37 protein-coding genes and 4 pseudogenes (1 of these 41 only partly in view) are annotated in these 43881 nt (G+C 69.2%); 20 read left to right on the top strand and 21 right to left on the bottom strand.

Annotation, left to right across the window (positions count from 1 at the left end):
• From J8N05_RS47825 to J8N05_RS46285, 3 genes are all read right to left on the bottom strand, one after another.
• The coding region (locus J8N05_RS47825; RefSeq protein ID WP_407700021.1) for a response regulator transcription factor at window positions 1-153 on the bottom strand (153 nt) is incomplete at its 3' end.
• Between the two features lie 88 nt (window positions 154-241).
• The gene (locus J8N05_RS46290; RefSeq protein ID WP_210894029.1) at window positions 242-706 is read right to left on the bottom strand and encodes a cyclic nucleotide-binding domain-containing protein; all 465 of its coding nucleotides are present in this window, start codon (window positions 704-706) and stop codon (window positions 242-244) included.
• Between the two features lie 209 nt (window positions 707-915).
• Window positions 916-1530, bottom strand: a complete 615-nt coding sequence (locus tag J8N05_RS46285; protein ID WP_210894027.1) for an Rv1733c family protein — start codon at window positions 1528-1530, stop codon at window positions 916-918.
• A gap of 336 nt (window positions 1531-1866) precedes the next feature.
• Here J8N05_RS46285 and J8N05_RS46280 point away from each other — a divergent pair, with 336 nt between their 5' ends.
• Both J8N05_RS46280 and J8N05_RS46275 read left to right on the top strand, forming a co-directional pair.
• Window positions 1867-4293 (top strand): phosphoketolase family protein, encoded by a 2427-nt coding sequence (locus J8N05_RS46280; protein WP_210894025.1) that lies wholly within the window; start codon window positions 1867-1869, stop codon window positions 4291-4293.
• An 82-nt stretch (window positions 4294-4375) separates the two neighbouring features.
• Window positions 4376-5425, top strand: a complete 1050-nt coding sequence (locus J8N05_RS46275; protein WP_247706986.1) for a universal stress protein — start codon at window positions 4376-4378, stop codon at window positions 5423-5425.
• A 45-nt stretch (window positions 5426-5470) separates the two neighbouring features.
• Here J8N05_RS46275 and J8N05_RS46270 read toward each other — a convergent pair whose 3' ends face one another.
• Window positions 5471-6256 carry a ferredoxin reductase gene (locus tag J8N05_RS46270; protein ID WP_247706985.1) on the bottom strand — a complete coding sequence of 262 codons (786 nt, stop codon included), beginning with the start codon at window positions 6254-6256 and terminating at the stop codon, window positions 5471-5473.
• Between the two features lie 10 nt (window positions 6257-6266).
• On the bottom strand, window positions 6267-6872 hold the full coding sequence (locus J8N05_RS46265) for a sulfite oxidase-like oxidoreductase (protein WP_210894021.1): 606 nt from the start codon (window positions 6870-6872) through the stop codon (window positions 6267-6269).
• A gap of 254 nt (window positions 6873-7126) precedes the next feature.
• On the opposite strand from J8N05_RS46265, the gene J8N05_RS46260 reads away from it, so the two are divergent.
• Both J8N05_RS46260 and J8N05_RS46255 read left to right on the top strand, forming a co-directional pair.
• Window positions 7127-8047 (top strand): quinone oxidoreductase family protein, encoded by a 921-nt coding sequence (locus J8N05_RS46260; RefSeq protein WP_210894430.1) that lies wholly within the window; start codon window positions 7127-7129, stop codon window positions 8045-8047.
• Complete coding sequence (locus J8N05_RS46255; RefSeq protein WP_210894019.1) at window positions 8044-8772, top strand: GNAT family N-acetyltransferase; 729 nt, start codon at window positions 8044-8046, stop codon at window positions 8770-8772. The genes J8N05_RS46260 and J8N05_RS46255 overlap by 4 nt, the downstream gene beginning before the upstream one ends.
• 87 nt (window positions 8773-8859) lie before the next feature.
• Here the strand turns inward: J8N05_RS46255 and J8N05_RS46250 are convergent, their stop codons facing one another.
• Window positions 8860-9342, bottom strand: coding sequence for a MarR family winged helix-turn-helix transcriptional regulator (locus J8N05_RS46250; RefSeq protein WP_210894427.1), 483 nt, complete (start codon window positions 9340-9342; stop codon window positions 8860-8862).
• A gap of 261 nt (window positions 9343-9603) precedes the next feature.
• On the opposite strand from J8N05_RS46250, the gene J8N05_RS46245 reads away from it, so the two are divergent.
• From J8N05_RS46245 to J8N05_RS46235, 3 genes are all read left to right on the top strand, one after another.
• On the top strand, window positions 9604-10404 hold the full coding sequence (locus J8N05_RS46245) for a putative protein N(5)-glutamine methyltransferase (RefSeq protein ID WP_210894018.1): 801 nt from the start codon (window positions 9604-9606) through the stop codon (window positions 10402-10404).
• Between the two features lie 670 nt (window positions 10405-11074).
• Window positions 11075-13090, top strand: a complete 2016-nt coding sequence (locus tag J8N05_RS46240; protein ID WP_210894016.1) for an NADPH-dependent 2,4-dienoyl-CoA reductase — start codon at window positions 11075-11077, stop codon at window positions 13088-13090.
• A gap of 40 nt (window positions 13091-13130) precedes the next feature.
• A complete protein-coding gene (locus J8N05_RS46235; protein ID WP_210894015.1) occupies window positions 13131-13688 on the top strand; it encodes a PadR family transcriptional regulator in 558 nt (185 codons plus the stop codon).
• A 55-nt stretch (window positions 13689-13743) separates the two neighbouring features.
• Here the strand turns inward: J8N05_RS46235 and J8N05_RS46230 are convergent, their stop codons facing one another.
• Window positions 13744-14310 (bottom strand): hypothetical protein, encoded by a 567-nt coding sequence (locus J8N05_RS46230; protein ID WP_210894012.1) that lies wholly within the window; start codon window positions 14308-14310, stop codon window positions 13744-13746.
• A 162-nt stretch (window positions 14311-14472) separates the two neighbouring features.
• Window positions 14473-15471: a fibronectin type III domain-containing protein gene (locus tag J8N05_RS46225; protein WP_210894011.1), complete on the bottom strand. Its 999-nt coding sequence runs from the start codon at window positions 15469-15471 to the stop codon at window positions 14473-14475.
• A gap of 406 nt (window positions 15472-15877) precedes the next feature.
• On the opposite strand from J8N05_RS46225, the gene J8N05_RS46220 reads away from it, so the two are divergent.
• Window positions 15878-16627, top strand: coding sequence for a glycoside hydrolase family 75 protein (locus J8N05_RS46220; protein WP_210894009.1), 750 nt, complete (start codon window positions 15878-15880; stop codon window positions 16625-16627).
• A gap of 23 nt (window positions 16628-16650) precedes the next feature.
• Here the strand turns inward: J8N05_RS46220 and J8N05_RS46215 are convergent, their stop codons facing one another.
• From J8N05_RS46215 to J8N05_RS47820, 4 genes and pseudogenes are all read right to left on the bottom strand, one after another.
• On the bottom strand, window positions 16651-17097 hold the full coding sequence (locus tag J8N05_RS46215) for a PTS sugar transporter subunit IIA domain-containing protein (RefSeq protein WP_247706984.1): 447 nt from the start codon (window positions 17095-17097) through the stop codon (window positions 16651-16653).
• A complete protein-coding gene (dhaL, locus tag J8N05_RS46210; RefSeq protein WP_210894007.1) occupies window positions 17090-17689 on the bottom strand; it encodes a dihydroxyacetone kinase subunit DhaL in 600 nt (199 codons plus the stop codon). Before dhaL ends, J8N05_RS46215 begins: the two co-directional genes overlap by 8 nt.
• A 67-nt stretch (window positions 17690-17756) precedes the next feature.
• A complete protein-coding gene (gene dhaK / locus J8N05_RS46205; RefSeq protein WP_210894005.1) occupies window positions 17757-18749 on the bottom strand; it encodes a dihydroxyacetone kinase subunit DhaK in 993 nt (330 codons plus the stop codon).
• Window positions 18750-19096: 347 nt separating this feature from the next.
• A pseudogene (locus J8N05_RS47820) lies at window positions 19097-19267 on the bottom strand (transposase); the annotation flags it as partial.
• Window positions 19268-19568: 301 nt separating this feature from the next.
• Between J8N05_RS47820 and J8N05_RS46200 the strand changes: the two are divergent.
• A pseudogene (locus J8N05_RS46200) lies at window positions 19569-20371 on the top strand (IS5 family transposase); the annotation flags it as partial.
• Between the two features lie 542 nt (window positions 20372-20913).
• On the opposite strand, the gene J8N05_RS46195 reads toward J8N05_RS46200, so the two are convergent.
• From J8N05_RS46195 to J8N05_RS46180, 4 genes and pseudogenes are all read right to left on the bottom strand, one after another.
• Window positions 20914-21864 (bottom strand): AraC family transcriptional regulator, encoded by a 951-nt coding sequence (locus J8N05_RS46195; RefSeq protein WP_210894003.1) that lies wholly within the window; start codon window positions 21862-21864, stop codon window positions 20914-20916.
• A gap of 541 nt (window positions 21865-22405) precedes the next feature.
• Window positions 22406-22625, bottom strand: a pseudogene (locus J8N05_RS46190) (hypothetical protein); the annotation flags it as partial.
• A gap of 337 nt (window positions 22626-22962) precedes the next feature.
• Window positions 22963-25260 (bottom strand): tetratricopeptide repeat protein, encoded by a 2298-nt coding sequence (locus J8N05_RS46185; RefSeq protein WP_210894001.1) that lies wholly within the window; start codon window positions 25258-25260, stop codon window positions 22963-22965.
• A gap of 65 nt (window positions 25261-25325) precedes the next feature.
• Window positions 25326-25793, bottom strand: coding sequence for a hypothetical protein (locus J8N05_RS46180; RefSeq protein WP_210893999.1), 468 nt, complete (start codon window positions 25791-25793; stop codon window positions 25326-25328).
• A 780-nt stretch (window positions 25794-26573) separates the two neighbouring features.
• Here J8N05_RS46180 and J8N05_RS46175 point away from each other — a divergent pair.
• From J8N05_RS46175 to J8N05_RS48280, 3 genes and pseudogenes are all read left to right on the top strand, one after another.
• Window positions 26574-27650: a PASTA domain-containing protein gene (locus J8N05_RS46175; protein ID WP_210893997.1), complete on the top strand. Its 1077-nt coding sequence runs from the start codon at window positions 26574-26576 to the stop codon at window positions 27648-27650.
• Window positions 27651-28830: 1180 nt separating this feature from the next.
• Entirely contained in the window at window positions 28831-29811 is a 981-nt protein-coding gene (locus J8N05_RS46170) for a hypothetical protein (protein WP_210893995.1), read from the top strand.
• Window positions 29812-30085: 274 nt separating this feature from the next.
• A pseudogene (locus tag J8N05_RS48280) lies at window positions 30086-30472 on the top strand (winged helix-turn-helix domain-containing protein); the annotation flags it as partial.
• Window positions 30473-30581: 109 nt separating this feature from the next.
• Here J8N05_RS48280 and J8N05_RS47810 read toward each other — a convergent pair.
• Complete coding sequence (locus tag J8N05_RS47810) at window positions 30582-32018, bottom strand: hypothetical protein (RefSeq protein ID WP_247707035.1); 1437 nt, start codon at window positions 32016-32018, stop codon at window positions 30582-30584.
• Between J8N05_RS47810 and J8N05_RS46160 the strand changes: the two genes are divergently transcribed.
• The 4 genes from J8N05_RS46160 to J8N05_RS46145 all read left to right on the top strand — a co-directional run bounded on the left by J8N05_RS46160 (window position 32013) and on the right by J8N05_RS46145 (window position 37758).
• Window positions 32013-33041: a beta-ketoacyl-[acyl-carrier-protein] synthase family protein gene (locus J8N05_RS46160; RefSeq protein ID WP_247707033.1), complete on the top strand. Its 1029-nt coding sequence runs from the start codon at window positions 32013-32015 to the stop codon at window positions 33039-33041. The genes J8N05_RS47810 and J8N05_RS46160 overlap by 6 nt on opposite strands.
• Before the next feature lie 70 nt (window positions 33042-33111).
• Window positions 33112-34683 carry an acyl-CoA dehydrogenase family protein gene (locus tag J8N05_RS46155; RefSeq protein WP_210893993.1) on the top strand — a complete coding sequence of 524 codons (1572 nt, stop codon included), beginning with the start codon at window positions 33112-33114 and terminating at the stop codon, window positions 34681-34683.
• Window positions 34684-34900: 217 nt separating this feature from the next.
• On the top strand, window positions 34901-36061 hold the full coding sequence (locus J8N05_RS46150; protein WP_210893992.1) for an epoxide hydrolase family protein: 1161 nt from the start codon (window positions 34901-34903) through the stop codon (window positions 36059-36061).
• A 686-nt stretch (window positions 36062-36747) separates the two neighbouring features.
• Complete coding sequence (locus tag J8N05_RS46145; RefSeq protein ID WP_210893990.1) at window positions 36748-37758, top strand: hypothetical protein; 1011 nt, start codon at window positions 36748-36750, stop codon at window positions 37756-37758.
• A 344-nt stretch (window positions 37759-38102) separates the two neighbouring features.
• On the opposite strand, the gene J8N05_RS47805 is transcribed toward J8N05_RS46145, so the two are convergent.
• Window positions 38103-38249 carry a DUF6233 domain-containing protein gene (locus J8N05_RS47805; RefSeq protein ID WP_247707032.1) on the bottom strand — a complete coding sequence of 49 codons (147 nt, stop codon included), beginning with the start codon at window positions 38247-38249 and terminating at the stop codon, window positions 38103-38105.
• 718 nt (window positions 38250-38967) lie between these two features.
• On the opposite strand from J8N05_RS47805, the gene J8N05_RS46140 reads away from it, so the two are divergent.
• The gene (locus J8N05_RS46140) at window positions 38968-39264 is read left to right on the top strand and encodes a hypothetical protein (RefSeq protein WP_210893988.1); all 297 of its coding nucleotides are present in this window, start codon (window positions 38968-38970) and stop codon (window positions 39262-39264) included.
• A gap of 262 nt (window positions 39265-39526) precedes the next feature.
• Here J8N05_RS46140 and J8N05_RS46135 read toward each other — a convergent pair whose 3' ends face one another.
• Both J8N05_RS46135 and J8N05_RS46130 read right to left on the bottom strand, forming a co-directional pair.
• Window positions 39527-39787, bottom strand: a complete 261-nt coding sequence (locus tag J8N05_RS46135) for a DinB family protein (protein ID WP_210893986.1) — start codon at window positions 39785-39787, stop codon at window positions 39527-39529.
• 267 nt (window positions 39788-40054) lie between these two features.
• Window positions 40055-40246: a hypothetical protein gene (locus J8N05_RS46130; protein ID WP_210893983.1), complete on the bottom strand. Its 192-nt coding sequence runs from the start codon at window positions 40244-40246 to the stop codon at window positions 40055-40057.
• Window positions 40247-40685: 439 nt separating this feature from the next.
• Between J8N05_RS46130 and J8N05_RS46125 the strand changes: the two genes are divergently transcribed.
• The 3 genes from J8N05_RS46125 (at window position 40686) to J8N05_RS46115 (ending at window position 43463) form a co-directional block, all read left to right on the top strand.
• On the top strand, window positions 40686-41705 hold the full coding sequence (locus tag J8N05_RS46125) for a chorismate-binding protein (protein ID WP_247707031.1): 1020 nt from the start codon (window positions 40686-40688) through the stop codon (window positions 41703-41705).
• A 97-nt stretch (window positions 41706-41802) separates the two neighbouring features.
• Window positions 41803-42513 (top strand): GntR family transcriptional regulator, encoded by a 711-nt coding sequence (locus tag J8N05_RS46120; protein WP_210893981.1) that lies wholly within the window; start codon window positions 41803-41805, stop codon window positions 42511-42513.
• The gene (locus tag J8N05_RS46115) at window positions 42510-43463 is read left to right on the top strand and encodes a catechol 2,3-dioxygenase (protein WP_210893980.1); all 954 of its coding nucleotides are present in this window, start codon (window positions 42510-42512) and stop codon (window positions 43461-43463) included. Before J8N05_RS46120 ends, J8N05_RS46115 begins: the two co-directional genes overlap by 4 nt.
• Window positions 43464-43515: 52 nt before the next feature.
• Here the strand turns inward: J8N05_RS46115 and J8N05_RS46110 are convergent, their stop codons facing one another.
• Window positions 43516-43881 carry the end of an FUSC family protein gene (locus tag J8N05_RS46110; protein ID WP_247706982.1) on the bottom strand. The gene runs 1701 nt beyond the window's last position, so 366 of the gene's 2067 nt are visible here — the last part of the coding sequence; its start codon lies off the right edge, out of view; it ends in the stop codon at window positions 43516-43518.

Here is a 43881-nt window from a genome sequence, read left to right as displayed (position 1 = left end):
CAGCGCCTGGGCGCCGGTGGCGGCCTCCCCGACGACCTCCATGTCGGGCTCGGCGTCCAGCAGATCGTGCAGTCCCCGGCGCACGACCTCGTGGTCGTCGAGAAGGAAGATCCGGACCGGTGCCCTGCCGGGCACGTTCTGACGGTCGGCCATGACCACGACTCCCTGGGGGCTGGGCCGTCCCGGCCGAGCGCCGCGCACCGGGCGGGACGCCGGCAGGGCCGAACGGGCCTTCGGAGACTCAGCGGGAAGCACCGCTGCCGTCGGGGGCGTACAGGTCGAGCAGCCGGGTGCGGGCGGTGTGCAGGCGCCGGGAGAGCACCCGTCCGACCCACTGCCCGACCGCCGTGCCGAGGGCCGGGTCGGACTGGCACATCAGACGTACGGTCGACGCGTCCAGCTCGTACGCCTCGACCGCGGACACCGCCTCCGCGCCCAGCTGCCACACATAGGGCGGGAACAGCCAGGACCAGCCGACGAGTTCACCGTGGCCGAGGGTGTCGATGACGGGCGAGCCGCGGCCGGGAACGCGCAGGTCGAGGGCCACGGTTCCGGTGCGCACGATCCAGAAGTGGTCGGCCCGCCCTCCTTCCTCGAAGACGCGTGTGCCCGGTGCGAACGACACCTCCCGAGCGAGCCGCATCAGGCGATGTGTCTGCTCGGCGGGCAGGGCCTCGGACAGTCGGGGAGTGGAGGTTGCGAGCATGCGGGTCCCCTTTCTGGAGTGCCGCGAACATCGCGTCGGGACACCTCCAGGATCCTGGGCGCCGCTCTCCGGGGACAGGGACCAACCGGTCCCGACAGGGGCCAACAGGTCCCGTTCCAGGGCTGGTGGGCCCGGTCGTCATGGACGGCCGGACCGCTTTCGTCGCCGCCCGGCCGTCGCTCTCCGCGCCGTTCGGCCCGTCCCGCCCGTCAGGTCCGGTCCCGCGCCCATTCAGGCCCCGTAAGGGCCCACTCCCGTTCCCATTCGGCCAGCCGACGGCGTGCGGCGACCCGGCGTATCAGGGCGTGCAGGGCCAGTACGCCGCCCGCGGCCACCCCCGCGGCACAGGCGCCCACGGCCAGCCCGTGCTGCCAGACCACCGTGTCGCTCGTCGGAGCCGGGACGACCCGGTCCTGGCGGTCCAGCCAGATGTACGTGCGGTCGCCGGCCCCGGCCCCGGCGGGCACCCGGGTCTCACCCGTGCGCGCCCGCTCACCCGGCTCCGTCCAGCGGACGCTCACCCGCTTGACCGGCCGCCGGTCGCCCTCGCCGCCGGCCGCGGAGGTGTGCGCCCCCTCGACGATCGTCGCGAGCACCCGGTGGCGTTCGGCCCGCTGCTCCACCGCCGTGGACCGCGCCCCGTCGTACGCCCACCAGCCCGCCGCCAGCCCGGCGAGCGGCGTACCGGCCCACAGCACGACGGAGACGACCAGCGCGGTCCACGCCTCCACCACGTCCGTACGGCGGCACAGCGGACTGTGCCGCCAGCGCCGCCCGATCACCCGCGCCCGCTTCTCGCTCGCCCGTTGTTCCCGCGTCCGCATGTCCCGCCTCCTCAGCACCCGCGGCCGTGCCGCGCCGCCCGAGCCACCCCCGTACATCGTGCGTGTGCCCCGTGAAGGCCGAACGGATCCTCCCAGGGGCCGGTTTGGCCCTCCCGTCCGCCGGGCGGTCGGTGCGAACGTCACGAGGGCGGCCGGAGCAGGGCCCGGCACCGAGCACCACGGCCACCGCACGGAGCGCCGGCCACTGCCACGAACGGCCGAACAACCCGTCCTTCCACGACTGATCGGCGCCCCGTGTGGAACCCGCGTCCCACCCCCTCAAAACCGCCGCAACCCCGGGAACCCCCGCAACCCTCTGAACAGGAGTCCCTCACCATGGCCAAGGACCGCATGGCGGCGCTCGACGCGCACTGGCGTGCCGCGAACTACCTGGCCGTCGGTCAGATCTACCTCCTCGGCAACCCGCTGCTGACCGAGCCGCTCAAGCCCGAACACATCAAGCCGCGGCTGCTCGGACACTGGGGGACCTCGCCCGGCCTCAACCTGGTGCACACCCACCTCAACCGTGTCGTCGTCGAGCGCGATCTCGACGCGATCTGTGTGTGGGGCCCCGGCCACGGCGGCCCCGCGGTCCTCGCGAACTCCTGGCTCGAAGGCAGCTACACCCAGACGTACCCGGACGTCACCCGGGACGCCTCCGGCATGGAACGCCTCTTCCGGCAGTTCTCCTTTCCCGGCGGGGTCCCCAGCCATGTCGCCCCCGAGACCCCGGGCTCCCTCCACGAGGGCGGCGAGCTGGGCTACTCGCTCGCCCACGCCTACGGGGCCGCCTTCGACAACCCGGACCTCCTGGTCACCTGTGTGATCGGGGACGGTGAGGCCGAGACGGGACCCCTCGCCGGCTCCTGGCACTCCAACAAGTTCCTCGACCCGGTGCACGACGGCGCCGTCCTGCCGGTCCTGCACCTCAACGGCTACAAGATCGCCAACCCCACGGTGCTCGCCCGGCTGCCGCGCGCCGAACTCGACGAACTCCTGCGGGGCTACGGCCACGACCCCATCCATGTGTCGGGCGATGACCCCCGCCGCGTCCACCGGGAGCTCGCGAAGGCGATGGACCAGGCACTGGACCGCATCGCCGAGATCCAGCAGGAGGCCCGCGGCGGGAGCACCGGCGGGGGCGGCAGGGGGCAGAGCGGCAAGGCCCGGAGCGGCAGGGGCCGCGGCGGCACGGGCGGGGGCGCGGGGAGCGGGCGGGCCCGCTGGCCCATGATCGTCCTGCGGACCCCGAAGGGCTGGACCGGCCCGGCCGAGGTCGACGGGGAGCCGGTCGAGGGCACCTGGCGCTCCCACCAGGTCCCGCTCGCCGGGGTCCGCGAGAACCCCGAGCACCTGCGGCAACTGGAGGCCTGGCTGCGCTCGTACCGCCCCGAGGAGCTCTTCGACGCCGAGGGGCGTCCCACCTCCCTCGTCCTGGACTGCGTGCCCGAGGGCTCCCGCCGCCTCGGCGCCAACCCGCACACGAACGGCGGTCTGCTGCTGACCTCGCTGCCCCTGCCGGACCTGGACGACTTCGCCGTCCCCGTGGACAAGCCCGGCGCGAGCACCCACGAGCCCACCCGGGTCCTCGGCGGCATGCTCGCCCGCGTCATGGCCGACACGTCCGAGCGGCGCAACTTCCGGGTCGTGGGCCCCGACGAGACCGAGTCGAACCGCCTGGGCGCGCTGTACGAGGCGACCGGCAAGGCCTGGCAGGCGGAGACCCTCGACACCGACGAACATCTGGCACGCGACGGCCGCGTGATCGAGATCCTCTCCGAACACCTCTGCCAGGGCTGGCTGGAGGGCTATCTCCTCACCGGACGGCACGGTCTGTTCTCGTCGTACGAGGCGTTCGTGCACATCGTCGACTCCATGGTCAACCAGCACATCAAGTGGCTCAAGACCTCGCGGGAACTGCCGTGGCGGGCACCCCTCGCATCCCTCAATTACCTGCTGACCTCGCACGTCTGGCGCCAGGACCACAACGGCTTCTCCCACCAGGACCCGGGCTTCGTCGACCACGTCCTCAACAAGAGCCCGGAGGTCGTACGGGTCTATCTGCCGCCGGACGCCAACACCCTGCTGTCGGTGGCGGACCACGCCCTGCGCAGCCGCGACCACGTGAACGTGATCGTCGCCGGGAAGCAGCCCTGCTTCGACTGGCTGTCCATGGAGCAGGCCCGCGCCCACTGCGCCCGCGGCGCGGGCATCTGGGAGTGGGCCGGCACGGAGAACGGGAACCGCGAACCGGACGTGGTGCTGGCCTGCGCCGGAGACGTACCCACCCAGGAGGTCCTCGCCGCCGCCGCGCTGCTGCGCACCCATCTGCCCGACCTGGCGGTCCGGGTCGTCAACGTCGTCGACATCGCCCGGCTGATGCCGCAGGGCGAGCACCCGCACGGCATGGCCGACTCCGAGTACGACGCCCTCTTCACCGCGGACAAGCCGGTGATCTTCGCCTACCACGGCTATCCCTGGCTGATCCACCGGCTGGCCTACCGGCGCACCGGCCACGCCAACCTCCATGTACGCGGCTACAAGGAGTCGGGCACCACCACGACCCCCTTCGACATGGTCGTCCGCAACAGCCTCGACCGGTACCGCCTCGTCATGGACGTCATCGACCGTGTCCCGGGCCTCGCTGTCCGCGCAGCCGCCGTACGCCAGCGCATGACCGATGTGCACACCCGTCACGAGGCCTGGATCCGCGAGCACGGCACCGACCTGCCGGAGGTCGCCGAGTGGACCTGGTCCGGCTGACGAGGACGAGAGGACCGAAGGCCGGGGACCGAAGGCCGAACACCGGAAGAACATGCGTGATGAACAGGGAAGGGCCCGCACCATGAGAAGGGACATCCGAACCGTCACCGTGGGCGTCGACGGCTCCCGCGCCGGGCTCGACGCCGCCGACTGGGCGGCCCGCGAGGCCGAGCGCCGCCGTCTCACCCTGCGGCTGCTGCACGCGGGCGGCGAACCCACCGCCTCCGTGCCCGTCCCCGGGTCCGGCCTCGGACCCACTCCCGTCCCCGGGGCCGCGCCCGGATGCGTACCCCGCCCCCGGGCACGCGGGGCACGCACCCGTCCGGCCCTTGAGCAGCCGGCGGTCCCGGCCCGCGAGCTCCAGCGGGGCATCCTCGACCGGGCCGCCGTACGACTCTCCTACGCGCACCCGACGTTGCAGATCGCCGCCCGTCGTACCGACACCCCCGCACTTCCGGCGCTGCTCGAAGCCGCCACCGAGTCCGAGACGGTGGTTCTCGGCTCACGCGGCTTCAGCGGGTTCACCGGTTTCCTGGTCGGCTCGGTCGCGCTCGCCGTCGCCGCGGACGCCGCGTGTCCCGTGGTGCTCGTCCGCGCGGGCGAACTCCCCCCGGACGAGCGCGTACCGGAGGAGCGCGTACCGGAGGAGCGCGTACCGGACGAGCGCGTACCGGACGACGCGGGCGGCGACACCACCTCGCCCGCCCGGACCCCGTACCTGCCGGTGGTCCTCGGGCTCGACCTGGAGGAACCGGCCGACGAACTCATCGGTTACGCCTTCGACGCGGCCGGTGTCCGGGCCGCGCCCCTGCACGTCGTGCACGCCTGGACGCTGCCGCCCCTGCGCGAGGGTGCCGGCGGCGCGGGGGAGCCCGGCGACACGGCCGCGCAGCAGGACGCCAGGGAACGCTTCCTGGCGGCGGCCCTGGGACCCTGGCGCCACAAGTTCCCGCAGACCGAGGTCTCGGAGGAGGTCGTGTACGGGCACGCCGGCCACCATCTCCTGAAGGCGTCGACGCGAGCGGGGCTGCTCGTCGTCGGCCGCTCCGTGGCCGGCGCGGGACTGGGCCGGGCGGCGCACTCCCTGGTCCACCACTCCACGTGCCCGGTCGCCGTGGTCCCTCACGACTGACGGCCCCGGGGCCGGGCTCGCACGCGGGCCCGGGCTCCGGAGCGGTCAGCCGAAGCGTTCGATCCGGATACGGTCCACCGGCTGGCCCGCGTCCACCAGCAGCCGGGAGGCGTGCTCGGCGAACCCGTTCGAGCCGCACACATAGGCTTCCCACCCACTATCGGGCCCGTCGGCCAGGAGTCGCGCCACATGTGCGGCCGCCACACGGCCCACGGCCACACCCTCGGGGGCGCTGCGCGTGAACACCGGAGTGGTCTCGGCGCCGTACTCCGAGGCGTAGATCAGCTCCTCGGGAGCGCGGGCCGACACCAGCAGCCGCAGGGGCACCGTCAGGTTCCGCGCACGGTGGTGGCGGACCATCGACATCAGCGGTACGACACCGGAGCCCGCGCCGATCAGCAGGGCGGGCCGGTCGCCGGGCCAGGCGAAGAACCCGCTGAGCGGTCCGCGCAGCTCGACCTCGTCGCCGGGCTTGGCGACCGTGTGGAACCAGCCCGACACCTCACCGCCGTCGACGTGGTCGAGGGTGAGTTCGACGTGGCCGTCGTCGTCGGGGGGCGAGGCGATCGAGTAGTGCCGCTGGGCGACGTAACCGTCCTCGGCCCGCAGCCGGAGCATCAGATGCTGGCCGGGCAGATGCCCCGCCCACGCGGGAACGGCGAACCGGAAGGTCGACGCATGCGGTGTCTCCCGGCGGATCTCGGTGAGGGTGGCGCACTGCCAGGTGGCCGCGGCGCGGTTGCTCACGGCGATCCGGCCGGGCACCGCGAACCGGGTCGCGGGCGCGGAGGCCACCGAGGCCGCCGAAGACATGGAGGTCGTCGAAGACATGGAGGTCGTCTCAGTCACCGGAGTAGCGCTGCTCTTCCCAGGGGTTGCCGCGGTGGTGGTAGCCGTTCTGCTCCCAGAAACCCGGCTCGTCGTGGTCGAGGAGCCGGATGCCCGCGATCCACTTGGCGCTCTTCCAGAAGTACAGGTGCGGCACGATCAGCCGTGCGGGGCCACCGTGCTCGGCGGGCAGCGGCCGGTCCCCGTACTCCCAGACGATCCAGGCCCGTCCGCCGGTCAGATCGGCGAGCGGCAGGTTCGTGGTGTAGCCCGTGTGCGAGTAGGCGACCGCGTGGGTGGCCTCGGCGGTCGGGCGGGCGAGATCGAGGAACGTGTCGAGCGACACCCCCGCGAACCGCACCCCGAACTTCGACCAGCTCGTCACGCAGTGGATGTCGCCCTCGTAGGCGGACGGCGGCAGCGCGTGCGCCTCGTCCCAGTTCCAGGTGCGCTTCTCGGCGACCAGCCCGTCGACGGTGAACGTCCACTGCGAGGTCGCCAGCTCCGGCGTGACCTCCGCGGACAGGACGGGCCAGTCGTCGCGGGCGTCGTACTGGCCGGGCGGCAGTCCGTCGTTGCGGACGCGCGGGCGCCCGGCGAAGCCCCGGGTGACGTTCATCGGGTCACGTTCATGCGAGTGGTGCCTCCAGGCCGGCCGGACGGCGGCCCTTGATCGTTGCGTACGCCCTCCACGGTACCGGGACCGCCGGGGGCACCCCACCGGGGATCATTGCCGCCGTATGAACACTCGCGGGGTCCGGACGCTTCCGGGAATAGCCGCACCCGCGATCTCCCTTGCCGATAGTGGCCGGCCAGTCGCCACCCCATGGCCGGCCGGTGCCCTCATCGGTGTGAAGGAGAGTGACGGAGCAAATGCCCAAGGCGTACGTCTTCACCCAGTACGGCGGTCCGGAGACCGAGGCCCTCGTCGAACAGGACCGGCCGAGCCCCGGGCCCGGCCAGCTGCTGGTCGCCGTCCGGGCGGCGGGCGTCAACCCCGTCGACTGGAAGCAGCGCACCGGCTACCAGCGGCCAGGCCAGCAGCGGCGTGAGCTGCCCGCCGTCCTCGGCAACGAGGCCGCCGGTGTCGTCGAGGAGATCGGCGAGGGAGTCACGGGCTTCGCGGTCGGCGACGAGGTCTTCGGCAACCCCGTGGCCGGCGGCTACGCCCAGTACGCACTGTTCCCGGTGGCCGTGACCGCGCACAAGCCCGCCGCTGTCTCCTTCACCGACGCGGCCGCCCTGCCCGTCGCGGCGGCCACCGCCTACGACGGCGTACGCCAGCTGGCCCTGCCGACGGGCGCGACCCTGCTGGTCACGGGCGCGGGCGGCGGGGTGGGCGTCGCGGTCGCCCAGATCGCCCGCGCCGACGGACTGAACGTCATCGGTGTGGCGAGCGAGGGCAAGAAGGACCTGGTCGAGTCGCTCGGCGCCGCGCACGTGCCGTCCGGCCCCGACTTCGCCGACGGCGTCCGGGCCCTGGCCCCCGACGGCGTGGACGCGGTGTACGACCTGGTGGGCGGCGAGGTCCTGGAGGCCGCGGCCGAACTGGTGAAGGACCGCGCCAGGCTGATCACCGCGGGCGGCAAGGACATCGTGGAGGGCCTCGGCGGCTCGCCCGTCGTACGGGCCCGTACCGCCGCGGTCCTCGACGAGGTGGTCCGGCTCGTCGTCGACGGCAGGCTCGACCCGCTGGTCACGCGGACGTTCCCCCTCGAAGAGGCCGCCGAAGCGCTGCGTACCGTCGAAGAGGGCCACGCCCGCGGCAAGGTCGTGATCGAGGTCGCGGAATGAGCGTCACGCCCCACGTCCTGGACAACCCCGCACGGGCGTCGCTGACCGGCCCGCACGCCCACTTCGCCGAACGCCGCGGCCGGGTGCTGCGCTACCAGGCCGACGTGTCGCCCTGGCTGGCGCTGCCCGACGACCCCGGCGCCGACGACTGGGCCGATGTCGCGGCGCTCGCCGGGCCGGGCAAGGAGATCGCGCTGCCCGGCTTCCGCGGGGAGATCCCGCAGGGGTGGGAGATCACGTTCCGCGGGGAGGGCGTGCAGTTCGTCGACGACGGTCTGGCCGCCGCGCCGGACCCGGAGGCCGTACGGCTGGGCCCCGCCGACGTACCGGAGATGCTGGCCCTCGTGGAGCGGACCAGACCGGGCCCGTTCCTGCCGCGCACGGTCGAACTCGGCACCTACCTCGGCATACGCCGGGGCGGGGTCCTGGTCGCCATGGCGGGGGAGCGGCTGCATCCGCCCGGCTGGACGGAGATCAGCGCGGTCTGCACCGACGCCGCCGTCCGCGGTCAGGGCCTGGCGACCCGGCTGACGCTGGCGGTCGCGCACGGCATACGGGCCCGGGGCGAGACACCGTTCCTGCACGCGGCAGCGGACAACACCAATGCCCTGCGCCTCTACGAGTCGCTGGGCTTCCGGCTGCGGCGCAGGACGAGGTTCCTGGCGGCGCGGGTGCCGGAGCGGCCGGGCAGGGTGGAGGACGGGCGAGTGGTGGCGGTCGGCTGAGGGGCGGGAAGTGGGGGGCGGGGCCCGGGGTTGTGTGCCCGGGCGCCGCTGGTCAGCCGCTCGCGGGCAGGTGGCCCGGACGCGCGATCACGCCCGGCTCGGGGCCGGACGTGGCTCAGGGGCCGTGCCCGGGCCCGGCTCCGGGCCGCCTCCGGCCGCGTTGTACCGCTGCAGGTAGCCCGCGAACCGTCGCAGATCCTCCTCGGGCCAGCCCGACAGCCGCTCGCGGAAGGCCACCCGGCGGCTCGCGGTCACCTGGGCGAGGATCTCCGTCCCGGCCGCCGTGAGGTGCAGCACCTGGACGCGCTGGTCCTGCGGATCGGAGCGCCGCTCGATCAGCCCGGCGCCTTCGAGGGCCGACACCTGACGGCTGACCGTGGACTTGTCGAGCGCGTAGTGCGCGGCGAGATCGGTGGCACGGCAGCCGCCGCGCTCCTCCAGATGCCCGAGCAGCGTGTACGAGACCAGGGACAGCTCCGGGTGCAGACGGCCGGCCGAGGCCCGGGCGCGACGGGCGAAGGCCGTCATCTCGTGGTGGATGGTCTCGATGGCGATGTCGGCTGCGGTCACGTCGGCTGCGGTCACGGGTCTGCCCCTTCTCGGATGGTTGCACGCTACAACCATCAATTGCATGAGGCAATCAGAAGGCCTGCGTGTAATGTTGCCGTCCGGCTGAGAACTGCTCCAGCCGTCCGGACCAAGGAGGTGGGACCCATTACCGCTGTGTCAGTTCGGGTGCTCCCGCCTCGTGTCCTCCCCGGCATCAGGTGACCTAGGCCCTGCCGGCCTCGGAGAGCGCCCTTCGGTTTCCCGAAAGGCTCCTCGGCTTCCATGCCACCTTCTTACGCCCATGTCGTCACCGCGCTCCGCTCCGCGGGCTGTGTCTTCGCGGAGGACGAGGCACGACTCCTCCTCACCGCGGCCCGTACTCCGGCCGAACTCACCGCCTTGGTGGACGGTCGTGCGGCGGGCCGGCCGCTCGAACACGTCCTGGGCTGGGCCGAGTTCAGCGGTCTGCGGATCGCTGTGGAACCCGGCGTCTTCGTGCCGCGCCGCCGCACCGAGTTCCTGGTCGGGCAGGCCGTCGGGCTCGCCCTCGCCCTTGCCTCCGAGGCGCCGGTCGTCGTGGACCTGTGCTGCGGCTCGGGGGCGGTGGGCGCGGCGCTCGTGGCGTCGCTCCCCGCTGCCGAGCTGCATGCCGCCGACATCGACCCTGTGGCTGTGCGCTGCGCGCGCCGCAACGTCGGCGGACGCGGCCGGGTCTACGAGGGCGACCTCTTCGGACCCTTGCCACGCGGTCTGCGCGGGCGGATCGGGATCTTGGCCGCGAACGTGCCGTACGTGCCCAGCGGTGAGGTGGGGCTCCTGCCGCCGGAAGCCCGCGACCATGAACCGCTGGTCGCGCTCGACGGGGGAGGGGACGGGCTCGACGTCCTGCGCCGGGTGCTCGCGGAGGCGCCGGAGTGGCTGGCGCCCGGGGGAAGCCTGCTTGTCGAGACGAGCGAACGGCAGGCGGGCCCTGCTGTCGAGCTCTTCGCCGAGGCGGGCCTGATACCGCGGATCGAGACCTCGGAGGACCTGCCCGCCAACGTCATCATCGGCCGACGCGGGCTCGGAGGGGGCGGGGCTTGAGGCTTTGCGCGTGCGGGCCCGCTGTGGCCGACCGCGCAGTTCCCCGCGCCCCTGGAACCTGGGGGGTTGCCGAGGTTTGGTGTGTGCGGGTCCGTCGTGGCTGGTCGCGCAGTTCCCCGCGCCCCTGGAACCTGGGGGGTTGCCGCGGTTTTGTGTGTGCGGGTCCGTCGTGGTCGGCCGCGCAGTTCCCCGCGCCCCTAGAAGGCGCGACCCGCGCCACGAAGGGGCGCGAGGAACGGCGCGCCCAGCCAAGACGCTCCCGCAGACCGGATCGCTCCTGAGCCCCCCACCCCCTGCCTAACCACGACGTTCCCGCAGGTCGGATCGCTCCCGGACCCCCACCCCGTGAGGGGGCGCGGGGAACGGCGCGGCCAACCAAGACGCTCCCGCAGGCCGCATCGCTCCCGCGCCCCCCACCCCCTAAAGGGGCGCGGGGAACGGCGCGAGCAACCACAACGCTCCCGCACGTCGGATCATCCCCAGCCCCCACCCCCTAAACGGGCGCGGGGAACTGCGCTACCAGCCCCAGCGGACCCGCACCCACAAACGCCCCCCCAGCCCCCACGCGAGGTTCTCGTCACATTCAGGGCCCCACCCTTTTGCAACTAGTTGCATAAACCCCCGGGCGTCGTCTACAACCATGGAGACGACGCCGCGCACGGAGGGGCCAATGACCCACTACCCGCACCTGCTCAACCCGCTGAACCTCGGCTTCACCACCCTGCCGAACCGCGTACTCATGGGCTCCATGCACATAGGCCTGGAAGAGGCGGAACACGGCTTCACCCGCATGGCCGAGTTCTACGCGGCCAGAGCCCGCGGCGGCGTAGGCCTCATCGTCACCGGCGGCATCGCCCCCAACGAGGCGGGCCGCCCCTACGAGGGCGGCGCCAAACTCACCACCGAGGCGGAAGCGGAACAGCACGCCGAGATCACCGCCGCGGTACACCGCGAAGGCGGCAGGATCGCGATGCAGATCCTCCACTTCGGCCGCTACGCCTACCACCCCGACCTGGTCGCCCCCAGCGCACTCCAGGCCCCCATCAGCCCCTACACCCCCCGCGCCCTGACGGACGCCGAGGTCGAGCGGACCATCGACGACTACGCCCGCGCCGCCCGCCTCGCCAGGCGCGCCGGCTACGACGGCGTGGAGATCATGGGCTCCGAGGGCTACCTGATCAACGAGTTCATCGCCGCCGGGACCAACAAGCGCGACGACCGCTGGGGCGGCAGCTACGAGAACCGCACGCGCTTCCCCCTCGAAATCGTCCGCCGCGTACGCGAAGCCGTCGGCGACGACTTCATCGTCATCTACCGTCTGTCGATGCTGGACCTGGTCCCGGGCGGCTCCTCCCTCGACGAGGTGATCACCCTCGCCAAGGCCGTGGAGGCCGCCGGCGCGACCATCATCAACACCGGCATCGGCTGGCACGAGGCACGCATCCCCACCATCGCGACCTCGGTGCCGCGAGGCGCGTACACCTGGGTGACCAAGAAGGTCATGGGTGCCGTGTCGATCCCGCTCGTGACGACGAACCGCATCAACACCCCGGAACTGGCGGAGCAGTTGCTCGCGGACGGCCACGCGGACATGGTGTCGATGGCCCGCCCGATGCTCGCCGACCCCGACTTCGTCAGCAAGGCGAAGGCCGGCCGCCCCGAGGCCATCAACACCTGCATCGGCTGCAACCAGGCCTGCCTCGACCACACCTTCGGCGGAAAGATCACCTCCTGCCTGGTGAACCCGAGGGCCTGCCACGAGACGGAACTGGTCCTGGCCCCGACCCGTACCCGTAAGCGGATCGCCGTCGTGGGCGCGGGCCCGGCCGGACTCGCCTGCGCCGTCAGTGCCGCCGAACGCGGTCACGACGTCACCCTCTACGACGCCGCGGGCGAAATCGGCGGCCAGCTCAACGTGGCCCGCAAGGTCCCCGGCAAGCAGGAGTTCGACGAGACGATCCGCTACTTCCGCACCCAGCTCCAACTGCACGGCGTGGACGTCCGGTTGAACACCCCGGTGACCGCCGGCGACCTCGCCGCGTACGAGGAGGTCGTCGTCGCCACGGGCGTCGGCCCGCGTACCCCCGAGATCCCCGGCGTGGACCACCCCAGCGTCGTCGGATACCTCGACGTGCTGCGCGACGGCGCCCCCGTCGGCGACCGGGTCGCGATCCTCGGCGCGGGCGGCATCGGCTTCGACGTCGCCGAGTACCTGACCGACAGCGGCGACAAGGCGAGCGAGGACCCGGCGACGTACTTCCGGCACTGGGGTGTCGACATGGACTACCAGGCACCCGGAGGCCTCGCCGCCCCCGAGCGGCCGGCCCCGCCGCGCAGCGTCCACCTCCTGCAGCGCAAGGCGTCGAAGGTCGGCGCCGGGCTCGGTAAGACGACCGGCTGGATCCATCGCGCCGAGCTGAAGCACCGCGGAGTCACCATGGTCCCCGGTGTCCGGTACGACCGCATCGACGACGCCGGACTGCATGTCACCGTCGACGGCGAGAGCTCCGTCCTGCCGGTCGACACCATCGTGCTCTGCACGGGCCAGGAACCGCGCCGCGACCTGTACGAGGCACTGCGCGCCGCGGGCCGCAGCGTGCACCTCATCGGCGGCGCCGACGTGGCGGCCGAACTGGACGCCAAGCGGGCCATCAAGCAGGGCACTGAGCTGGCGGCGGCGCTGTAGGCCGCCGGATTCCGCGCGGACCCGTCCTTAGGATGACCCCATGTCACTCCCGCACGCGATCCTCACCGCCCTGCTTGAGAAGCCGTCGTCGGGGCTGGAGCTGACCCGCCGCTTCGACAAGTCGATCGGCTACTTCTGGTCGGCGACGCATCAGCAGATCTATCGCGAGCTGGGAAGACTGGAGGCCGAGGGCTCCATCAGGGCCCTCGCCTCCCAGCAGCCGGCCCGCGGCCAGAAGAAGCGGTACGAGGTCCTGCCGGCGGGCCGCGCCGAACTGGCCCGCTGGACCGCGGCCTCCCAGGACCCCAAGCCCCTGCGCGACACACTGCTGCTGCGGCTGCGCGCGGCGGCGGTGGTCGGCACCGCGGGCATCGGGGAGGATCTGCGCCGCCATCTCGACCTGCACCGGCGGCAGTTGGCGGAGTACGAGGAGATCCAGGAGCGCGACTTCCCACCCGGCAAGGACGCTCCCGCGGACCGGCTCCAGCATCTCGTCCTGCGTGCCGGGATCGACCTGGAGACCTTCTGGACGGGTTGGCTCACGCACGCGCTGGAGGAGTTCGAACGCATTCCGGCCGAGGGCTCCACGACACTCTGACCGGCGCTCGGTCACAGGTGGCGGGTCACAGCCGCCCCGGTCACAGGCGCCCCGGTCAGAGACGGTTCGGCTTGGAGCGCCGGCGCAGGACCCAGGCGGTGGCCCCGACCCCGGCGGCCACCAGGACCCCGCCGACCGCGTAGGTGACGGTGCCGTAGTCCTGACTGGTGCTGCCCATGCCGCCCATCACCCCGCGCGACGGTGACGCGGTGGCCGTCGGCGTCCTCGTCGCGGAGATCGTGGGTGTCGAGGCCGGCGACACGGTCACGGACTGCGTGCCCGCCGTCGACCCGTCGGCGCACACCACGACGACGGTGTACGTACCGGAGGTGACGCTCGACCAGGCCGCGGACTGACTGCCGCTGGTCCCGGACAGGGTCACCTGGCGTCCCTGCGCGAAGTTCGCCTGGCCGCTGGAGAGCAGCGAGGCGTTCCCCATCGATCCGTTGGACCTGGTGACGCACGCGGCGGTGGTCACCTGCACCGTCCCGCCACTGGTGGTCACATCGATCCCCGAGGCGGCCGCGGCGGCCACGCCGGGCACACCCGCGGTGAGGGCCAGCGGCAGCGCGGCGACCGCCACGGCCTGCCCGGAGCGGACGAGTGTCTGAGTGATACGCATAGGACTGCCCTCCGGCCAGCACGGTGGCGGTACATCCCATGAGCCGCCGAGGGTCGGGAACGCCCGTGCTGCCTTCGGACCGAGCCAATGCGACGGCCGCCGTTTCCGCATGCGGGCCAGGACCGTACAGGTGAACGGTTCCCCGGACGCAGGAATCCCGGCTCACGGCTGCCCGGTCGTCACCTTCCGCTCCGCCGAGAAGGCGCCCCACGTGCCGTCCGGCAGCTTCGCCCGGATCCGTACCCGCTGGGTGAGCCCGGCCTCCCGGCCCACGTAGAAGCTGTAGGTCGCCCGGCCGGGCGGAGGTGTCGCGCCCCAGACCAGCGAGGTGACCGGCTTCCGGTCGAGCTGGATCTGGTACTCCGTGATCACTCCGTCCACCTCCGGCTCGACCCAGGACAGGTCGAGGTAGTACGCCCCGTCCTTGCGGTGCGTGGTGGCACGGAACGCGGAGGGCGCCATGCCCGTCCCGGTGCCCGCGCCCTTCGCGCCGTCGGGGGCGGCCCCGGTGGTGATCCGGACGGCCTCGCTGGCGGGCGAGACGTTGTCCGCCGCGTCACGCGCCCGGACCGTGAAGGAGTAGCGCGTCCCCGGCCGCAGCCCGGTGACCACGGTCGCCGTCTGGGCACCGCCCACACTGTGGATCTTCGTGCCGCCCTGATAGACGTCGTACGAGGCCACGCCCAGGTCGTCCGTGGACCGGGTCCAGGACAGTTGCGCGGCCCGGCTCCCGACCGCCTTCCCGCCGGGCCGCTCCGGGCGGCTCGGGGCCCGCTCGTCGGCCGCGGTCGCGGCGGGCGTGGTGGCCCGGACCCGCTCGCTCGGCGGCCCCAGCCTGCCGTCGGCGTCCCGGGCCCGTACGGAGAAGGCGTACATGGTCGACGGCTTGAGCCTGGTGATGTCCACCATGTACTCGGAACCTGGCACTTCCTTCACCTTTGTGGTGCCGCGATACACCTCATAGCGGGTCACCGCCGGTTTTCCCGAGGCCCGGTTCCACATGACATGGACGCTGGTCGCGCTGCCCGCCGCCGCGGTGACCCCGGCAGGAGCGCCGGGAGGCCGGTCGTCCCCGCCCGGGTCCTCCCCGGTCAGACCGCAGGACACCGTCGTGAGCAGCGCGCCCCAGACCACGGCGGCTCGCAGGAGTACGCCTCGCACAGCCCTGCCCTCCCTCGACGTTTCCGCAACGAGATTGGTCCGGACCAATATGGCGTCCGATGCGGGGCCACAACAAGAGGGCCGCCGTTCGCGATTTCGGCCGTTCGTTACGTATGCTGATCCTCTGAACGGCTGAACTGACCCATGTCGCAGGGAAGTTCATGCCGACGGTGCGGAACGCTGTCGTCGCTGATCCCGCGCCGGCGAGGGCGGCCGGGTGGCCGGAGGCATCGACGAATCCGGCCACCCGGCCCCCGACGACACGTCACCCGACACATCCCCCTGTACGTTCCGGCGCGCCGCCGGACGTGCACCGTACGGCCCCCCAGCAGTGGCCGCACGGACGGACCCCCACCAGATTGGGCTGAGTGTTCGTCAGCGCCCGCTCAGGAGAGGGTCTCTTATCGTGCGTGTCCGGTCACTGATGCTGGCCGCGGCCGGTGCCGCCCTGATCGCCCCCACCGTGCTCCCCGGCGCCGCCCCACCGCCCGGGGCCGGGCACGGCGGCCCCGGCGCGGGGACCGTCCCGCGAGCGGGCGGCGCCGCGGACGCGCGGAAGGCACCGCGTCCGGGGAACGTCCGGGCCACGGAACTCCTGGCCGCCGTACGCGACTGCGCCCCCGTCTCGGACGACCGCTTCAGCAGCGACGACGGCGAGCCCGCGGACATCGAGGTCTGCGGCAGGAAGGAGGCCGTCTTCTGGAAGGCCGACCTGGACATCGACTGCGACGGCAGGCCGGGCCGGCACTGCAACGAACGCACCGACCCGCTCTTCTGCGACACCACCGCCTTCCAGCAGTCCGACGGACGCCAGCTGAGCGCCGAGCGACTGCCGTACGTGGTCGTGCCCGGACCGAGCCACCGCTGGAACCACCGGGAGCACGACGTCCGGCGCGGGACGGTCGCCGCGGTCATCCACGGCGACCGTGTCCGGTACGCGGTCGTCGGCGACATCGGCCCCGAGGACATCATCGGCGAGGCCTCGTACGCCCTGGCCCGAAACCTCGGGATCCGCCCCGACCCGAAGGGCGGCGGAGCGGCGTCCGGAGTCACCTACATCCTGTTCAAGGGCTCCGGCGCCTCTCCCATCGAGAGCCCCCGGGCGGCAGCGGCCCAGGGGGAGCGGCTGGCCCGCGAACTCGTCGGCCGCAGCTGAACCACCCCCTGTACGCGCCGGTGTCAGACCTTCCGGTACGTGTACGCCTCGGCCGCCGCGGCCTCCACCGCAGCCAGGTCCGCCCCGGCGGACGCCGTGACGACCGCCGCCACCGCGCCCTCGACGAACGGCGCGTCCACCAGCCGGGTGTCCGGCGGCAGTTCGTCGCCCTCGGCCAGCAGGGCCTTCACCGTGAGCACCGCACTGCCGAGATCGGTCAGTACGGCCACACCGGCACCGCGGTCCACGGCGGCCGCCGCGACGGAGATCAGCTCGGAACTGGTGCCCAGGCCGCCGTCCCCGTCACCGCCCGCCGCCGCGACCGGGGCGAGCGTGCCGCCGCCCGCGAGCCCCGTCGCCAGTTCGGCGACCGCGGAGGCCACCGCGGCACTGTGCGACACGAGCACGACGCCCACGAGCTTCGCGCCGCCCTCGTCTTCGACCGTCCCACCGTCCACGAGGTCACTCACCGGCCGTCTCCGCGAGCGCCGCGATCAGGATCGCCGAGGAGGTGGCACCCGGATCCTGGTGCCCGATGCTGCGTTCGCCCAGATAGCTCGCCCTGCCCTTGCGCGCCTGCAACGGCGTGGTCGCCAGGGCGCCCTCCTCGGCGGCGGAGCGGGCCGCGGCGAAGGACCGCCCCAGCGCGTCGACCGCGGGCAGGAGCGCGTCGATCATCGTCTTGTCGCCGGGCGCCGCGCCACCGAGCTGCACCACGGCGTCCACGCCGGTGCGCAGCGCCTGCGCGAACTCCGCCTCGTCGACCTCGGCGGCGTCACCGAGCGCCTTGCCGGTGCGCCGGAGCAGCGTCCCGTACAACGGGCCCGAGGCGCCGCCCACCGTCGAGATCAGCGTGCGTCCGGCGAGCATCAGGACAGCACCCGGGGTGCCGGGCTCCTCCTTCTCCAGCGCGGTCGCCACGGCGCGGAAGCCGCGCTGCAGATTGCTGCCGTGATCGGCGTCGCCGATCGGCGAGTCGAGGGCGGTGAGCCGTTCCGCCTCGTGTTCCACGGACGCGGCGGTCGCCGTCATCCAACGGCGGAAGAAGTCGGCGTCGAGCACTGGATCTCCTTGCGTGGTAAGGGTGTTGCGGGGTCACGCGGGGAAGGGCGTGGAGGGGAGCGGCCCCTCACATGCCCCAGCGCAGACCCGCGGTACGCACCGGCGCGTCCCACAGCCGCAGCAGGTCCTCGTCGACCTGGCACAGGGTCACCGAGGCGCCGGCCATGTCGAGCGAGGTGACGTAGTTCCCGACGAGGGTGCGGGCCACCGGGACACCGCGGTCGACCAGGATCCGCTGCACCTCCGCGTTGAAGCCGTACAGCTCCAGCAGGGGAGTGGCGCCCATGCCGTTCACCAGGACCAGGACGGGGTTGCGCGGGTTCATGTCCTCCAGGACGGCGTTCACCGAGAAGTCGGCGATCTCCCGCGAGGTCATCATCGCGCGCCGCTCCCGGCCGGGCTCGCCGTGGATCCCGACGCCCAGCTCCAGTTCCCCCGGAGGCAGGTCGAAGGTGGGGCTGCCCTTGGCGGGTGTGGAGCAGGCGCTGAGCGCGACACCGAAACTGCGCGAGTTCTCGTTGACCTGACGGGCCAGCGCCTCGACCCGCTCCAGCGGTCGGCCCTCCTCGGCGGCGGCGCCCGCGATCTTCTCCACGAACAGCGTCGCGCCGGTGCCGCGGCGGCCGGCCGTGTAGAGGCTGTCGGTGACCGCCACGTCGTCGTCGACGAGCACCTTGGCGATCTGGATGCCCTCGTCCTCGGCCAGCTCCGCGGCCATGTCGAAGTTGAGGACGTCACCGGTGTAGTTCTTCACGATGAACAGCACTCCGGCGCCGCTGTCCACGGCCGCGGCGGCCCGTACCATCTGGTCCGGAACCGGGCTGGTGAACACCTCGCCGGGACAGGCGGCGGACAGCATCCCGGGACCCACGAATCCGCCGTGCAGCGGCTCGTGCCCCGACCCGCCGCCCGAGACGAGCCCCACCTTCCCGGCCACCGGCGCGTCCCGCCGCACGATCACCCGGTTCTCGACGTCCACGGTCAGCTCGGGATGCGCGGCGGCCATACCCCGCAGCGCGTCCGCCACGACGGTCTCCGCGACGTTGATGAGCATTTTCATCTGTACCTCCTGGGGAGCTTAGCAGGCGGGCTTCCGGCCTGCGTTTTTGCTGGTCAAAGGGTGTGGCGAGGATTGTGGATCTTGGCGGTCCGTGGCGGCTGAAAGCGGGTTGTGGCGGTACTGATGCTGACCTAATGCTGACTTTACTGACGACCCGTCAGTACTTCTGTGTGGCCGGATGAGGATTGCTGGTAGTGCCGTCATCGGCAGTATCGACCTTGCGGTAGCGAAGGTCACGTGCGCGGACGTGCGGGGGTGCTCCTGCCGTCCGCGGACGCGCATGCCGAGTGGGACGGCAGTCGTGAGCGAGACGCGCGGGCGGGGACCGTCGACCTGTGCATCTGGCTGATGCCGGTGCGGTTGACATAAAGGATCGCGTTCACGATCTCTCGCAGATCGTGTACCCGGGCCGCCGTTCCCGGTCCGGTCCGTCTCGCCTGTCAGGCATTGAAGACCGGTTCGATCAAGGCCCAGCGGGCGTCGGACACGTCACTGCGGTACGGACGACGAGCACTCACGCCTCATCCAACGACCGCCACGAGCACCAGTCACAAAACCATCCCAGAACACCAACTACCCAGATCAGATGCCCTCTTAGTGGGTATTTATAGATGGTCTATGTAGGTAAGTAACTTTCATGGCCACCAGGCTTGAGGCGTTTTACCCCATATGTGCGCCCCCGCGTCCGCCGAGCTGCGAACGCGGCCGCCTGTTTGCTCCGGTTCTCGTGCACGAAGTCCGTCTGGTTTGAAGATCAGGCAGAAACGCTCAGCAGCAGCGGAACAGCGCCGTCCGCTGCATCCATGATCACGCTACGGCGTGAGCCAGCGGAAGCCTTACCCCAGCGACCTGTCCGACGCCCGGTGGGCCTTAATCGAGCCGACGTTGACGGCCTGGAGAAAGGCTCGGCTCGACCGCAGGCCCACCGGGCAGTCGGCCAAGGTCGACCTGCGCGACGTATTCAACGCACTCCTCTACATCAACAGCACCGGAATCCCCTGGAAATACCTCCCGCACGACTTCCCCAACCACGGCACCGTCTACGCCTACTACGCAGCCTGGCGCGACGAGGGAATCCTCGCTCAGCTCAACTACAACCTGACCGGCCTGGCCCGCGTGAAGGAAGGACGTAAGCCCGAACCGACCGCTTCCGTGATCGACACCCAGAGCGTGAAGACCTCCACCAACGTGCCGCTGGCCAGCCAGGGAGCCGATGCCGCGAAGAAGATCGTCGGCAGGAAACGGGGCATCCTCACCGACGCGATCGGATCATCCTCGCCGTGACTGTGAGCGCCGCGAGCCTGTCCGAGAACGCCGTCGGAATCCAACTCCTCGACCAAGCCAAGAAGACCTACCCGACCATATCCAATAGCTGGGTCGACACCGGCTTCAAGAACGCCGTCATCGAGCACGGCGCCCGCCTCGGAATCGACGCCGAAGTCGTCAACAGAAGTCCTGGAGTTCGCGGCTTCCGTGTTGTCAAAAGGCGCTGGGTTGTCGAGCGAAGTATTAGTTGGATCATGCTGCACCGGCGCCTCGCCCGAGACTACGAGACCCTGCCTGCCAGCTCCGAGGCCATGATCCACGTCGCCTCGATTGACAACCTCACCAAGCGCATAACGGTGATCCTCCCTGGCAAGCCGGCCGGTGTTTCGTCCACGGGGCATCGCCCGGCCGATGTTTCGCTTGTCGTGCAGCGCGACCGTCTGCTTCAGAGGAAGCATGGACCTCATGCCGACGGCATCCACGGCGATCCCTTGACTGGCGATGCAGATCCTGTTGCCAGTTGAGGGCGCCCGGCTCGGCTGGCAGCCTGGACCCCGCTGCCGGTCGAGTTCAGGTTTCTCCCCCGTCGACGGCATGAGGACGCGCCTCTGGATCCGTGTTGGCGTTGGCACAAGTTTTCTCGTTGAGGCGGTACGGAGCGCCGAGCCCGACTCTCAGCCACGGCCAGGAGTCTCGAACATGGGCCTACGGAGGCTCAGAGTCGAAAGCTGGACACACTGAGCGCGAGCAACTCCCGACCGGCACGGTCACCAGCTGCGCTCCTGTAGGCTATGTGAGCCCCGCCTGTCGTCGCGCTCCGCTCGCCGGACCAATGGGCGTCTCGGGGGACCGCGTGTCCGCTCAGTTCAGTTGATCTGCTGATTCAACCCCTCACCTGTCATGTGTGCAGGGAATGAGAGGGCAACACCCCGTACGCGGCACGGTAGGCGGCGGCGAAACGGCTGGGCTGGTGGAATCCCCACCGGGCCGCGATGCTGGTCACCGTGATGCCGGTGCCGGGGTCGGCCGCACGCAGGTCCCGGTGAGCGTGCGCCAGGCGAACCCAGCGCAGGTGGGCGGTGGGCGTGCTGTCGAGGTGGCGGCGGAAGGCGTACTGCAGAGCACGAACGGTCACATGGGCCGCGGCGGCGATATCGGCGATGGTGATGGGCTCTTGGGCGTGGTCGTCGATGTAGGCGAGGGCTCGGCGCAGGGTGAGGGTGTGTGCGTCGTTGCGGTCCTGCGCGTTCGCGTCGGTGCGGGCCGAGTGAGGGAAGGCCGCCAGGACACTCGCGGCCAGCATCTGCGCGCTGGCCGAGACGATCAGTGGCTCCTCGCGCAGGAGCGGGTCGCAGAGCACCTGGTCGCGCAGATGGGTGATGAGGCACTTCAACTGGCGTGCGGCAGCGGGAGAATGGGGCCGGTGGGCGGTCAGCCTGACCGGGGCGCCGGACGGTTCGGCGTCGGCTACCTGGTTCAGCAGGTAGGTGTCCATCATCATGGCGTTGTAGCGGGTGCTGCAGACGCGGCCCGAGTACGGCTGTTCCGGCGGCGCGAGCACCGCGATGTCACCGGGGCCGTAGGTATCCTTGACACCGTGGAAGGTGTTGTCCGCGATGGTGCCTTCGTGCACCGTGCATAAGGTGATTTTGCCGAGCGGCTCGACCTCGTAGCTCATCTCGTAGTTGAAGTCGAGTTCGTCCACGGTGACCGACGGCATGGCCTCGCGGCGTATACGGGTCCTGATGCCGCTGGTACCGCTGTGGCCTATGCGCAGGCGTGAGTAGGCCCGGCTGAGGAAGTCCTCCGTCAGGCTCAGGTCATTGCTGTCGAACACCAGTGAGTTCATCGCTCCCCCTTGCCAGCGGAAGGTCGCAGCCACAACAGGTCATCACCACACGGCAGATTGAGAATATTCGCCCTACGAACGCAGAACAATTGCCCCTAACGGGTGGTTGTGCGGAGCTGTGGTGGGGCAAGCCAGCGGACATGACTCGCCAGACCTACGTGTGACGCGCCGCTGGACGCAGGCCAGGAGGAAGAAGCCTGCGTTATCCGCCCGCACTGCACACCTGGGCCCGCCGGCCCCACCAGCCCTCTACGCCTGACCACGCGACGATCGCGGTGTGGCTGCACCTCTGGCAGACACGCGCGGGCCGATGTCTGTGCGCGTGAAGGTCGTTTCGGCAGGTCAGGGGAGGGGCCGTCACGACAGGCCGCTCTCTGTAGCCGGCTGTGGACGTGGCGCCTTTTTTGCTACTGGTCACTCCTGATGGGTGGGTGGTGTCTGAGCTGCGTGTTCGATCCGGTGCCGCGGTTCTGGCTGGAGGTGGGCGGGCAGTTCCTGGGGGCGGGCCCAGCGGACGATTTGCTCTGAGACGGTGCGGAGTTAAAGGAGCCTGGCCGGAGTCGAGTTCCCGTACGTCGACAGACGTAGTGGCCACGGACACCAGCGGGACGGGCGACGGCTCTGATCTCTCCGTGGCCGAGTGACTGAGCCTCCGCCCCTATCAACAAGCGACGCTGACGCTCGTCAAGGTGCGGCAGAATCGCCTCGAACTTGGATACCAGTGCGCCCGTTGCCCATACAACCTGCTCATGACAGACCAACGAACCCCCGAGCCAAAAGCTGCGAGTTAAAGATCCGCACGTTCTCAGGCCGTCGCCAGGGAAAGACCAGACATGAGCGCTATCCCTTTGGCTGTGGCGGTACGAGCTACTTCGCCTGAAGCGGCACGCTCAGTCCCTCGGCTCCTACCTCACAGCCCCCATGTTGGACTGCCGAGCTCAACGACCACCCGTAAGGAGGGGGACTCTGTCCCTTGCCCCGCACCGTGGATGGCTTTTCCGGGGAGCAGACACGATCCTGACGGCACCCCACCACTGGCCAGCGAAGAGCACCAGAACGCAGCGTGGTGTCAGCCGTCGGCAATGGCTGTGACACGAGTCAGTAGGGGATGGACGTTCCGTCGCCCTCCGGCTGTTCGCGCCACCGGGTCAGGTTGGCCTGGGCGATGCGTGTATAGGGATGATGGGGGCCCAGGATCCGTAGCATGTCGTGCAGGAGTTTCTCCGTGAGGGAGACCGCGCTCTCGCGATCTCCGGCTTCGCTGCGCCAGCAGGCGAGGTTGCTGCGGGTGGCGAGGGTTCGCGGGTGGTCGGGGCCCAGGACGCGGGAGCGGTCCTTCAGCAGTGTGGTCAGCAAGCTGGCCGCGCCTAGGGCGTCACCGGCTTCTCCGTGCCAACGAGCAAGTTCGTGGCGAGTGGTGAGGGTGTCCGGGTGGTCGGGGCCCAGGATGCGTTCTTGATCCTCAAGGAGTTCCGCAGTTGCCGCTGCAGCGGCCTTGGGCTCGCCCGCACGACCGCGTACGTGGGCGAGGTGACTGCGTGCTGTGAGCGTGTAAGGGTGGTCGGGGCCCAGTATGCGCAGCATGTCTTCCAGTAGCTCGCCGGTTGCTGCGGCAGCGTCCGCTGGGTTGCCTGTGCGGCCGCGCCAGTACTGGAGGTTGCTGCGGGTAGAGAGGGTGAGCTCGTGTTCGGTCCCTAAAATCCGCGTGCGGTCCCGGAGCAGCTCGGCCGTCGCCGTGGCGGCTCCTTCGGGATCGCCTGCCTCGCCTCGCCACCGGGCGAGGTTGCTGAGTGTGGTGAGGGTGTAGGAGTGGTCCTGGCCGAGGACTCGCAGGGTGTCCCGGAGCAGGTCGGCCGTTTCGTCTGCGGCACCGCTGGCATCCCCTGCTTCACCTCGCCAGCGGGCATGCCTGCCCCGTGCGAGCAGCGTATCGAGATGGTCTGGGCCGCAATGCTGTTGCAGTGTGTGAGTCAGTTCCTCGAAGTAGTCCCGGGCGGCGCTGACTTGGCCTGTCTTGCCGAGGCTTCGCCCGATGCAGTGCAGGACGGGGTGAACGTGTGGCCGGTACAGGGTTTCTTGCCCGTGCAGCATCAGCGCGGCGGTGTTGGCCCGCAGGGTCTGGGCGAAGCCGGTGTCGCGTTCGATGTCAGGCCATACGGCTGTCAGTGCGTCAGCGGCCCTCCATACCAGTCGCTCATAGTCGGCCCCGGCCAGCGCATCACGGACCGTGCGCTGGATGAGCTGGTGGACACGCACTCCTTGAGGGATGCCGCCTGGCGTGTGGTCGATCAGGTTGAGACGGTGGAGCGCTCGCAGGGCTCCGAGAGCCTGTTCGCCGGTGCACTCTCCCTGCTGCTGTCCCCGCCGATGCCGGCCTCGTGCCGAAGCTGACAGGTGATCGAGGGCTGGGCCGCTGGTCAGAACCTCGGTGGGGATGCCGTTCGCGTCGAGCATGGCGGCCAGTTGGAGTATGGGACGGGCCAGGCCTTCAGGGCGGAGACCGTTGGCGTGGTCGATCGACAAGGCCCAGGCGGCAGCCATGGGGGCCTCCTGGTCGTCGGGCAGCGTCCGCTGTTCGGGCAGAAGTTCAGCAAGGTTGCGGGCCCCGTCAGCGAGGAGTTTGCGATAGGCAGCCGCCTCCAGGCCGGCATCCAGCATGAAGGCCACACCCTGGGAGAGCGCCAGGGGAAGATATCCGAGATCCCTCGCGAGGCCCGCGAGAGTGTCCTTGGACTCGTTGCTGCCATGACCGGACAGACTGCTGGACAGATAAGCGACGGCCTCTTCCGGTTCGAACAGACCGACAGGCACCATGCGCCGGCCGCCGCTGCCCAGTGCCGCGTCGCGGCGTCGAGTGGTGATGACCGTGCGACCGTAGGGACTGTCCGGGGGCCATAGATGCCGCAAGTCGCCCGGGTCGCAGACATCGTCCAGCACGATGAGCCAACGGCAGGGCTGTGCTTGTGCCTTGTGCTCAAGCCAGGCCAGGAAGGTGACGGCGGCCTGTTCCGGGCTGCCGGAATCCGCGCCGAGCAGCTCCGAGGCGGCCTGGGCGTACACGGTGACGACGCCGGCCCGGGTATTTGCGTTGATCCACAGCAGCAGGTCCAGTTGGCCGGACCGCCACGCATCGCGCACGTACAGAGCAGCCAGCTGGGTTTTGCCGACCCCGGCCGTTCCGGTCAGCACGTGAGTACCGGTGGGCTGACCGGTGGTCGATGCTTGGTTCAACGCCGCGGCGGCGGTGCGGTGTTGATAGCAGTCCGCCTCCCGGGGAATGGCCCCGATCTGGTGCGGACGCTCTGTCCACTGCTGGGGAAAGGCCGGCACGCCGCCGTAAGGCACAGCGTGATACGCGCCGATCGCGATACCCCCGGCACCAGCCTGCGCGCTCACGCTCAAAGGCTGTTCTCCGACGATCTCAGCATGCGCGGAGGCGGGGCTAGTGGGTGCCGGTCCCGTCAACCATGGGAGGGGTCCGGCCTCGTAGGGAGGCCGATGTGCGCACCTCCGGACAGGTTGTACGCTGCGATGGATTGGTTGTCGGCCCGTACGGTGATGTCCCCTTGTGCGACAACCCCCGCACCGTGCGGTCGGGCGTGAGGGATCGTGTAGGGGGCGAGGAGACGCTGCAACTCCGCTGCCGCCCGCTGCTGTTCGTCACTTTCCAGACCTTCGAGCACGTTGGCGATACGATCCCGCCACAAGGACTCCTGGTCGGCTCTCATCTGCGCCGATCCGTTCGCTGAACGCAGTTCCCCTGCAGTGCCGTTCAGCCGCTCCAGCTCAGCGTTCTCCGCCACGGTGTGTCCCCGACCGAGCCACTGAGCCACCCGTGCACTCAACTGGTCCCACGCTTCGGTCCCTGCGGCCTGCACCACCGCGGTACCTCCGGATGCGGCTAAAGCCACAAAAACCTCGGGAAGCATGTACCTGTCCTTCCTTGCTCATTCCGTACCAACGACAGGATGGAGACCGTACCGGCCCAAGCGGACTGGAATCGGGGGTTTCGGAGAAGAAGCTGTCGTTCGCCGATGAGGGGCCAGGACGGCCTGCGCTTCAACATCGGAGCTTAAAGATCGCTCAATGCGTGTGTGGCTTGTTTTCAAAGGGCGTCATCTTCCACACGGACAGGTGTGTCCAACAGATGAGCCGGACCTTCGCCTTCACCTGTCGCCGTCACGGCATGGGACGCGGTGGATCGCTACACCGGGGCCCTGGCTGAGTTCTTTCTTCCCGAGACTCAAGCGAGAGTTGTTCCACGGAGGACGCTGGACTTCGAAGGCGCAGACTGGGCTCGGGCTACTCTGCTGGCCTGCCTGCTACTGTCGGCGTCGACGCCACTTCGTCTTCGGCTATCTCACGCCGACCGAGTTCGATCTGAGGCTGATCGCGCCCCTCACGCTGTCGCTCGCCGTATGTAAACCGGTGTCCACCTCTGAGGATCAATCTCACCAAGCCTGTCCTCCTGATACGACCAAGTCCGAAGCGATCACCGGGTCTGTAGGGACAAGACGGACTCGCACACTTTTTCTTCACGGATCCATGCAACCTTTTCCACATCAAGGTGGTCACTGTCTGCATGCGCCGCATCACTGCGGCCTGGCAAGTGGGATCTCGCTGACAGCAAGGTGCACCGGTCCATCCCGCACCGTCCTTGGACCCGTTTCAGTAGTTCCGGCCCGTGCCGGAGGAAGCAAGAGCGCCACATGAACCCGTACAACACTCCGACTGTGCTTCAGCCCTGGTGGAGGAGCATCCCGGCCGTACTCGCCCTCCTTGCCCTAGTTGCGCTGATCGGCGCTTTGAGCTTCGGTTTCGGCTTTCTCGTGATGATCGCTGCCGTAGTGGCGGTGTGGGTGCTGCCACGATGGCGTTGGTTCGCAAAGGCCGGTGCGACGTTCGGAGCCCTCGTGCTGCTCACGGTCGGCGCAGGTCTGGGCGGGCAGCTCGACGACGGCGGGATCGTCTCGGAGGCCGGCACGCAGGACAAGGGAAGCGAGGGCGTCAAGACCGCTTCGCCCGCCCCGAAAGTCCTCAAAGCTGCCGACTACACCAAAAAGCCACTCAACGAAGCGGTGGAGTTGGTAGATTCCGCCGGATTCACCACCACCCACCATGATGCCGCCGGAGAGGGGCGCACGGTCATGGTGCGCTCTCTGTGGACCGTGTGTTTCCAGGAAGTCGACACGACCACGAAGAGCATCAATTTTGCAGCCGTCAAGAGCGATGAACCGTGCCCAGAGAAGGACGGCGGTCCACTCGCATGGCCCGTGATGCCGGATGTGGTCGGCGCAACATACGACACGGCCCTGAAGGACCTGGAGCGGGTCGGCATCGACCTCGACAGCGTCGAGCTCGATGACGTCTACCTTGACCTGGACGCCCCAAGCGCCGAGCAGGCCGCGGAGGACGGTGATGAATGGCGGGTGTGCTTCCAGTCCCCGGAGGACGGGTCCGACGTCACTTCCGACACCACCGTCAGCCTCGACCTGGGCCGATGGACCGACGCCGACCTCGTCCAGCGCTGTCCGAAGGCGAAGGACACGACGTACGACATCCCGACCAACGATCCCGACTACGACAGCGGCAGTAACACTGGAGGTTCCGGTTCGACTGGTGGAGGCTCCTCGTCCTCTTCCGGTGGCTCCACGGGCGGCGGCAGCGTCGGCACCGTGCACCCCGGCTCGTTCTGTTCTCCCCAAGGGGCGACTGGCGTCACCAAGGCAGGAACTCCCATGGTCTGCGGCCCTGGCTCCGACGGCCATAACCGCTGGCACTCTTGATTCTCCGCACCCCGCGAGTTTTACGCGGAGGGGGCATTCCGGCCCAGAAGCGATACTGGATCCGAGTCGTCGCGGATCTGCCAGCAGAACCTTGAGTAGCGGAACCAGCCCAGATGGGCGGAAGCATGTTGAACGAACCAGCGTCGGGTGCGTGGACCGGAGCCGTGCTCGGTGCGGTGGCGGAGGAATCAGCGTTTTCGCACCGAGAGTGCGAGCGAGGTGGCGGTGCTTGTCGTGTCCGTGGCCGCGGTCACCCAGTGCTACATCGGGGCGGCACCGGGTCGGTCATCGACCGCGCTTGTTGCACACTGGCGGCACGGCTTCGAGGAGAGAAGCAGTAGAGTGAGGTCGTTCGGCTGCCGCCCGTTCGCTGCCGCACCAACGGGTGGCCGGTAGTTTCGGTGATCATGCGACGCATGCTGCTCCTCCTGCCCTGGCCGACAGGACTCCGTCCAGGTCTCGGCGCCCCTTTCATCGTCTATATGCGGGCGCCGTCTACGCTTGCCCGAAAGAAGTCCAGAGCGTCTCGCAGCCAGCAGAGATGGCCATGGAATTGTCTACCTGAGGGCGCTGACCTGCGTCTATACCGCCATCTGAGCTTCTGACCTGTGCCGATGCTTGGTGCAGTGTCTTTCAGATTCGTCCGGCGTTATGCAGCCCATTCTCCCGAGGAGCTCCCCAGCGCTGTTCATTCTCCCCAGAGTTGGCTGTGCTGGCGCGCTGGATGCGCTGAGGAATCGGTCGACCTGCGGCACGGTTTCAGGCACGGTGAGTGACTGGTATTAGTGGGGAAGGCGGAGACCTGCCAGCAGATTCTTCGTCTGCTGGTGGTACAGGCTCGCCATAGCCTCTGACCTGCGGCTACAGGTGAAAGCGCCCGTTGCTGAACCGAGTTGGCCCGCACCTGGCCCGGATCTTGGTCCGACCTGTTGCGTTGGTGTGTGGGGCCCGGGATCCGAAATGACGCAAGTAGCCGGAACTGCCTTGGGGCGCCTGTACTGGCGCGGGGCCCCTTATGGGAGCAGTCAGTTGCGACGGTCATCGTTGACCTGCTTCGGCGACATCGTGGGTGGGGACCTTGCTGATGTCAGGTAGTGGGCGCCTTCACGGCATCCCTGCGCGACTCCCCATGACGGAAAACACTTTTCCCCGATCTGAGCCTTCTGGCAGGGTGTAGCGCGTGACAGGCGTGGGTGATACCAGCAAGAGCGACGAGACGTGGGCGATGGAAATCCTCGACCAGTTGAACCGGAGCACACGGGAGGCGCATGAGCGTCGCGATGCGCTGGCGGCGACGGTCGACCAAATAGCAGCTGGATTCACGCAGTTGGGCCTCAAGCCTTGGAAAATGAAGCGAAAGAGCCCGGCGCGAGTGGACACGAACGCTCCCGACGTCCTGCTCGGTGACCGCGCTGAACCGGTCGCGACGATTCTCAGGTACGAATCAGCGGTCAACATCCTCAGCGCCGCCGATCAGCTTCGGGGTTTCGCCGTCCTGCTTCGTGCGGAGGCATCGCTGATGGGCGCGGTCTCGGTCGCGCGCGGCATCTTCGAGGCGTGTCTGTGGGCCACAGCGGTGATCGACCCGACCATCAGCGCTGATGAGCGTCTGCAACGGGCCCTGACGCGTCGCCTCGCACGACTCTCGGCGGGCATCCGTCTCAAGAACATGCTCAACAGCGGTGTCGCTGATGCCGACCAGTCCACCGAGAACGATGGCGACGTCGAGGACAAGCACGGCACAAACCGTGATCCCGCGAAGGACATCGACGACATCGTGAGTTATGCCAGAACTCGAGGCTGGTCGGTGAAGAAGAAGCCTCGAGCCTTCGAGATTACTTCCCTTTCGATTGACTGGCTCAGCGAGAACCTTGAGCATCGAATCGGCATCGAGGGATATGCCTGGACGAGTGGGTCGTCGATGGCACACGGCGAGCATGCCGCTGACACGGTCTCGTGGATTGAACTGTCCCAAGACATCAGCACGGCTCCAGCGTGGTTGATCCAATTGTGGTCGACCGGCGCTTGGGCAGGACCACGTCTCTTCCTTGCAACGCACGCCAAATACACAGGGAGGGTGACCTTGGATCATGAGTATCGGCGATTCGAAGAGTCATTTTGGAACACGGGTGGTAAGCGTCAAGGCATTGCAGATGATTGACGTGCTACCTCCAGTGGCACGGGCGTGGCGAGGATCAGCATTGACCGCGCTGCCGTTCTCGCTACAGACACGGTGAGTAACTGGCTGATGAGTGGCGGCGGGTCGACCCCGGGCCAGCGGGACCGCAGGACCGGGGGAATGCCGTGGCGGCTCCACTGCGAACCACCTCCGCGTCGGCGGGGACCACGCGGTAGGTCTCCGTCATGACGTCATTGCAGCCGAGCCACCCCCGCGCGGTACGCCGTCTCTTGTGAGGTATGCGTAAGGTGGCGGCCTGTCGGACGAGCGCCGGCAGTTCCGCGAGGGGATTCGGTTGAGGGCGGCCGAGCGGTTCTCTGTGGGGCAGCCGAGTTCGGCGATCGCGAAGGAGTTACGGGTCAGCGTCCGGTCGGTGCAGCGGTGGCGTCGGTTGTGGGACAGGGGCGGTCCTCGGGCGCTTCGGTCGGCGGGTTCGGCCTCGCCGCCGCGGTTGAGCAAGGTCCAGTTCGGCCAGCTGGAATCGGAGTTGGCCAAGGGGCCGGTCGCGCACGGCTGGCCTGATGAGCGGTGGACACTGTCGAGGATCAAGGCGATGGTCGGCCGTCGCGTCCACAAGAGCTACACCCTGCAAGGGGTGCGCAAACTGCTGATCCGGCACGGCTTCTCCTGCCAGGTGCCGGCCAGACGGGCGAACGCGACGAGGAGGCGATCTGCGGCTGGGGGAAGGAGACCTGGCCGCAGGCGGAAGGACCGCGGTGGCGCTCGACGCCTGGATCTTCTTCGAAAGACAGTCACGCTGGGTACGCGGCCACACAAGTGGACCAGAGCTCGTGGAGACCTGCACAGCCACTCCTCCGTACTGTGCCCGCGCCGCGGCGGCACGCTGGCTGGACTCGACACGTACAAGCTTGCATCAACTGTTGGAAGACGGGGCGGAGCTGTGTGGTCCCAGTACACTCGGGAAGATTTCCTGTCAGGGGGCTGGTGTGGGGTGTCTGCGGAGCCAGTACTGGAGTTCGCGATGTCGGTATTGGTAGGCGGCCGCTATAGCGCATGAGTCCTGCGTCGGCGGCCCAGTCCAGGAAGAGGGCGAGCCGGAACGGCAGACGGCGGCGTGAGCAGAGCAGGAACACGGCGTACCGTCGCGAAGCAGCCCCACCCGCCGTAAGCCCGATCGCGAGGCCGCCCGTCAGTCCGGCTGCGAGCCCGACCATGGGCTTGTACGCGAGTCCGACTGAGAGCCCGACCGTCAGCCCGCTCGCGAGCCAGGTTGCGAGCCCGGCCGAGTAATCGCTTCTGATGACGTTCCGGGGGGCGAAGCTTGTTCTTGGCTGCTGCTCGGCCATGAGCCCGAAGCTGAGCACGCCTGAGAGTAGGCCTACGAGCCCGAGTCCGACCGCGGGCCCAAGCCCGAGCCCGAGCCCGGGCCCGGCCATGACCCCGCTAGCGCACCCAGTCCCGAGCCCGGCCACAAGGTGATGACGTCTGTTGGGGTGTGTGAGCGGGTTTCTCACGATGTTGGGGGAGGCGGATGGGAGGGCTGCCTTTGCTGCCCCGGCGGCACACATGCCGATCAGAACTGCGAACGGCCATGTCTGTGACTGGGGGGCGGTCCAGACGAGGGGGAGGGTGGTCAGAACTGTGAGGCTGGTGAGGAGGGCGTCGGTGCTGTGGATGCGGATGCGTCCGGCGAGGGGCCACAGTTCGTGCAGGACGAGGTCGGTGGCTTCGGCTCGTGCGGGGGCTGTGGGGTGGAGGGTGCCGGTGGGGTCGAGGTGGGTGGTGAGGTGGTGGAGCCAGCGGTGGACGTCCCCGGGGGTGTAGCCGCGGGGGTTGGGGCTGGTGCGGGTGACAGCGGGGATGAAGCGGGCCAGGAGGTGCTGGTCGAGCGCGTCGGCGTCCGGGAGGGTGAGGAGTTCGGCGGGGTCGCCGTCCCGTTGGTAGACGGTGGCGGTCAGGCACAGCCGCCACGGAGTGGACAGCACGGTCGCGAGCAGCCCGCCGGGACGGGCGGCGAGGTGGTCGAGCAGGGGCTGCCAGCGGGCGGCGTCCACGGCGCGGTCGGTCAGGTAGGTGCGAGCGTCGCCGACGGTGACGGGGTCGACCGTGACGTGGGCGGCGTCCAGCACCGTCGCCTGGGGAGCGAGGACGTTGTAGTGGCGGGTGCGGCAGGTCAGAACCAATGGTCCGGCATCCCGGCCCTGCTGGTGAGTGTTCAGGGCTTGCATGACGGCAGGTGCACCGATCGCTACAGCCAGCTGGGTTTCATCGCCGGCGCGGAGGCGCTTCGGACGGCCGGGCTCGACCCGCAGGGCTGGGACGCGGCACGGGTCGGGGTGGTGATCGGCACCAGCGTGGGCGGCGTGAGCACACTCCAGGAACAGATCACCCGGCAGGCCTCCGGTGAGAAGGTGTCCGCCCTCACCGTGCCGATGTTCGCTCCCAACATGCTCCCGGGCCAACTGGCCCTGCACTGGCAGATCCACGGACCGACCTTCGCCGTCTCCACTGCCTGCGCCTCCGGGGCCACCGCGCTCGGACTGGCCGCGCAACTGGTGCGCTCCGGTGCGTGCGACCTGGTGCTCGCCGGCGGCAGCGACGCTCCCGTCACCCGGATCCTGTCCGGTGCCTTCGCGCGGATGAACGCGCTGTCCTCCCGCTGCACCAACCCCGCCGCGGCCTCACGCCCCTTCGACGCCGCACGGGACGGATTCGTCCTGGGCGAGGGCGCGGCGGTCCTGGTGCTGGAACGGGCCACGCACGCCAGCGCCCGCGGGGCGCCGGTACTGGCCCGCCTGGCCGGCTTCGGGGCCAGCGCGGACGCCCACCACATCACCGACCCCCACCCCCACAGCTACGGCCTCGAACAGGCCATCACCACAGCACTCGCCGAAGCCGGCGCCACCCCCGCCGACGTGGACCACGTCAACGCACACGCCACCGGCACCCCCAAGGGCGACCTCCTGGAAGCCCGGCTGCTGGCCCGGCTGTGCGGGCAGGCCAGCGTCACCTCCGCCAAGGGAACCCTCGGCCACACCATGGGCGCGGCCGGGGCGATCGAGGCCGCGCTGACCGTGCGCACCATCGCCGAGCAGACCGTGCCGCCCACCGCGAACCTGGACCGCCTCGATGCCGCGATCGACCTCGACGTCGTGACCGGTGCCGCCCGAAACCAGCACGTGCGCCTCGCCCTCAGCAACTCCAGCGGCTTCGGCGGCCAAAACGCCGTCCTGCTCTTCACCGCACCCTGACCACACCACCGCGGCGAACCATCCGCGGTGCGGCACGGCGCCGGTACAGCACCCGGAAAGGCGGACAGACATGGTGGCAGCAGATCACGTACCCACGGCGGGGTCGAGCGCACGCTGGGGGCTGGCGCGCCTCACCGCCGCGGCGCCCGCCGAGGTCAGCCGGCGCCGCGCGCAGGAGCAGATCGACTGGCTGCGCGAGTACGCGCCACGCCGCATCAACCCCTGGCTCATCGACGAGCGACGCTGCATCCCCCCGTACCTGGTCCAGGACTTCGGCCGCGCCGGGCTCTTCGGACCCCTCATCGAGGAGCGGTACGGCGGCGGCGCCCTGCGCTTCGGTGATCTGCTCCGGGTGCACGAACAACTGGTCGCGATCGACACCGGGCTCGGCACCTGGGTGTTCACCTCAGTGTTCCCCGGCACCCGCGCACTGTCGGTATGGGCCGGCGACCAGGTGAAAGAAGACTGGCTGCCCCCACTGGCCACCGGCCGCACCCTCGGCGCCTACGCCCAGACCGAACCCGGCGCCGGCAGCGACTTCACCCAACTCACCGCCCTGGCACGTCCATCCGACGGCGGATGGCTCCTCAACGGCACCAAACACCTCATCGGCAACGGCACCTGGGCTGGCGTCTCCACCGTCATCGCCCGCTGCCCCGCATCGTCGGCTACGTCCACCTCGCTGGTCGCCCTGGCGGTGCCCAGTTCCGCTCCCGGAGTGCACCTCGGCGAGGAACACCTCACTCTGGGCCAGCGCGGCATGGTGCAGAGCCGCATGCACTTCACCGACGTACCCGTGCCCGACAGCAGCGTGCTGGCCGGCGGCGACGGCCGGGCCGTGGCGATGGACTCGATGAACGCCTCACGCCTGTGCGTGGGCGCCGCCGCCATCGGCTCACTCAAACGGATCATCCAGCTCGCCACGCACTTCGCCCGCCGCCGGCACATCGGCGGCCTGCCCCTGAGCGAACGGGCCTGGGTCCGCAGGTGGCTCGCCGAGACCATCTACCGCACCGACATTCTGGAGGCGCTGGTCTACGACCTGGCCGACCGCCTCGATGCCGGGCAGACCGTGGAGATGGAACCGCTCATCGCGGTCAAGGTCTTCGGCGCCGAATGGGCTGTCGAAGCCGCCGACACCCTGGTACAGCTCATGGGAGGCCGTGGCTACGACGAAGCAGGCGGGGCCGCCCGCATGTACCGGGATCTGCGGGTCTACCGCATCTTCGAAGGAACCAGCGAGGCCTTGCGCGACTTCCTCGGCCGCCGGGCCCTGCGCCAGCCCCACCAGGTCCGCGCCGCGATCGCCCGCACCTGCGGCGCCGACCTCGCCGACCGCTTCACGACCGCACTCCACGAGGCCCCGGCCCCACCAGCCCGCGGCTCCGATGCCCCGCACGACCAGGTCGCGACTGCCGTGATGTGGATCTTTGCCGCAGATGCCGTCCGACGACGCGCTCCCCACCACCCAGCGGTCCATGCGACGGCGGAGGCAGTGCTCCAACACGCCCTCCAGCGCGTGCGATCCGCGGACCAACAACCGGAGGGCATTTCTCCGGACCGACTGGACGACGCGCTGAGCCGCTACGAGCAGCGCATTGCCGACGTCACCCCACACCTGCCGGATCCCCGCACCGCATAGCACCCGCTCCTCCGGGACACGCGTGCCGACCGCGTCTCTTCGGTGACGCCACCGCACCACGGGGCTTCAACGGTCGAACAGGCGTCATGGCGAAGATCCCCTGCCGTGTGCCGTCAGCCGCCCGCGCCGGGAGCCATCTCGCGGCCACGGGCCCGATGGACGTGCCACCTCCCCGGCATCACTTTCATGGCGATACATCCAGTGTGTTCGTATATTGATGATCATGTGTGCTGACATCAGCCCGTTCCGGATCGACATTCCGCAGGCCGATCTCGATGACCTGCGCGACCGCCTGGCCCGCACCCGCTCGCCGTACCCGGTCCCCGGCGCCGGATCGGAGTGGGACCACGGCATCCCGTCGGCCTACCTGCAGGAGCTGGCCGACTACTGGGCGGACGGATTCGACTGGCGGGCCCACGAGGCCCGACTGAACGCCTTCCCGCACTTCCTGACCGAGATCGACGGGCAGACCATCCACTTCCTGCACATCCGTTCGCCGGAGCCGGACGCCACGCCGCTGCTGCTCAATCACAGTTACCCGACCTCGTTCGTGGAGTTCCTGGAAGCGAGCGGACCGCTCACCGATCCGCGCGCGCACGTCGGGGACCCGGCCGACGCGTTCCATGTCGTCATTCCTTCCCTGCCCGGCTTCACCTTCTCCAGCCCGCTCTCGGCGCGCGGCTGGAACCTGGAGCGCACCGCCCTGGCTTTCGGGGAGCTGATGACCCGATTGGGCTATGAGCGCTTCGGCGTCGAAGGAGGCGACCTGGGAGCCGGCGTGACCGGCCGGGTGACGACACTGCTGCCCGACCGGGTGATCGGCGCGCACACCCACGGCGACAGGCTCCAGCTCGGCATGGCCGGCGAGGACCTCCCGGTGCCGGACGGCCTGAGCCAAGAGGAACGGACCAAGCTCGCAGCGGCGCAGCGCGGCTGGTCGCAGATGAAGGGCTACAAGGTGCTGCACTCGACCGCGCCCAACGCCCTTTCGGCGGGTCTGGCGGACTCGCCGATTCTGCAGTTGGCCTGGATCGCCGAGAAGTTCGTGCAGTGGGCCAACCCCGCCACACCGATCAGCCGCGAGAACGTACTGATCACCGCCAGCCTCTACTGGTTCACCCGGACCGGGCCCGCGGCAGGCGACTTCTACTGGGAACTGGCCCACGCCGACAACCCCGGATGGGGCGGGCCTTCGGCTGTTCCGATGGCCTCCTCCCTGTTCTACAGCGACCCGCTGGTCCGCAAGGTTCTCGGCCCAGCCGACGACAGCGACGTCTTCTTCCGGGAACACGCCGAAGGCGGCCACTTCCCCGCATTCGAGGTTCCCGACCTGTTCGTCGACGACATCCGCGCCTTCTTCAGAACACCCCGCGACTGACACGGTGCCCTTCGGCAAGTCCTCTCGGCGCGACACCGCAGACGACTCGACTGACCCCACCGACGGGGACAGCGTCCACCATGGCCGCGATCCGCACGATCGTCAGTGGCCGGCAGCGCCGCGCCGGTCCGTCGTCGCCTGCCGTCGGCGTACGCCTGCCCGCATCGATCGCCCAAGCATCGGTCGAGCAGGCGTCGCACGAGGCCCAGCAGCGGGTGCCCCCGTGGGGGTACCCATCTCCACCGCGGACAACGGACAAGGTTCAACCCTGTCCATAACTTCGGCTCCGCGGCCGATCGTGGCGGTAAGGAGGGACTGCGCGCCGCGGCAGTGAGCATCGGCTCCGGCAGCATCCATGACATCTGGGAAGCCTTCCACCTTGCAGGGCGGCTGCGGATGGAGTCAGTCAGGTGGCCGATCTCCGAGCCGGTACCTGACGATCACGGTGGCGCGCATGAGAGGGGGCAATCGCGATCAAATCCGTTGTGGAGGAGGTGTTGCTGCCGTCACCGTTGCCTCCATGGATGAACAGACCGTGTTCGACGTTTCGGCACCGTGGAGCTGGAACGCCCGGCACTTCGTGGAGCGCGGGTGCGAGCGTACGGGGGGAGCTGAGTTCCTGCTGTACTCCGATACCCAGGTGACAGGTGACAGGTGACAGAGAACTCGCTTGCCATCCCTACGTCTTGACCAACTCGTTCGGCTTCCCGGAGAAGGGACGCCTTGCTCCGGTGCTGGCGCTGTACCTGGATGATCACTTTCCTCCCTTTAACGTGCAGCCGATGGACAAGACCGACGTCACCGCCTGGCTGAACCTCACGCTTGAAGACGAGATTGCGTGCGTGCTGTCTCTCGTTGCCGGAATACGTCTGCGATCCGGCGGACAGGTGCGGCGCTTCACAGACGCTGCTTCCAGAGGAGCTCCAGAGTTCTTGCGCCACCGCGTCCCTGAATGGACGGCGACCGAGCACCCGATCTACCCCGTACCCGAGAAGATCGGTATGGAGTCCCTGGACGGCTGGATGGACCGGTACCTTGCGCTGGACTGCGAAGACGCCGTAGCCCTGGTCCGGGCCGCTCGCCAATTCCGCGACGCCCTGTGGGTGGCCGACACCGATCCCGAACTTGCCTGGCTCTTCCTCGTGTCCGCGCTTGAGGTAATCGCCCAACGCGAAGCGCTCAGCAGCGCCTCCCCTGCCGACTTGCTCCGCCAGGAGAAGCCGGACCTGGCGAAGCAGCTGCTCGAAGCAGGGGGTGAAGCGCACCTCGAAGCAGTGGCTTCAGATCTCGTAGGGGTCGTGAGAGCCACCGCCCGTTTCATGTCCTTCGTCAAGACGCATCACCCTGGGCCGCCGCCGAAGCGGCCCGAAGTCTATGCGCAGGTCGACTGGTCCTGGCCGAAACTCAGGAAAGCAGTCGACCAGGTGTACGCGTACCGGTCAGAGCGGCTGCATGGAGGCGTACCCTTCCCGTCTCCGCTGTGCCAGGTGCCGTTTGCGGGCCATGGAATGACAGCGGATGAGCGTCCCTCGTTCCTCGCGTCAGCCGCCGGTAATGCCGCGTGGCTCGCAAAGGACCTGCCGATGCATCTCCACACCTTCGGGTACATCGCCAGAGGCTGTCTCCTGAACTGGTGGCAGAAGACTTCTCGCAGTGCGGACGGCAACGAAGAGTCGGTGGAAGCCACGATGTCCTGAGAAGGGCGCACGGCAAGGCGCCCTCGCCTCGCTGAACTGACGGCGCAGCGGTCAGTCCCGCGCACGGGTGCTGGTGAAGCGCACGGCGGGCCCCCAACCGTCGCGGGCGGTGGCCATGCACCACTGGCACAAGGGCAGCGCACCGGAGCCGTATTTCAGCGTGGCGCGCTGACAGCCGGAGCGGGGGCCGACGTAGCTGCTGGACGTTTTAAAGGTGGAGGGGTCGGGTTCGCTGATCGGTGGTACGGGAGTGCTGGTCATCGCGGGGGTGTCCTATCCAGGGGGTGGGGAAGTGGGTGGACACCGCGGTGCAGCGTGGCAGGCCGCAAAGGAGCGGGAAGCTGTCAGCGCGCCGCGGCGGCAAGGGCCGGGCAGTTGGATAAGGGGATGTCGAGCAGGGTGTCCGGGCTGCAGTGGCTGCACGCGCGCAGCCCGGCATTGAGGAGTCGGCGGGCTTCGTCACGGCTGATGGGGCGGCGGCGCTTGCCGATGGCGTAGCAGTGGCCGACGTGGACTTCGGCGGGCGGGCGGGCGGCCGTCGCCGATGCCCAGCTCGACGACCCACTCCGGCCCCGGGGGCCGGGTGAGCCGGCGGTGTTCCTGCTCGGCTTCCCGCTGCCGGACAGTGGCGATCTTTGCGTCGATGCACTGTAGACACATGGCGTGCCAGGTCCTCAACGTAAGTAGTCGGCTCAAGTCGGCAGGTAGGTCGTCGAACATACTCTCGCTCCCGATCCGGCGGAACCAGGCAGGCCCGCCACTCGCGTGTTCGAATAGTAGTTCGATAACGTGTAGGCATGGAGCGCGCACCCTTCCCTCAAGACCTCATCCAGCTGCAGGCAGCCGTGCAACGCACCTACGACGCCCTCGCCGCACCCCGCCCCACGACCGCACACGCAGTGCTCCGGCGTCGCTTGGTGGTGCTGTCGTCCCGCCTGTGGTGGCACCCGTTCTGGTCGGGCCCCGGCCGGGCGCCAGCCGCGCGTGCACACCTGCGCATCCACACCCGCGCCCTGCATGCGCAGCCGCGCACACGCACCCGCGCACGAGAAGGAACTGCGCCATGAACCGATGATTTGAGCACTCGCCCGAGGCAGAGGAGGGGCCGCTCACGGAAGCGGCCCCCGGCCGACTCCAGCCGACGTTCGGGCCCCGTCTTTAGACCCTGCCGCTGTCGGCCCTAGCCCGTTATGGAGGCGAGTGCGTCACGTGCTGCTGAAACCGCCCGGAATGCTGGACCCCACCCTGCTCCCGCACTGGCCCTATGCCGAAGCCGTCGACCAAGCGCTCACCGGCCGCGGCATCCCGCCCGGCACCGTCCGCATCGAACGCACCCACAGCGTGCGCGAGGTGACGATGTTCCTGACGTTCGCCTGGGACGTCTCCCGCTGCGCTGGCCCGGGCGGCATCCAACTGGCGCCTGGCACGAAGACACCGGCTGGTCCCACACCCTGCTCCGACCCACCGCCGCACCAGCGCTCCCGCGCGGACCACTCACCGCCCTGAACCGCGTCTACGCGCCACCCGAAGCTGTCGCCGATGTGGCCCACGCTCTGGTCTTCCGCCGGTTCAGCAGCTACGCCCAGGAATGGCACGGTGAGTGGAACGGTGCGCTTGAGGTGCGTACGGCGATCGAAGCGTTCCGGCAGTCGGCCTACCCGGCAGGAACGGGATCATCGCTTTAGAAGCTGTTGTACGAGCAGCTGACGGCCAGGAGAGCTGCGGACTCGGCATCGACATGAGACGCCGCATCGTGCGAAGGAGTGGATCATCGCGCCAGGTAGGCGGCCAGGATGAGTTCGGACTCAGGGGAGAGGTTAACGACGCGGACCTGGTCGCCGTCGCGGTAGGTCAGGGTTCCCGGCACTTCGCCGACGGCCGGATGGTAATCGCCACGCGTCAGAGCGACGAGGACTCTGGTGTGTAGGCCTTCGCGTAGTGCAAGTGACATACTGAGGGGAACACCGAGGTCGAGTTCGGGGTCTGCGAGCGCGGCGTTGACGAGAGCGCGAGTCTCCTGCGCTGTCATTAGATTCGGTCCTCCGGTCATAGGCCCATTGTCGCATCGAGTGCGACGTCTCACACTGATGTGCTGGGCATTCTCTGCATGGGATGCCGCTGTTCTCGCGTGGTTACGACGAAGCAAGGCTGTGACTCCTGGCGGAGTCCTCTTTGTCTTTCTGTCGAGCATCGCGCTCGTCCGGTCGTTACTGCCCCGCGGGGGCGTCACGTTCAACGGACTACGGATCCGCTCTGCCTCGCGAGGGCACATGCGGCAGGCGGTCCGCCGGGGGCCTCACGCCGCGTGCAGGTGCCGACCTTGGCGCGGGGGCTCCTCGTCCATCGTGGCGGGCGGTTCCGGCATGGCCTGGAGGGGGCCCGTCTCGGCGGTGTCCTCGGGCTTGCGGTGCAGCTTCGACCTGAGGTCGTTGAGCTTGCTCTTGATGTGCGGCGCGGCCTTAACGGCGACGGTGGCGCCGATCACCATGCCTCGTTCCAAGTGGGCGCCGTTGAGGGCGAGAGTGATAAGGCGGGGTGCGGTGATCGCGCGCTGGCGGACATGGGCAGGCTGTCGGTGCTGTGGGTGGCCTCTGTTGAGGGGGTGGTACTTACCTATGGGGGGTGTGTCCGGGCAGGCATCCGAACATTCCCCGCGGGCATCGTCAGCTGCTGAGGGTAGGTGGTGCTCTCTCGTGATGAGAGGGGTTGGGGTCTGGAACTTACGAGCACGTAATCTACTGGACAGAATGGTATTCTGCTGAGTAGATTCTCTCGGGTGGTGGGCTCGTGCCGACCTAGGCCACGCGGGCAGGAGTACGGCAGGGTGCTCACGCTGGAGGCTGCGGACTCTGCCAGGGCTCCGCTCCTATCGAAGTGGGTCATTCCCCGACCAGTGGCGAGGACAGGAGGGCAGATCTTTGTCTCTTCTGCGCAACGCCGATGCCCTGGCCTGCTGGGAGGGAGTGTTCGCGACGTGCCTTCTCGATGTAACCGACGATCCGGCGGCACTGGACTCGCGTGGGTTCTGGGTGGTGGTGGCTGATTTCGAAGGCAAGGTGACCTGTGCGCGCTTCAGAGACCTGCACAGACGCCCGGCACCTGCTCTCGTGTCGGTTCCATGGGCAGGGCCTCGACGACAGGAATGGTCCACGTCGCTCGACCGGCAGGCCTACATCACCGCAGTCGGACGCATTCGGGATCACATTGCGGCCGGTGAGGTCTACCAGGCCAACCTGTGCCGCGTCCTGTCAGCGCCTCTCGCCCGGGATGCCGACATTCAGGCACTCGCCGGAGTTCTGAGACAGCGCAATCCGGCTCCTTACGCAGGTGTCGTCCGTCTGCCCGGTCAGGGTCTGGAGATCGCGACGGCCTCGCCCGAGCTCTTCCTACGCCGCCGCGGGCGGACTGTAACTTCGAGCCCCATCAAGGGGACCGGCCGCACGGAAGCCGATCTCCTGGACAAGGATCACGCGGAGAACGTCATGATCGTGGACCTGGTACGCAACGATCTGGGCCGAGTGTGCACTCCAGGCAGCGTAGTCGTTCCGGACCTTTGTGCCGTGGAGAAGCATCCTGGGCTGGTTCACCTCGTCTCCTCTGTCCAAGGCGAACTGGTTGAGGGGACGGGGTGGCCGGAACTGCTCGGGGCGGCTCTGCCGCCCGGTTCGGTGACGGGAGCGCCCAAAGAGCGTGCGCTTCAGCTCATCCGGATGCTCGAACCGTCCCCGCGCGGTCCCTACTGCGGTGCGATCGGATGGGTCGATGCCGACCGGAAGTGCGGTGAACTTGCTGTCGGCATCCGTACTTTCTGGATCGACCGGCAGGCAGGTCTGCTGCGGTTCGGCACGGGCGCCGGCATCACCTGGGGTTCTGACCCCGAACGCGAGTGGGACGAGACCGAACTCAAGGCCCGACGTCTGCTGGCCATTGCGTCGAGCGGTGTCTGAGCCCCTTGCTTCAGCTGCCTCCGCCCACAAACACCGGCCACCCCAACTGAAGGCGGCCGGGCACCGCAGCTCCCCTACTTCCACGAGATAGGCAGCTATGTCCCAACCTATCCGGGCCAGCTCCGGTGAGCTCGCTCGCCGGCATGCGCGTGAGTACCTGCGGCAGGCGATCCTGCTCGGTGAACTCGCCCCTGGCCAGCGGCTGCTGGAGCCTGAGTTCGCCGAACGGCTGACCGTCACGAGGAACAGCGTGCGTGCGGCCCTTCTCGACCTTGCTGCCCAAGGGCTGGTCGAGCGGGTCCTCAATCAGGGGGCGCGGGTCAAAGTGATCACCGTGAAGGAAGCCGTGGCCATCACCGAATGCCGCATGGCCCTTGAAGGTCTGTGCGCGGCCAGGGCGGCCACAGCGGCCACGGCCGCGCAGATCGATGAACTCGACGACATGAACGCACGGATGGCCGCGGCCGTGACCGACGGCGACCTCGTTTCGTACACCGAATTGAACCGCCAGATGCACGGACAGTGGATCTCGCTGGCAGGTCCTCATCCGTCCGGCGATCTCCTGGCCCGGCTCAACGCCCAGCTGATCCGCCACCACTTCCAGCTGGCCCTGCGGCCGGGCCGCCCGCAGCAGTCCCTGCGAGAGCACCAGGCAGTGATCGACGGGATCAGGGCTCGTGACCCACGAGCAGCCGAAACCGCCGCTCGCGCACACATCGCCGGCGTCATCCAGTCCCTTCGCGACTCGGCACAGCCGACCGCACCGACGCCGCCTTCCTCCCCTTCCGAAAAGGAGATACGCCCATGACCCCGCCCCTCGGTGACATCGCCCATCTCGGGCACGTCGAACTGCTCACCCCGGACCTGGACGCGAGCGTCGGCTTCTTCACCGACTACCTCGGCCTGACGGTGAGCGGACAGTCAGGTGACTCCGTCTACCTGCGGACCTGGGACGACTACGAGCACCACAGTCTCGTCCTGACAGCGCACACCACGTCCGGCGTCCGGCGCACCGCACTGCGCACCTCCAGCGAAGAAGCTCTCCACCGCAGGGTGAAGGAGTTGGAGAATGCTGGGCACGCGGGCCGGTGGACCGAGGGCGAACCCGGCCTGGGACAGCTGTATGTCACCGCTGACCCCGACGGCCACGAGATCGCCCTTTACTGGGAGAGCGAGTGGTACCAGGCGCCGGACGAGCTGAAGCCGGGCCTGAAGAACCAGCCGCAGGCCAAGCCCGGTCACGGCGTGGGCGTACGCCGTCTGGATCACGTCAACTTCTTGGCTGCGGACGTGGCCGCCAACGGCGGCTTCCAGAGCCAGGTGCTCGGTGCGCGTCCCACAGAGCAGATCCAACTGGACTCCGGGCGCATCGCGGGCCAGTGGCTGACCTTTACAAACAAGTCCTACGACGTGGTGTACACCGAGGACTGGACCGGCTCGACCGGGCGCCTGCACCACATCGCGTTCGCCACGGACACCCGTGAGGACATCCTGCGGGCCGCCGATCTCGCCCTGGACACCGGTGTGTTCATCGAGACGGGCCCGCACAAGCATGCCATCCAGCAGACGTTCTTCCTGTACGTGTACGAGCCCGGCGGCAACCGGATCGAGCTGTGCAACCCCCTCACCCGGCTGGTACTGGCCCCCGACTGGCCGCTGGTCACCTGGACGGAGAGCGAGCGCAAGAAGGGCCAGGCCTGGGGCCTGAAGACCATCGAGTCCTTCCACACCCACGGCACCCCGCCCGTGCAGGCCTGACACAGCCTGCGGCCGGGCACATCCTTGTGCCTGGCCGGGGCGTATCGCACGTCTACCGCCGCCGTGCCCTCCGGGACGCGGCAGCCGCCGGGTCAAGGCCGCGCGCCACCTCTTCCATCGCCGCGACCTCCCGGCTCAGCGGCTGCAGGACAGCCGACGGCAGAGACAGCGGGACCGGGAGTGATACGGCGGTCAGGGAAGAGGACCCGTGCGACAGCCCTCTGAGCCGGTCCGCCAGCAGACGGAGGCGCTGGCTCAGCCGGGAGACCTCCTCGGCGCCGGGCACCGCGGATCCATGGGCGATCTCGATACGTATCGCGGTCGTCATGTCGACGACGCGCTCGGCGGCGCCGACGAGGGGCCACCAGGCCCGTGCCCTGATACCGGCAGGCGGGGGCTCGCTCAACGCCCGCTCGAA

This window comes from Streptomyces liliiviolaceus (assembly GCF_018070025.1).
Lineage (GTDB): Bacteria > Actinomycetota > Actinomycetes > Streptomycetales > Streptomycetaceae > Streptomyces > Streptomyces liliiviolaceus.
Note: the sequence above shows the minus strand (reverse complement) of the source record. Positions and strands in the feature narration are given on the sequence as shown.

What these genes read in the sequence shown, in the direction of transcription:
- J8N05_RS46130 (WP_210893983.1), bottom strand. Translation starts at nt 40,246, where the DNA reads ATGGTGATCGGCGCCACCGTCGCCGTTAAGGCCGCGCCGCACATCAAG.
- J8N05_RS46195 (WP_210894003.1), bottom strand. Translation starts at nt 21,864, where the DNA reads ATGAACTCACTGGTGTTCGACAGCAATGACCTGAGCCTGACGGAGGAC.
- J8N05_RS46120 (WP_210893981.1), top strand. Translation starts at nt 41,803, where the DNA reads ATGTCCCAACCTATCCGGGCCAGCTCCGGTGAGCTCGCTCGCCGGCAT.
- J8N05_RS46115 (WP_210893980.1), top strand. Translation starts at nt 42,510, where the DNA reads ATGACCCCGCCCCTCGGTGACATCGCCCATCTCGGGCACGTCGAACTG.
- J8N05_RS46270 (WP_247706985.1), bottom strand. Translation starts at nt 6,256, where the DNA reads ATGTCTTCGACGACCTCCATGTCTTCGGCGGCCTCGGTGGCCTCCGCG.
- J8N05_RS46265 (WP_210894021.1), bottom strand. Translation starts at nt 6,872, where the DNA reads ATGAACGTCACCCGGGGCTTCGCCGGGCGCCCGCGCGTCCGCAACGAC.
- J8N05_RS46245 (WP_210894018.1), top strand. Translation starts at nt 9,604, where the DNA reads ATGCCACCTTCTTACGCCCATGTCGTCACCGCGCTCCGCTCCGCGGGC.
- J8N05_RS46285 (WP_210894027.1), bottom strand. Translation starts at nt 1,530, where the DNA reads ATGCGGACGCGGGAACAACGGGCGAGCGAGAAGCGGGCGCGGGTGATC.
- J8N05_RS46280 (WP_210894025.1), top strand. Translation starts at nt 1,867, where the DNA reads ATGGCCAAGGACCGCATGGCGGCGCTCGACGCGCACTGGCGTGCCGCG.
- J8N05_RS46260 (WP_210894430.1), top strand. Translation starts at nt 7,127, where the DNA reads ATGCCCAAGGCGTACGTCTTCACCCAGTACGGCGGTCCGGAGACCGAG.
- J8N05_RS47810 (WP_247707035.1), bottom strand. Translation starts at nt 32,018, where the DNA reads ATGCAAGCCCTGAACACTCACCAGCAGGGCCGGGATGCCGGACCATTG.
- J8N05_RS46275 (WP_247706986.1), top strand. Translation starts at nt 4,376, where the DNA reads ATGAGAAGGGACATCCGAACCGTCACCGTGGGCGTCGACGGCTCCCGC.
- J8N05_RS46135 (WP_210893986.1), bottom strand. Translation starts at nt 39,787, where the DNA reads ATGACAGCGCAGGAGACTCGCGCTCTCGTCAACGCCGCGCTCGCAGAC.
- J8N05_RS46150 (WP_210893992.1), top strand. Translation starts at nt 34,901, where the DNA reads ATGATCATGTGTGCTGACATCAGCCCGTTCCGGATCGACATTCCGCAG.
- J8N05_RS46240 (WP_210894016.1), top strand. Translation starts at nt 11,075, where the DNA reads ATGACCCACTACCCGCACCTGCTCAACCCGCTGAACCTCGGCTTCACC.
- J8N05_RS46180 (WP_210893999.1), bottom strand. Translation starts at nt 25,793, where the DNA reads ATGCTTCCCGAGGTTTTTGTGGCTTTAGCCGCATCCGGAGGTACCGCG.
- J8N05_RS46290 (WP_210894029.1), bottom strand. Translation starts at nt 706, where the DNA reads ATGCTCGCAACCTCCACTCCCCGACTGTCCGAGGCCCTGCCCGCCGAG.
- J8N05_RS46255 (WP_210894019.1), top strand. Translation starts at nt 8,044, where the DNA reads ATGAGCGTCACGCCCCACGTCCTGGACAACCCCGCACGGGCGTCGCTG.
- dhaK (WP_210894005.1), bottom strand. Translation starts at nt 18,749, where the DNA reads ATGAAAATGCTCATCAACGTCGCGGAGACCGTCGTGGCGGACGCGCTG.
- J8N05_RS46230 (WP_210894012.1), bottom strand. Translation starts at nt 14,310, where the DNA reads ATGCGTATCACTCAGACACTCGTCCGCTCCGGGCAGGCCGTGGCGGTC.
- J8N05_RS46155 (WP_210893993.1), top strand. Translation starts at nt 33,112, where the DNA reads ATGGTGGCAGCAGATCACGTACCCACGGCGGGGTCGAGCGCACGCTGG.
- J8N05_RS46175 (WP_210893997.1), top strand. Translation starts at nt 26,574, where the DNA reads ATGAACCCGTACAACACTCCGACTGTGCTTCAGCCCTGGTGGAGGAGC.
- J8N05_RS46235 (WP_210894015.1), top strand. Translation starts at nt 13,131, where the DNA reads ATGTCACTCCCGCACGCGATCCTCACCGCCCTGCTTGAGAAGCCGTCG.